This window comes from Streptomyces sp. NPDC006235, assembly GCF_040613735.1.
Taxonomy (GTDB): domain Bacteria; phylum Actinomycetota; class Actinomycetes; order Streptomycetales; family Streptomycetaceae; genus Streptomyces.
Genome location: NZ_JBEXSR010000012.1, coordinates 113324 through 170040, shown reverse-complemented (window position 1 = coordinate 170040; position 56717 = coordinate 113324). Strand labels below are relative to the sequence as shown.

General features: G+C 70.2%; 52 protein-coding genes and 1 pseudogene (2 of these 53 running past the window's edge). 36 read left to right on the top strand and 17 right to left on the bottom strand.

From position 1 onward, the window contains the following. On the top strand, window positions 1-1876 hold the 3' portion of the coding sequence (locus tag ABZ192_RS17300) for a glycogen debranching N-terminal domain-containing protein (protein ID WP_356925319.1). 254 nt of this gene lie to the left of the window's left edge; the window shows 1876 of its 2130 coding nt (coding positions 255-2130); its start codon lies beyond the left edge, outside the window; it ends in the stop codon at window positions 1874-1876. A gap of 393 nt (window positions 1877-2269) precedes the next feature. Here the strand turns inward: ABZ192_RS17300 and ABZ192_RS17295 are convergent, their stop codons facing one another. Both ABZ192_RS17295 and ABZ192_RS17290 read right to left on the bottom strand, forming a co-directional pair. Next, window positions 2270-2800, bottom strand: a complete 531-nt coding sequence (locus tag ABZ192_RS17295) for a GNAT family N-acetyltransferase (protein ID WP_149830121.1) — start codon at window positions 2798-2800, stop codon at window positions 2270-2272. Then, window positions 2785-4038, bottom strand: a complete 1254-nt coding sequence (locus ABZ192_RS17290) for a helix-turn-helix transcriptional regulator (RefSeq protein WP_356925318.1) — start codon at window positions 4036-4038, stop codon at window positions 2785-2787. The genes ABZ192_RS17295 and ABZ192_RS17290 overlap by 16 nt, the downstream gene beginning before the upstream one ends. A 249-nt stretch (window positions 4039-4287) precedes the next feature. Between ABZ192_RS17290 and ABZ192_RS17285 the strand changes: the two genes are divergently transcribed. The 5 genes from ABZ192_RS17285 to tgmC all read left to right on the top strand — a co-directional run bounded on the left by ABZ192_RS17285 (window position 4288) and on the right by tgmC (window position 7629). Then, entirely contained in the window at window positions 4288-4704 is a 417-nt protein-coding gene (locus ABZ192_RS17285) for an ATP-binding protein (RefSeq protein ID WP_356925343.1), read from the top strand. A 23-nt stretch (window positions 4705-4727) separates the two neighbouring features. Continuing rightward, entirely contained in the window at window positions 4728-5060 is a 333-nt protein-coding gene (locus ABZ192_RS17280; RefSeq protein WP_356925317.1) for a hypothetical protein, read from the top strand. 118 nt (window positions 5061-5178) lie between these two features. Beyond that, entirely contained in the window at window positions 5179-5481 is a 303-nt protein-coding gene (gene tgmA, locus ABZ192_RS17275) for a putative ATP-grasp-modified RiPP (protein WP_149830118.1), read from the top strand. A 5-nt stretch (window positions 5482-5486) separates the two neighbouring features. Then, the gene (gene tgmB / locus ABZ192_RS17270) at window positions 5487-6446 is read left to right on the top strand and encodes an ATP-grasp ribosomal peptide maturase (protein WP_149830117.1); all 960 of its coding nucleotides are present in this window, start codon (window positions 5487-5489) and stop codon (window positions 6444-6446) included. Next, window positions 6439-7629: an ATP-grasp peptide maturase system methyltransferase gene (gene tgmC / locus ABZ192_RS17265; protein WP_356925316.1), complete on the top strand. Its 1191-nt coding sequence runs from the start codon at window positions 6439-6441 to the stop codon at window positions 7627-7629. The genes tgmB and tgmC overlap by 8 nt, the downstream gene beginning before the upstream one ends. Here the strand turns inward: tgmC and ABZ192_RS17260 are convergent, their stop codons facing one another. The 4 genes from ABZ192_RS17260 to ABZ192_RS17245 all read right to left on the bottom strand — a co-directional run bounded on the left by ABZ192_RS17260 (window position 7630) and on the right by ABZ192_RS17245 (window position 12182). Further along, the gene (locus ABZ192_RS17260; RefSeq protein ID WP_356925315.1) at window positions 7630-9300 is read right to left on the bottom strand and encodes a mobilization protein; all 1671 of its coding nucleotides are present in this window, start codon (window positions 9298-9300) and stop codon (window positions 7630-7632) included. It abuts the gene before it with no gap. Between the two features lie 4 nt (window positions 9301-9304). Next, window positions 9305-9583, bottom strand: a complete 279-nt coding sequence (mobC, locus tag ABZ192_RS17255) for a plasmid mobilization relaxosome protein MobC (RefSeq protein WP_342787048.1) — start codon at window positions 9581-9583, stop codon at window positions 9305-9307. Between the two features lie 519 nt (window positions 9584-10102). Next, window positions 10103-11281 (bottom strand): DUF3631 domain-containing protein, encoded by a 1179-nt coding sequence (locus tag ABZ192_RS17250; RefSeq protein WP_356925342.1) that lies wholly within the window; start codon window positions 11279-11281, stop codon window positions 10103-10105. A gap of 667 nt (window positions 11282-11948) precedes the next feature. Further along, a complete protein-coding gene (locus ABZ192_RS17245) occupies window positions 11949-12182 on the bottom strand; it encodes a helix-turn-helix domain-containing protein (protein WP_356925314.1) in 234 nt (77 codons plus the stop codon). 669 nt (window positions 12183-12851) lie between these two features. Between ABZ192_RS17245 and ABZ192_RS17240 the strand changes: the two genes are divergently transcribed. Further along, window positions 12852-14207 carry a tyrosine-type recombinase/integrase gene (locus ABZ192_RS17240; RefSeq protein WP_356925341.1) on the top strand — a complete coding sequence of 452 codons (1356 nt, stop codon included), beginning with the start codon at window positions 12852-12854 and terminating at the stop codon, window positions 14205-14207. 67 nt (window positions 14208-14274) lie between these two features. On the opposite strand, the gene ABZ192_RS17235 is transcribed toward ABZ192_RS17240, so the two are convergent. Then, window positions 14275-14913 (bottom strand): hypothetical protein, encoded by a 639-nt coding sequence (locus ABZ192_RS17235; protein WP_356925313.1) that lies wholly within the window; start codon window positions 14911-14913, stop codon window positions 14275-14277. Between the two features lie 287 nt (window positions 14914-15200). Between ABZ192_RS17235 and hemL the strand changes: the two genes are divergently transcribed. The 7 genes from hemL to ccsB all read left to right on the top strand — a co-directional run bounded on the left by hemL (window position 15201) and on the right by ccsB (window position 22989). Then, window positions 15201-16517 carry a glutamate-1-semialdehyde 2,1-aminomutase gene (gene hemL, locus ABZ192_RS17230; RefSeq protein ID WP_356925312.1) on the top strand — a complete coding sequence of 439 codons (1317 nt, stop codon included), beginning with the start codon at window positions 15201-15203 and terminating at the stop codon, window positions 16515-16517. Further along, the gene (locus ABZ192_RS17225; protein ID WP_356925311.1) at window positions 16514-17215 is read left to right on the top strand and encodes a histidine phosphatase family protein; all 702 of its coding nucleotides are present in this window, start codon (window positions 16514-16516) and stop codon (window positions 17213-17215) included. Before hemL ends, ABZ192_RS17225 begins: the two co-directional genes overlap by 4 nt. A 119-nt stretch (window positions 17216-17334) precedes the next feature. After that, complete coding sequence (locus tag ABZ192_RS17220; RefSeq protein ID WP_356925310.1) at window positions 17335-18618, top strand: hypothetical protein; 1284 nt, start codon at window positions 17335-17337, stop codon at window positions 18616-18618. A 66-nt stretch (window positions 18619-18684) separates the two neighbouring features. Then, window positions 18685-19332 (top strand): TlpA disulfide reductase family protein, encoded by a 648-nt coding sequence (locus ABZ192_RS17215; protein ID WP_356925309.1) that lies wholly within the window; start codon window positions 18685-18687, stop codon window positions 19330-19332. A 13-nt stretch (window positions 19333-19345) separates the two neighbouring features. Then, window positions 19346-20116, top strand: coding sequence for a cytochrome c biogenesis protein CcdA (locus ABZ192_RS17210; protein ID WP_306964923.1), 771 nt, complete (start codon window positions 19346-19348; stop codon window positions 20114-20116). Window positions 20117-20119: 3 nt separating this feature from the next. Next, window positions 20120-21910, top strand: a complete 1791-nt coding sequence (locus tag ABZ192_RS17205) for a cytochrome c biogenesis protein ResB (RefSeq protein WP_356925308.1) — start codon at window positions 20120-20122, stop codon at window positions 21908-21910. Further along, on the top strand, window positions 21907-22989 hold the full coding sequence (gene ccsB, locus ABZ192_RS17200) for a c-type cytochrome biogenesis protein CcsB (RefSeq protein WP_356925307.1): 1083 nt from the start codon (window positions 21907-21909) through the stop codon (window positions 22987-22989). The genes ABZ192_RS17205 and ccsB overlap by 4 nt, the downstream gene beginning before the upstream one ends. Before the next feature lie 234 nt (window positions 22990-23223). Here the strand turns inward: ccsB and ABZ192_RS17195 are convergent. Together ABZ192_RS17195 and ABZ192_RS17190 are read right to left on the bottom strand one after the other, a co-directional pair. Then, window positions 23224-23499, bottom strand: a pseudogene (locus ABZ192_RS17195) (acyltransferase papA2); the annotation flags it as partial. Between the two features lie 134 nt (window positions 23500-23633). Further along, the gene (locus tag ABZ192_RS17190) at window positions 23634-24359 is read right to left on the bottom strand and encodes a MerR family transcriptional regulator (RefSeq protein WP_356925306.1); all 726 of its coding nucleotides are present in this window, start codon (window positions 24357-24359) and stop codon (window positions 23634-23636) included. 81 nt (window positions 24360-24440) lie between these two features. Between ABZ192_RS17190 and uvrA the strand changes: the two genes are divergently transcribed. After that, the gene (gene uvrA, locus ABZ192_RS17185) at window positions 24441-26942 is read left to right on the top strand and encodes an excinuclease ABC subunit UvrA (RefSeq protein WP_356925305.1); all 2502 of its coding nucleotides are present in this window, start codon (window positions 24441-24443) and stop codon (window positions 26940-26942) included. A 51-nt stretch (window positions 26943-26993) separates the two neighbouring features. On the opposite strand, the gene ABZ192_RS17180 is transcribed toward uvrA, so the two are convergent. Continuing rightward, the gene (locus ABZ192_RS17180; RefSeq protein ID WP_356925304.1) at window positions 26994-27599 is read right to left on the bottom strand and encodes a hypothetical protein; all 606 of its coding nucleotides are present in this window, start codon (window positions 27597-27599) and stop codon (window positions 26994-26996) included. A 105-nt stretch (window positions 27600-27704) separates the two neighbouring features. Between ABZ192_RS17180 and ABZ192_RS17175 the strand changes: the two genes are divergently transcribed. Together ABZ192_RS17175 and ABZ192_RS17170 are read left to right on the top strand one after the other, a co-directional pair. Beyond that, a complete protein-coding gene (locus ABZ192_RS17175; protein WP_356925303.1) occupies window positions 27705-28664 on the top strand; it encodes a helix-turn-helix transcriptional regulator in 960 nt (319 codons plus the stop codon). Next, the gene (locus tag ABZ192_RS17170; protein ID WP_243382681.1) at window positions 28612-28725 is read left to right on the top strand and encodes a DUF397 domain-containing protein; all 114 of its coding nucleotides are present in this window, start codon (window positions 28612-28614) and stop codon (window positions 28723-28725) included. The genes ABZ192_RS17175 and ABZ192_RS17170 overlap by 53 nt, the downstream gene beginning before the upstream one ends. On the opposite strand, the gene ABZ192_RS17165 is transcribed toward ABZ192_RS17170, so the two are convergent. Then, the gene (locus tag ABZ192_RS17165) at window positions 28722-29024 is read right to left on the bottom strand and encodes a PLD nuclease N-terminal domain-containing protein (protein ID WP_356925302.1); all 303 of its coding nucleotides are present in this window, start codon (window positions 29022-29024) and stop codon (window positions 28722-28724) included. The two genes, ABZ192_RS17170 and ABZ192_RS17165, sit on opposite strands and share 4 nt — an antisense overlap. 68 nt (window positions 29025-29092) lie before the next feature. Here ABZ192_RS17165 and ABZ192_RS17160 point away from each other — a divergent pair, with 68 nt between their 5' ends. From ABZ192_RS17160 to ABZ192_RS17150, 3 genes are read left to right on the top strand one after another with little or no spacing between them, the layout of a single operon-like run. Further along, complete coding sequence (locus tag ABZ192_RS17160) at window positions 29093-30544, top strand: menaquinone biosynthesis decarboxylase (protein WP_356925301.1); 1452 nt, start codon at window positions 29093-29095, stop codon at window positions 30542-30544. Then, the gene (gene mqnP / locus ABZ192_RS17155) at window positions 30541-31443 is read left to right on the top strand and encodes a menaquinone biosynthesis prenyltransferase MqnP (RefSeq protein WP_356925300.1); all 903 of its coding nucleotides are present in this window, start codon (window positions 30541-30543) and stop codon (window positions 31441-31443) included. The genes ABZ192_RS17160 and mqnP overlap by 4 nt, the downstream gene beginning before the upstream one ends. 46 nt (window positions 31444-31489) lie before the next feature. Continuing rightward, window positions 31490-32056, top strand: coding sequence for a Uma2 family endonuclease (locus ABZ192_RS17150; RefSeq protein ID WP_356925299.1), 567 nt, complete (start codon window positions 31490-31492; stop codon window positions 32054-32056). On the opposite strand, the gene ABZ192_RS17145 is transcribed toward ABZ192_RS17150, so the two are convergent. Continuing rightward, a complete protein-coding gene (locus ABZ192_RS17145) occupies window positions 32053-32655 on the bottom strand; it encodes a rhomboid family intramembrane serine protease (RefSeq protein ID WP_356925298.1) in 603 nt (200 codons plus the stop codon). The two genes, ABZ192_RS17150 and ABZ192_RS17145, sit on opposite strands and share 4 nt — an antisense overlap. Window positions 32656-32745: 90 nt before the next feature. Between ABZ192_RS17145 and ABZ192_RS17140 the strand changes: the two genes are divergently transcribed. The 9 genes from ABZ192_RS17140 (at window position 32746) to ABZ192_RS17100 (ending at window position 39248) form a co-directional block, all read left to right on the top strand. Beyond that, a complete protein-coding gene (locus ABZ192_RS17140; protein WP_356925297.1) occupies window positions 32746-33432 on the top strand; it encodes a UbiX family flavin prenyltransferase in 687 nt (228 codons plus the stop codon). 79 nt (window positions 33433-33511) lie between these two features. Then, entirely contained in the window at window positions 33512-33967 is a 456-nt protein-coding gene (locus ABZ192_RS17135; RefSeq protein WP_059424549.1) for an Lrp/AsnC family transcriptional regulator, read from the top strand. 46 nt (window positions 33968-34013) lie between these two features. Next, window positions 34014-35177 carry an aminofutalosine synthase MqnE gene (gene mqnE / locus ABZ192_RS17130; RefSeq protein ID WP_356925296.1) on the top strand — a complete coding sequence of 388 codons (1164 nt, stop codon included), beginning with the start codon at window positions 34014-34016 and terminating at the stop codon, window positions 35175-35177. A 97-nt stretch (window positions 35178-35274) separates the two neighbouring features. Continuing rightward, window positions 35275-35925, top strand: coding sequence for a UdgX family uracil-DNA binding protein (locus ABZ192_RS17125; protein ID WP_356925295.1), 651 nt, complete (start codon window positions 35275-35277; stop codon window positions 35923-35925). A gap of 16 nt (window positions 35926-35941) precedes the next feature. Continuing rightward, window positions 35942-36466 (top strand): GNAT family N-acetyltransferase, encoded by a 525-nt coding sequence (locus tag ABZ192_RS17120; protein ID WP_356925294.1) that lies wholly within the window; start codon window positions 35942-35944, stop codon window positions 36464-36466. 107 nt (window positions 36467-36573) lie between these two features. After that, window positions 36574-36873 (top strand): DUF4229 domain-containing protein, encoded by a 300-nt coding sequence (locus ABZ192_RS17115; RefSeq protein ID WP_356925293.1) that lies wholly within the window; start codon window positions 36574-36576, stop codon window positions 36871-36873. Between the two features lie 141 nt (window positions 36874-37014). Next, window positions 37015-37107 carry a putative leader peptide gene (locus tag ABZ192_RS17110; protein WP_356925292.1) on the top strand — a complete coding sequence of 31 codons (93 nt, stop codon included), beginning with the start codon at window positions 37015-37017 and terminating at the stop codon, window positions 37105-37107. 71 nt (window positions 37108-37178) lie between these two features. After that, window positions 37179-38480: a dicarboxylate/amino acid:cation symporter gene (locus ABZ192_RS17105; RefSeq protein ID WP_356925291.1), complete on the top strand. Its 1302-nt coding sequence runs from the start codon at window positions 37179-37181 to the stop codon at window positions 38478-38480. A 78-nt stretch (window positions 38481-38558) separates the two neighbouring features. Next, the gene (locus ABZ192_RS17100) at window positions 38559-39248 is read left to right on the top strand and encodes a TetR/AcrR family transcriptional regulator (RefSeq protein WP_356925290.1); all 690 of its coding nucleotides are present in this window, start codon (window positions 38559-38561) and stop codon (window positions 39246-39248) included. Here the strand turns inward: ABZ192_RS17100 and ABZ192_RS17095 are convergent. Then, complete coding sequence (locus ABZ192_RS17095; RefSeq protein WP_356925289.1) at window positions 39236-40102, bottom strand: MaoC/PaaZ C-terminal domain-containing protein; 867 nt, start codon at window positions 40100-40102, stop codon at window positions 39236-39238. The two genes, ABZ192_RS17100 and ABZ192_RS17095, sit on opposite strands and share 13 nt — an antisense overlap. After that, on the bottom strand, window positions 40102-41439 hold the full coding sequence (locus tag ABZ192_RS17090; RefSeq protein WP_356925288.1) for a 3-oxoacyl-ACP reductase: 1338 nt from the start codon (window positions 41437-41439) through the stop codon (window positions 40102-40104). The genes ABZ192_RS17095 and ABZ192_RS17090 overlap by 1 nt, the downstream gene beginning before the upstream one ends. A gap of 93 nt (window positions 41440-41532) precedes the next feature. Between ABZ192_RS17090 and ABZ192_RS17085 the strand changes: the two genes are divergently transcribed. The 5 genes from ABZ192_RS17085 (at window position 41533) to kstD (ending at window position 51701) form a co-directional block, all read left to right on the top strand. Next, window positions 41533-42816, top strand: a complete 1284-nt coding sequence (locus ABZ192_RS17085) for an acetyl-CoA C-acetyltransferase (protein ID WP_356925287.1) — start codon at window positions 41533-41535, stop codon at window positions 42814-42816. 230 nt (window positions 42817-43046) lie between these two features. Next, the gene (locus ABZ192_RS17080; protein ID WP_356925286.1) at window positions 43047-44966 is read left to right on the top strand and encodes an AMP-binding protein; all 1920 of its coding nucleotides are present in this window, start codon (window positions 43047-43049) and stop codon (window positions 44964-44966) included. A gap of 69 nt (window positions 44967-45035) precedes the next feature. Next, entirely contained in the window at window positions 45036-48557 is a 3522-nt protein-coding gene (locus ABZ192_RS17075) for a HEAT repeat domain-containing protein (RefSeq protein ID WP_356925285.1), read from the top strand. A gap of 131 nt (window positions 48558-48688) precedes the next feature. Continuing rightward, on the top strand, window positions 48689-49813 hold the full coding sequence (locus ABZ192_RS17070; protein WP_356925284.1) for a substrate-binding domain-containing protein: 1125 nt from the start codon (window positions 48689-48691) through the stop codon (window positions 49811-49813). A gap of 109 nt (window positions 49814-49922) precedes the next feature. After that, window positions 49923-51701, top strand: a complete 1779-nt coding sequence (kstD, locus tag ABZ192_RS17065; RefSeq protein WP_356925340.1) for a 3-oxosteroid 1-dehydrogenase — start codon at window positions 49923-49925, stop codon at window positions 51699-51701. A gap of 10 nt (window positions 51702-51711) precedes the next feature. Here the strand turns inward: kstD and ABZ192_RS17060 are convergent, their stop codons facing one another. Continuing rightward, on the bottom strand, window positions 51712-52371 hold the full coding sequence (locus ABZ192_RS17060; RefSeq protein ID WP_356925283.1) for a methyltransferase domain-containing protein: 660 nt from the start codon (window positions 52369-52371) through the stop codon (window positions 51712-51714). A gap of 346 nt (window positions 52372-52717) precedes the next feature. Beyond that, window positions 52718-52921, bottom strand: a complete 204-nt coding sequence (locus ABZ192_RS17055; protein WP_003992177.1) for a cold-shock protein — start codon at window positions 52919-52921, stop codon at window positions 52718-52720. 319 nt (window positions 52922-53240) lie between these two features. Between ABZ192_RS17055 and ABZ192_RS17050 the strand changes: the two genes are divergently transcribed. Further along, window positions 53241-54089 (top strand): menaquinone biosynthesis protein, encoded by an 849-nt coding sequence (locus tag ABZ192_RS17050; RefSeq protein ID WP_356925282.1) that lies wholly within the window; start codon window positions 53241-53243, stop codon window positions 54087-54089. A gap of 92 nt (window positions 54090-54181) precedes the next feature. Next, entirely contained in the window at window positions 54182-56233 is a 2052-nt protein-coding gene (locus tag ABZ192_RS17045; protein ID WP_356925281.1) for a protein kinase, read from the top strand. Here the strand turns inward: ABZ192_RS17045 and ABZ192_RS17040 are convergent. Beyond that, window positions 56148-56717, bottom strand: partial view of a hypothetical protein gene (locus ABZ192_RS17040; protein ID WP_356925280.1) — the 3' portion only. The gene runs 96 nt beyond the window's last position; the window shows 570 of its 666 coding nt (coding positions 97-666); the start codon falls outside the window, past its right edge — the gene reads right to left on this strand; it ends in the stop codon at window positions 56148-56150. The two genes, ABZ192_RS17045 and ABZ192_RS17040, sit on opposite strands and share 86 nt — an antisense overlap.

The window sequence follows — 56717 nt, the reverse complement described above, 5'->3', positions numbered from 1 at the left end:
CGCGGACCGCGCCGGCTTCCGGGCGGTCCTGCGCGGGCTCGGCGAGGTGACACCGGACCCGGCCGTCGCCCTGCACCGCCGCCGCAGCACCTCCGACGGCCGCTTCGAGGAGGTCTTCGAGGTCACCAACGCGGGCGGCGAGCACGCCCGCCTCCGGCTGACGGTGAGCGCGGGCACGGACCTCGCCACCATGGAGCAGGTCAAGTCGGGACACGTCATCGCGGAGGCGTCGCCGCAGGTCGCGGACGGCGACACCGTCGGCCTCGCCTGGTCCACGGACGACTTCACCGTACGACTGGCCGCCGAGCCCGCACCGGACGCGCTTCAGGTGCCGACGGGCGAACTGTCCTACGACATCGACCTCAAGCCCGGCACATCGTGGACGGCGACACTGACCTGCACCGCCACCTACGCGGACGGCGACCAGTTCCCGGCGCCGCCCGCGGGCCGACTGCCCTGGCGCATCCCCGTGCTGCGCAGCGCGGACCGTCGCTTCGACCGGTGGCTGGAGCAGTCCCTCGCCGACCTGGACCGGCTGCGCCTGACGGACCCGCGGTCGCCCGACCCGGACCGCCCGGACCAGTTCCTGGCCGCCGGCGCCCCCTGGTTCCTGACCCTCTTCGGCCGCGACTCGCTCTGGGCCGCCCGCATGCTCCTCCCGCTCGGCACCGAGCTCGCCGCCGGAACCCTGCGGACACTCGCCCGCCGCCAGGGCCTGGTCACTGACTCGGCCACGGAGGAGCAGCCGGGCAAGATCCTTCACGAAGTGCGCCGCGACACCCTCCAGATCGCGGACCGCCTCTCCCTCCCGCCGGTGTACTACGGCACGGTGGACGCCACACCGCTGTGGATCACCCTGCTCCACGACGCCTGGCGCTGGGGTCTGGCCCCGGAGGAAGTCGAACTACTGCTGCCCCACGCCGAGTTGGCGCTCGCGTGGATGCGTGACCAGGCAGACGCCAGTGGTGACGGGTTCCTCAAGTACGTCGACCAGACCGGCCACGGCCTGTCCAACCAGGGCTGGAAGGACTCCGACGACTCCATCCGCTACCGCGACGGCCGCCGCGCCCACGCTCCGATCGCGCTGTGCGAGGTCCAGGCGTACGCCTACGAGGCCGCACGCGCCGGAGCTGCGCTGCTGCGCGCGTTCGGCCGCCCGGGCGCGGACGCCTGGGAGGACTGGGCGGACCAGCTGGCCGCCCGCTTCCGGGCGTGTTTCTGGGTGGAGGACGAGAAGGGTCCGTACCCGGCGGTCGCGCTCGACGGCGACGGCAGGCCGGTCGACTCGGTCACCTCTGGCTTCGGCCACCTCCTGGGCACGGGCCTGCTCAACGCGGAGGAGAGTGCGCTGCTGGCCGCCCGGATCGCCGGGCCCGACCTCGACGCGGGGCACGGTCTGCGCACTTACAGCAGCGACGCGGTGGGCTACAACCCGTACGGCTATCACGTCGGTTCGATCTGGCCGCACGACACCGCGATCGCCGTACACGGCCTGATCAGGGCCGGCTTCCCGGACGCCGCGGCATCCCTGGCCGACGGCCTGTTGACGGCGTCGGCAGCATTCGACGCCCGCCTGCCCGAACTCTTCGCAGGCCACGGCACCGAGGCGGGCCCCGGCCCGGCCCCCTATCCAGCGTCCTGCCGTCCCCAGGCGTGGGCGGCCGCGTCCTCGGTCCTCGTGCTTCAAGCGGCCTTGGGCCTGAACGCGGACGTCCCGGGCGGCACGGTCACCGTGGCCTCCACGTTCGCCCGGAACTACGGACCGCTGTCCCTGAACGGGTTCCAGGTCGATGGGAACCGACTGGACGTCACGGTGACAGCGGACGGAGCAGCGCAGGTGACGCCACCGGGGGAGTTGGTCGTGACCATGGCCTGATGTGACTGAGCGCGCTACGTGGTGCTGGCCGCCCATCCGGACACGCGGTCAGAACCCGCTACATGGCCATCACATGACGAGGGCGGGGTCGGAAACCCCGCCCGCTACTCATGAAATCCCAGGTCAGAGCCACACCAGGCAATAAGGCTGATGCCCCGCCTCATGCAGCCGATGCGAGAAGTCCTGCCACTCATGAAGCCGATTGAGGGCGGGAGGGTGCTGGCCTGGGGTTTCTTGGCGATGTGTGCGCTGACCAGGGGAAACGTCTCTCCGTAGTTCTCACTGGTCTACGCCGTTTCCCGGGCTCATGTGCCCTGGATGTGCCCTCGGGCTCGATACGAGCGACTTGTGCGTGCCGGCTCGACAGCCGACTCGCCGCTCTCTGAGTGTGGTTCAGTCCCGGAGGTCTTGGACCATCACCGCGTACACGGGTGAGTCGGCGAATGGTTGTTGCTCGCCGACTTTGGAGTACCCCCACGACTCATAGAGTTCCTGCACCTTGGGGTGGGTGACGTCGACCAGGAGCACGGCGAGGTCTTCCGTACGTTCCTTGAGCAGCGCCTCGTGCAATCGCTCGGAGATGCCCTGCTTGCGCCAGCCGGGGCGGACCATCACCTCGGACACGGCATAGGTAGAGGTGTAGCCGTTGTTCGGCTCGTAACCCGTGGAGCGCCACCACTCCCGGCCAGGGGCGAGCTGGGCGCCGTAGGCGAAGCCGACGGGTTCCTCTCCGTCGTAGGCCACGACACAGGAGAAGCCCTCCATGCCGCTCCAGTGGTCGACGAACCAGGCGAAGCGCTGGTGGAAGGGGTCGTCCATCTGGTCGGCGTAGGCGTCGGCGTGTACGTCGATGAGCATCTGCCGGAAACCTTCGGGGAGGTTTCCGTGCTGGAAGTGACGTAGGTCGGTCACGCTCGACTCCATTCGGTTCGCATTCGGTCTGCCCAGTCTCGTGCGCAGGAGGTGGAAGGGGACAGGGCGAACAGGCCCCGGTGGAAGTCGCCGATGAGCGTGCGCATACGGCCGGGCAGGGGATCGCCATCCATGATGGTGAAGACGTCGGCGGCTGTCACTGTGGCTTGTTCGGCGTCGCCCTGGTGCAGTTGCGCGAGAGCAAGTTGGGCCGTTGCGAGCGCCCTGTTGCGCCGGAAGGTTGTCGGGATCTTGGCCAGGGCGCGGTGAGCCATGGCTTCGGCGTGGGCGTGGTGTCCGCTGTTGTAGTGGACGATGGCGGCGAGGTGATCGAGTTCGGCCTGGCCGTAGAAAGCTGTCCAGCGCGGGCGCTCGCGTTCCGGAGTCTTGGTGAAGGCGTCCTGGGCCGATCCGAGGGATCGCCCAGCGATGCGGCCATCGCCGAGTGCCGCGTAGGCGAGGGCGGCGCGGATACGACCCAGGGAGTCGAAGAACGGGTCACGTCGAGCGGCCGGGGAGGCTTGTGCGGCCTGAGCTGCCGCGAGAGCTTCCGGCCAGTTCTGGCGCTGGTAGGCGAGCATGGACAGGTTGACCCACACCCGCATTTCGGTGGGGCCGTCCTGGGATAGGCCGGCGTACGTCGCGGATTCGTTCAGGTGCCGTTGCGCCTGGTCGAGGTTGCGGGCGTCGATGCAGGACCAGGCCGCGATGGTGGAGTATTCAGCGGCCAGCGCGTACAGAGCTCGGCGGACGCGTTCGCCGGCGTTGCGCTGCTGCAACTCCAGTACGCCGTCGCGGCCTTTCATTGCCGCCTTCTCCAACTCCGCGTGACCACCCTGGCGGTCGTCGGCTGCGACGAGGGCGTTCATCCCGGTGGCGGCTCGAGCCACATCTGACATGCCGACCGCGCGGCGCTGGGCGATCTGGGGAACCACGGCGGCTGCGGTTCCGGTGGCCGAAGCGATGAAGGTGCGACGCCGCACAGGGTCCTCCTGCGGGTGGTGCATGGTGCGTGGTGCGCTGAACCCTAAGTCCTCGACGGGGCACCCGAACACCCACTCCAGCGCGGCGCATGTACGGCTGATGGGGCGGCGGGACGTTCCGTTGAGCAGGTTGCGGACGGTGCGGGCGGAGACATCGCCGGGTCTGCCGGTGATCTCTGCCAGCGCAGTGTTCATCCGACCAGCCAATTCATCCTGGGTGAGGCCGAGTTCCTCCAGCCGGCTCTTGAGGATGGCGTTCGCTCCCATGCCACCGACCGTAGACCGGCAGTCACCGACTGAACCAGACCCCAGGTCACGGGAATGCAAAGTCTTCCGGTTCGAGGCGGTGGTGGGAGCACGACCTTTCCTGTTCCTCTCGGGCCACAGGCGGTTGACTCGGTATCAGCCCGTCGAGGTCCTGATTCCCCCTTCCTCGACGGCTTGGAGGAGAGCCCGCCCCCGGCGCCACCCCGTCGCGGGGGCGGGCGTCCACCCCGGAGGGATGTTCCTGTGACCATGACCGCAGCCCGACCTACTGCGACCGGCGCCCCCGGTTACACCGAGACGATGCCGTGCGAGCCGGAATCCGCTTGCCGGGCCCGCCTGCTCGTCTCCGCAGCCCTAAGCACTTGGGGCATAGGCGAGTTGGCTGAGGCCGGGGTGCAGATTGTGGCCGAGCTGGTCAACAACGCAATCGACCACACTCGGTGCCGGAACGTCCGTGTCCTGGTCACGCGTCCAACCCAGGGCGTGGTGCGTATCGGCGTCGCCGACACATGCAGGGAAGGCCCCGAGCTGGGCAGCCCCGACGACGACGCCGAGGAGGGGCGCGGCCTGCTCCTGGTGGAGGCCCTCAGCTGGAGATGGGGATACGACCGGAAGCGCTGGGGCAAGGTCGTGTGGGCCGAGCTGGAAGTGCTGGCCGAGTGCTGAGGCCCCGGGTGTCCTTACGTCTGATGGATGCCGACGAACTGGTGGACGATCCCAGCCCAGAGGCGTGTGTAGAACTCACCCTCGGTCCCTTCCGTGCGACGAGCGACCCCGGCACCGAGATATTCGCCGCGCCCCTGCGCATCATGCCCGTGGATCTCCTCCGGCTGCACATGGAGTCGGACCTTGCGCTCGGGGAAATCCGAGCCGAGGCCACAAGGGCGGAGACCGAGTATCAGCGGCGACTTAGCCGCTGGCACGAGGAGGGCCGAGCGGCGGTCGAGGGCAGGGAGCCGGAGGTGACACTCCTCGTGCGTGTGCTTGAGGGACTCCGTCGGCAAGTTGTCGCGCCGGTCTGACACCGCTCCGAGGCGACCGGCGCTTGACAACTCCCGCTGGGCGCCTCGATGTCCGATGCGCTTGGTGAGCGAGCAAGGCAGTCGAGACACAGGCACTATCCGTAGAGAAAGGAAGACCGTGTTCAACTACATGGACCGATTCCCCACCGGCAGCCCGCTGCCACAGGGACACCTGACCGCCGCTCCTTGGGGCCTGCGTCGCATCGCCCCGTACCCGTCCGTCGAGGCCCCGGACTACGTGGCGGTGGAGCTGGACCCGGCGACCCAGACCGCCCGGTACTTGGACGCGTCCGGAGCGCCCACCATGTCGCCGGGGCATGGCACATCTTCCGGTACCAATCCGTCCACCGGCACCACGGGCCAGGGCGACCGTAACAGCGACTCCCCTGACAGCGACACGGGGAACGACACCGACCAGTGACTCCAGTGGCGAACGACGATCGTCCGGTCCTGGTTGTCACAAACCTTGACGACCCGACCACGGACATCGTGATCAGCGAGCTGCACGACCGGGGTGTCCCGGTCGTGCGGTTCGACTCCGGTGACTTCCCCGCCACCCTGTCGTGCTCCGCCTCGATCGGCGACACCGACAGGTGGCGTGGAAGCGTGCAGACCCTGAGCAGGCGTGCCGACCTGGGCGCCGTGAGGTCGATGTACTACCGTCGCCCCTCTGGGTTCGCCTTCCCTCACCTCGACAGGCAGGAAGAGCGGTTCGCCATCGCGCAGGCACGCTACGGGCTGGGTGGCATCCTCACTTCGCTGCCCGGCTGTCTGTACATCAATCACCCCAACCGCATCGGCGACGCCGAGTACAAACCGTCCGGACTCGCGGCCGCAGCGGCGGCCGGCTTCACCCTGCCGCCCACGCTGATCACCAATGTGCCTGACGACGCGCGGGCGTTCATCAAGGGTCACGGCCCGGCCATCTTCAAACCCATCTCGGTCCCGCTCTACCTGGTCGACGGCAAGGCCCAGACGGTTCCCGTGACTGAGGTGACCACCGACGAGATCGACGACGCGGTGGCCGGCACCATGCACCTGTTCCAGAAGTGCGTGGACAAGGTCGCGGACGTCCGGGTGACGGTCATCGGCGAACAGATCTTCGCGGTGCGAATCGACTCCGGTCTCCTCGACTGGCGCACCGACTACGGCACCCACACCTACACGCCCGTCACCACGCCGCCTGAGGTGGAGCGCGCCATGCGTGCCTACCTGAAGCACTTCGGGCTTGTCTTCGGGGCGTTCGACTTCGCCTTGACCGACTCCGGCGAGTGGGTCTTCATCGAGTGCAATCCTTCGGGGCAGTGGGCTTGGATGGAGCCGCCGACCGGTCTGCCCATGACCGCGGCACTCGCCGATCTCCTGGAAGGAGGACTCCGTGGCTAGTGAGCCCCATGCCGAGACAGCGGCAGCCGACTTCCGACGCCAACTGGCAGCCGGACTGGAGAAGGGCGGCTGGCTGCGCTCGCCGGAGTGGCGGGCAGCCGTTGAGGCAGTACCCCGCCACGTGTTCATCCCGCGCTTCTACCGCGAGAGCGACGGCCCGGGTGTCACCACCTGGGAGCCGGTCACCGAGGCGAACGCCGGCCAGGACGCGTGGCTCCGCCTCATCTACTCCGACGAGACGTGGATGACCCAGTTCGACGGCCGGGACATCGACTGGGCCGATCCGAAGCCGATCAGCAACGCGGTCCCGACCTCATCGTCCACTCTGCCGAGCCTCGTAGTCCGGATGCTCGAAGACCTGGATGTGCACGAGGGCATGAGCGTGCTGGAGATCGGGACAGGCACCGGCTACTCGACGGCACTGATGTGCCACCGGCTCGGCAGTGAGGCCGTGACCTCGATCGAGACGGACGAAGGTGTGGCACGGCGAGCCCGCGAGGCTCTCGCGAGGTCCGGCTATACCCCTGACCTGGTGGTGGGGGACGGCCGCGTCGGCCACCTCGACGGAGCCCCCTACAACCGGCTGATCGCCACGTGCGGTTTCCGGAACATCCCCCCTGCCTGGCTGGAGCAAGTGTCGCCCGGCGGCGTCATCCTGACCACTCTGCGCGGCTGGATGCGCTCCCTCGGCCTGGTGAAGCTCATCGTCACCGGCGACAGCGCGAGCGGCTGGTTCAGCGAGGACGACCCGAGCTTCATGATCGCCCGCCAGCAGGATGCGCCGGAGAGCCTCGGCATGGTGCCGGGGCCCGACGATGGCACGAAGCGGAAGGTCACGCACGGGCCGGAAGTCCTCACCGGTTCGGGGCCCGGCTTCATGGCACAACTCGCGGTGCCAGATGCCCGCTTCTTCTCCATGCCGGTCGATGGCGGACCGGTGAGCACGTTCGTGCTGGACGGCGGCACTGATTCGTTCGCCGTCCTCGCTCCCACGGACAGTGGCTGGGAGGTCCGCCAGGGTGGCCGGCGCCGACTCTGGGATGCGGTCGAGTCGGCGGTGGCCACCTGGGAGGAGTACGGCTCACCGAGCACTGCCGCGTTCGGGGTGACGGCATCCCGCGATGCGCAGGTGGTCTGGCTCGGGAACCCGAACGGCCCTCAATGGCCGCTTTCCGCCTCGTGATCAACGCCGCCGAGCTTGATGCTCCTGCGAAGGCCGTACGGCTGGGCGCTCTGGCACATGGCGGGCATTTGCTGCCTGCGCTCTCGGTCCCGGCGCGTGGCGTTCGCCGAGGCGACGGACGCGCCAAGTAAGGGCGCGGGCAGGGCTGCGGGCGTCGTCCAGGGTGCGTTGGCTGAGTGCCCGGTCGAGGAGGGTGGACGCGTTGTGGCCAGCAGCCTCTGCCTCGGCGAGCACGGTGGACAGGGCATCCCAGGCAGGGTCGTTGAGGATGCGTTCGGCGTGCTCGGGCAGCGCCTGTTGGAGGTGGTAGGCGTAGCGCCGCTTGGTCTGCAGGCTGGGTGCCCGGCTGGCGAGGCCGACCAGGACTGGTTCGGCGATCTGGGCGTACACGGCCTGCAGGTGGATCAGGGTCTGTTCGGCTGCCGCCTGCTGTTGGGCGTGCTGGCGGGTGCGGTGCCAATGCATCGCGTAGGCGACCGCGGTGAGCGCCACGTCCAGCAGCATTGCCAGTCCGGCGCCGTCCCCGTGCGGTACCGGGTCCTTCCAGATCGCCCGAACGCTGCGGCGCAGAGCGCGGGCGCTGTCGTGGTCTGCGGCGATGCGGGAGCGGGTGGCGCGCTCGAAAGTGATGGCGGCTCGTTCGAGTTCGGCCCGCACTGCGGCCGGGGCCGTGAGTGGGAGCAGATCGAGGGCTCCGCCAAGCGCGTCCAGCTGGCCTTGGCCCACTTCGTCGTTGCCGTTGCCGAGGTGGTGGGGGATGCGTTCGGTGGCAGCAGTGGCCTGGTGCCAGGGATTGCCCGGGCGGACGGGAACCGGTTCAGGAATGGTGGCGGCGAGACGTTTGCGGATCTTGGGCAGGGAGAGGTTGCCGGCCAGGGTGGAACCGGCGTACCAGATGGGTTCCTTCTGCTTGTTGACGTCACCGGGCAGGGAGACGCTGTAGCCGATTACAGCGCCGGATGGCTCCGTTTTCGGCCGCACGTTCAAGCCGGTCGCATCAAGCAGGGCGAAGAACTCGGTCTCGGTGGACGCGGCGGCCATCGCGCGGCGCACACGCAGACGCAGGATCTCGCGGGATGTGGCGTCCTCGCCCAGACGCTTGGCCTTGAACACTTCCTTGCTGGTGGGGCGCTTGGCGGCCGTGCCGTCGCCGGGCTTGAGCCGACGGAGCCCGTAGTCGATCTCGATCTTGCGGGCCTCTCGTTGGACGGCGCGGATGTCGTGGTCGCGGCGGGGGCGGCGGCCGTCCTGGCGGACGAGGGTGGCTGCGATGTGGATGTGGTCGTCGGCGTGCCGTACGGCGACCCAGCGGCAGGCGTCGGTGTCTCCGGCGGGGGCGATACCGGCGGCAGCCACGATCCGGCGGGCGATCTCCGCCCATTGGGCATCGGACAGGATCGGGTCCTCGCGGGCGGCACGGACCGGGCAGTGCCACACCGTGGTCTTCGGAGCCCGGCGGCCGAGCATGGCCACCGGCTGGTCGAGCTGTGTGTGGAGCTGCTTTTCCACCTCTTTGGGGTCACGGTGCGGGCTGCGGCCGGGGTCTGGGGCGAAGGCGTTCCAGGAGGCGACAAGGTGCGGATCAATGTGCTCGTTGGCGGTGCCTTTGCCGAAGAGGTAGGCGATCAGGCGGCGGGTACTGCCCTTGCCGGTGATGATCTTCGGTATCACCGGCTCACCGACCCTCGGTGACCTGGGCGATGGCAGTGTCCAGCTCGGCAATCGACGCCTCGACGCGATCGAGGAGCCGGTGGACGGTGTCGGGCTGGGGCCAGGTGCCGTCCTTGTTGAGGTGCCAGGTGAGCTGGTTGAGGTTGTTGCCGATGCCGGCGAGCTGCCTGTTGGCGGCCATCAGCACCTGAACCATGGCGCGATAGTCGGCGACCGCTGCCGTGGGATCCTCGGCGCGGGCGGCGGCGAGCGATGCCTCGGCGACGTAGCCACCGGGTTTCATGCGGCTGAGTGCGGCGGCGTGCTCGACTTCGGCGAACTCGCTGTCGCTGTAACGGGGGTGGACGCGGTGTTCGCGCAGGCGCGGCTGACGCAGGCGGCGTCGCGTCGTGGGCGTCTGTGCGGTGTGCGGCGATGGTGTGGTGGCTCCCGTATCGGTCGGCTCCCCCGGGCCAGCCGACTCCGGTGCTCCCTCGGCGCCGGATGCCTCCGCCCCCTCTGGGGCGGAGGCCGGGTAAGGACTCCTTACCCGACAACTTGCTGTGCTGTCTGGGGCTGAGGTGGTGTGCGTCCGCTGTTGAGCTGTGGGGAGTTCGTGGTGCTGTTCCTGCATGAGGGTGTTCCGGTGGTGAGGGGAACGGGAGATGCGTCACGTGCGTCGCATGCGTCCCATGCCTGGTCAGGACAGGTACGGACACTCGGGCAGGTACGGAGATGTCCGTCCCGGTGAGGACATCCGTCCCCGCGCTGACCTGCGCGGGGACGGATGCGACGCAGTGATACGGACCCAGGGGGAGGCGGGTCAGTGGGCGCGTTTGGGGCCGGCGGGGCCGCCGGGCGGGCCGATGGGCAGATGACCCGCCGGTGCGCTGGGTGGCCTGCCCTGGGCCGGGCGCGCGGGCGTGGCGTCGTGCGCGGGGACGGGTGCCGTCTCGGCGAGGTCGGGGCAGTGGCGGGCCCAGCTGTCGAGGAACCGGTTACGGGCGTACCCCTTGGCCTGCCTGCCCTTGTCGAACCGGTAGTTGGCCGGGCGGATGTCGAAGTCCCGCAGCATTCTGCTCAGGTGGTAGGCGTTGAGCCCGTTGGCGCCGTGCTCTGCCCAGGGTGCGTCGGGGTCCTGGAGCAGGGCGGTGACCAGATCCAGGGAGGACAGAGCTTCGGGGTTGCCGTGTGCCTCGAAGATGCGGTGGATATCGCGCAGCAGCCGCGTCTTCAGGTTGGTCTGCTCGTCCTGTACGGCCTCGAACCGGGTCATCGCCACGCAGGCCGCACGGGCACTGGCGGGCCACTGGCCGCCAGCCAGGTCGGCGATGATCACCAGCGGCTCCCAGGTGTCCGCCGCCCGGTCCTCCACCGGCATCGTCGGCGCCATGCGGCCAGCCGTGCCGCGCAGCGGGCCCAGCCAGGCGGCCAGCTTGTCCCGCAGCGCGTTCAGCTCCGGTGCGGCGTAGCGCGAGCGGAACGGGGTCACCTTGTCGCCCGGCTTGCGCTTTTGCATGCGGAGCACGACCGCCCGGTCCGTGATCGTGTCGGGCAGGTCGCCGATCGAGGCCAGTGCAGCCATGGCGAAGGTCGGATACGGGGTCGGCTTGTGCTCCGGACCGGAGATGCGCCAGGCGGGCCGGTTGCGCTGGTGTCCGGCGTTCAGCAGGCCGCGCAGTTCCTCGTTGTCGCCAGCCTTGCTGAAGATGGTGTCGGCCTCGTCCACCAGGATCGTGCGCGGGTTCTTTCCGATGACGCGGAAGAGCACCGCCGTGGACATGTTCACCGTCATGATCGGCTGATGGACGGTCTCGTGGAGCACGTCCAGCACACGGGACTTGCCGCAGCCCTTCGTCGGGCCTACGACCGCCAGACGCGGCGCGTGCTGCAGAACGGTCTGGATGTGCGTGGCCGCCACCCACAGGGTGACTGCTGTCAGCGCCTCGTCACTGGGCAGCACGACGTACTTGCCGATCGCCGCCCGTAGCTCGTCCAGCAGTTCCGCACCCTTACCGGAACCCCGTTCCCCAGGGTCTGCCGGTCCCCGAGGAGGCCGGGAGCTGGTCCCGTGATCCGGTCCCCGTGCGTCGACGGGACCGGTCCCCTCCTGCTGGGCGGTTCCCGCCAGGGGGTTGTCGGGCCCCAGCGACTGGTGGGGACCGTGATCACGGTCCCCATTGCGGTCCCCTGGTGCAACTGCGGTCTCTTGGGGACCGGTCCCCATTTTGGCGCCGCTGACCTGCGGGTTTGCGCCGGATGTCGATACGGGGACCGGGAAGTGCGGGGATCGATCAGCCGGCACGTCGCGGGGACGGTCCCCAACAGCGGCATCAGCAGACGGCTGGGGACGGTCCCCGTGTGCTTCCACATCCGCCGAGTGTTCGACGGTCCTCGACGCCGGGGGCCGTGTGTCCGCCTGATCCCTGCGACGCCAGGGGACGCCCTCGCCGGGGACCGCGGGAGTGGGCCAGCCGGTCGGGGAGGTGTTGGCGGAGCTGGGGGACGTAGAGTCCTCCATAGGCGTTCCTCTCCGGTGAGAGGCAGGACGGGCAAGGTCCCGCCCCTCACCAGCTCATTCGTTCAGAGATGGGCGATCAGTTGGGAAGTCTTCGGCCCTCGGCGTTGGCGCGCCGGGGGCCACTTCGTTGTCCGCGCCAGACGCGCGGTCAGGCCGTGAGGTCGTACGACGTCTGGGCATCCAGCCACGCGTCCACCTCCCGCCAGCGGTAGCGCAGGTGACGGCCGACCTTGTGGACGCTGGGGCCGATGCCCCGGTACTTCCACTGGTAGAGGGTCTTCACCGGTACCCCGAGGTACGCGGCCACGTCGGCGGGAGCGGCGAGCTGGTCACGCTCGGCGCCGGCAAGGCGCGGGGAGTTGTTCGGCAATGAGGTCTCCATATAGGAATCAGGGTTTTGGATGGCAGGCGTGGGCAACACAGCCAAACCACCTGGGAAGCGTCCAGAGTGAATTCTGAAACCCCCGGCTACTTCCCTCGGCGTCGCCAGGGAAGAGCAAAACAGTAAGGGCGGATCCCCGGTTGCCGAAATCGCTCCCACGGAAGCCGAAATTTTCTGGGGAGGAGCAACTGGATGAAGTGCCGGAATCCGGTACCTCAGCAGCTCAGAGGCGGCGTCCAGCGCTGAGAAGTGACGTGACCAGTCCAGCGGACATTGCATCCAATAGTTGCTCAAATCGCCCACTTCTTTGACGCGGAGGGAAGGTAGCACAACCTCCCTGCCGAAACAGCTCGTGATGTGCCGGAATTCGACGAGACGAACACCACTTCGCCCTCGGGCGACTTTTGGAGAGTTTAAGAACTAACTCTTGCCATGACGGCCGACTGCGAGTTACAGCTATTTGTCATGCCCAACCGACCTATCGAAATAGGCCCCTCCGGCCTCCACACCGCCCGCGCTATCGAGCACTACGCCTCGTGCGCAGCCTGCCCCAGCACCAGCTCGCGACCCCGCCCGCAGCCCTGCTGCTCCCGTAGCTGACGCGCATCGCCACGCCCTACGCCACCGCCCAGTCCCCTAACCCCATCCAGGAGGCCCTTCTTGGCTGACGTGTACGACCGCTGGCACAAGTCCCACCCCAAGCCCGCCGAGGCCGAGTGCGGCGAACACAAGAGCCGTACGAAGCGGATGGTCCCCACGGCTGATCACGGCATCGGCAAGCGCTGGCAGGTCCGTTACCGCGACCTGGACGGCCGCCAACGCAAGGAGAACTTCCACACGAAGGCCGAGGCGGACAACCGTGCCGCCGAGGTGGACGTCGAGATCCGGCGCGGTTCCTACGTCGTCCCTGCCGAGACGAAGCAGACGCTAGGCGCCTACGCGCAGAAGTGGCTCGACGCGAACTCCGTCGGCCCCACGACCGCGCTCCGCTACGAGGCGACCGTCCGCAACCACATCGTGGAGCACCTCGGTCGGCGCGAGCTGCGGTCCCTCAACCAGCCCTCGATCATTCAGGGTTGGATCCGCACGCTCCAGGATGCGGAACTGGAAGTGTCGACGATCGAGGGCATCTTCGACATCCTCTCCAGCATCCTCGGCATGGCCGTGGAGGACGGGCTGCTGCCGAAGAACCCCTGCAAGTCGAAGTCGGTCAAGCTGCCGACGGCGACCAAGAAGAAGGTCATCCCTTGGCCGTTGGAACGCGTACGTGCGGTCGTCGCCGGGCTCCCGAAGCGCTTCCAGGCCGGTGGCAATCTCGCCTTCGGCTGCGGCCTGCGCCAGGGGGAGGTGTTCGGCTTCGCAGTCGACGACATCGACTTCAAGGGTGGCTGGATCCACGTCAACCGCCAGGTGCGGCTGGTCGGTACGAAGCCTGTCTTCGCCCTGCCCAAGGGCAACAAGATCCGGTCAGTGCCCCTGCCGGCCCAACTCGCCGCCACCGTCAGGGCCCACATGAAGGAGTTCCCGCCCGTCGCCGTCACGCTGCCCTGGGCCAAGCCGGACGGCGAACCGAAGACCTTCCGTCTCCTCTTCGTGGACGAGAAGAGCCGGGCCTACAACCGCAGCGTCTTCAACATGGGTGCCTGGAAACTCGCCCTGGCCGCCGCCGGCGTGATCCCTCCGCGCGAGCGCGGAGCGCGCTACCTCCAGGCGGCCCCGGAAGACGGTATGCACGCCCTCCGGCACGCCTACGCCTCCGTACTCCTGGACGCGGGGGAGAGCATCAAGGCGCTCTCCGAATACCTCGGTCACTCGGACCCGGGCTTCACGCTGCGGACGTACACGCACCTACTGCCATCCAGCGAGACCCGCACCCGCAAGGCGATCGACGACGCCTTCACGGAAACGGAAACGGAAGCGGGGACGGGAGCCGAGGCGGAAGACAACGGCGACCCACCCGTCGCCCAGGGCGCATCAGTGCCCCCAGTAAAATCAATGTGCCCTCAATGTGCCCTGGCCGCCTGACGGCCCCTCCCCGGCACCAAAAAGGGCGAGGCCCGAAGACCGCGCCCGATCCGCAAGAAACCCCAGGTCAAGGCCACACCAGGCAATACGGCTGATGCCCCGCCTCGTGGAGCCGATGGCTGAAGTCCTGCCACTCGTGCAGCAGTTGGTACACGTTGAACGCGTCCCGAGGACCGCCCCGGTCCGGGACCGTCGACCAGATGAAGGCCGCCGCGCCCACCGACTCCTCGCCGATGCCCCGCAGGGGGTCGACGACGGTCATCGGGAGTTTCACGACCGCGTAGTCGGGGTGCAGGACGACCAGTTCCAGGGGCGGCACCTTGTGCAGGGGAATGCCCTCGATGCCCGTCAGGACCATCGCCGCCATGGTCTCCGGCTTGATCTTCGTGAACATGCCGTTCATGCCGAGCTCGTCGCCGCCGAGTTCCTCGGGGCGCATCGAGATCGGGACGCGGGCCGCGGTCGCGCCGTCGGGCGCGCCGAAGTACTTGTACGTCACCCCCACCCGACCACCATTCCTGCTCCCCGTCCGAAGATCGTCCATTCGGCGTTCAGTACGGCGGTCGAGCCGGTCCGGTTCACTCGGCAGCCCCTGCGTCTGACGTGCTTCCTGCGTGTCCTCCGCTTCGCGCCGGTGCCTTCCCCGCCGGGCACGTCGAGGACCCAGGTCATCAGTCCCCTCGCCCAGTCCGCCACCGCGATGCATATCTCCACCCGACTGCTTTTCTAGGACGCGTCGCCCCCGCCGCGCAACCCGATCATCGTGTCAGTGACCTCCCCCGCGGCCGCTCGCCGAAACGTGCGCTGAAACATCTGCCCGCGGGATCTTCGCAGCCTCCGACCACCCTGGGCCGTGTGAGCTGTGTGTATCACGCCCCAGTCTCGCAGACGACAGAGGTTCGGGGACCGGTTGCAGGGCACTGTCCTACCCTGAACAGGTCACACGCACCCGGATCCCGACGACGTCGGAGAAGGTCGGAGAAGTCGCAGGTCATGAGCGAACTGGCATATCCGTATGAAGCACCGGCCTCGCAGGCTCTGTTCGACCGTGCGGCGGCCGTCACACCCGGTGGCGTGAACTCGCCGGTGCGGGCCTTCCGCGCCGTCGGCGGCACACCGCGGTTCATGGTGTCCGGCAAGGGGCCGTACCTGACCGATGCCGACGGGCGGGAGTACGTCGACCTCGTGTGCTCCTGGGGGCCCATGATCCTCGGGCACTCGCACCCCGAGGTCATCGCCGCCGTCCAGGACGCCGTCGCCCGGGGTACGTCCTTCGGCACGCCCGGTGAGGGCGAGGTCGCGCTCGCCGAGGAGATCGTCGCCCGCGTGGAGCCGGTCGAGCAGGTGCGGCTCGTGTCCAGCGGGACCGAGGCGACCATGTCCGCGATCCGGCTCGCCCGCGGGTTCACGCAGCGCAGCAAGGTGATCAAGTTCGCCGGCTGCTACCACGGGCACGTCGACTCGCTGCTCGCCGCCGCGGGCAGCGGCGTCGCGACCTTCGCGCTGCCCGACACCCCCGGCGTCACCGGTGCCCAGGCCGGCGACACCATCGTCCTGCCGTACAACGACCTCGAGGCCGTGCGCGCCGCCTTCGCCGCCCACCCCGGCGAGATCGCCTGCGTGATCACCGAGGCCTCTCCGGGCAACATGGGCGTCGTTCCGCCCGCGGACGGCTACAACCAGGGCCTGAAGGACCTGTGCGCCGAGAACGGCGCCCTCTACATCTCCGACGAGGTCATGACCGGGTTCCGGACCAGCCGCGCCGGGTGGTACGGGGTCGACGGGGTCCGGCCCGACCTGATGACCTTCGGCAAGGTCATGGGCGGCGGCTTCCCGGCCGCGGCCTTCGGCGGGCGCGCGGATGTGATGGCTCATCTCGCTCCGGCCGGGCCCGTGTACCAGGCCGGCACGCTCTCCGGGAACCCGGTGGCCACCGCGGCCGGGCTCGCCCAGCTGCGCCTCCTCGACGACGCCGCCTACGACAAGGTCGACGCCGTGTCGCAGCAGATCCGGGGGCTCGTCACCGAGGCGCTGACCAAGGAGGGCGTCGCGCACACGCTGCAGAACGCCTCCAACATGTTCTCCGTGTTCTTCACCGACCGGCCCGTACGGAACTACGAGGACGCCAAGGCGCAGGAGTCCTTCCGCTTCACCGCCTTCTTCCACTCGCTGCTCGCGGACGGCGTCTACCTGCCGCCGTCGTCCTTCGAGTCCTGGTTCGTCTCCACCGCGCACGACGAGCGGGCCGTGCAGCGGATCGCCGACGCCCTCCCGGCGGCGGCCCGAGCTGCCGCGGAGGCCACGGCATGAGCAACGACACGAACCACGACACGAACGGCGACCTCACCGTCGTCCACGTCATGCGGCACGGCGAGGTCGCCAACCCGGACGGCATCCTCTACGGGCGGCTGCCCGGCTACCACCTCTCCGAGCTGGGCCGGCGCATGGCCGACCGGGTCGCCGAGCACCTCGCGACCCGCGATGTGACGTACGTCGTGGCCTCGCCGCTGGAGCGGGCGCAGGAGACGGCGGAGCCGATCGCCAAGGCGCACGGTCTCGACCTCGCCACCGACGAGCGGCTGATCGAGGCCGACAACATCTTCCAGGGCAAGACGTTCGGTGTCGGGGACGGGGCGCTGCGCAAGCCCGGCAACTGGAAGCACCTGGTCAATCCGTTCCGGCCGTCCTGGGGCGAGCCGTACGTCGACCAGGTCGTGCGGATGATGAACGCGCTGAGCGCCGCGAAGGACCGGGCCCGGGGCCACGAGGCCGTCGTGGTCAGCCACCAGCTGCCGATCTGGATCGTCCGGTCGTACGTCGAGCGGCGGCGGCTCTGGCACGATCCGCGCAAGCGGCAGTGCACGCTCGCCTCGCTGACGACCTTCACGTACCGGGGCGACAGGATCGTTTCCGTCGGCTACTCCGAGCCGGCCCGCGATCTCGTCCCGGCGCATCTCCTCGCGGGCGCCAAGCCGGTGAAGGGGAAGGCCAAGGCGTTCGGCGCGTAAGCCCTTTCTGTTCGCTTCTGACGGGCTCGTTACGGAATCTGCAAATATCGGCGGAACCTCCCCGTTCATCACGTCCTCTGACTGGGTGACCACCAGAGAACGTGATGAACGGGGATGCAATGCGCACTCTCACCCGCAGGGGAGCACTAGGAGTCGGCGCCGGAGCCGCCGCCACCGTCGGACTGGCCGGCTGCGGCGGCCTCACCTCGTCTGATGGCTCGAGCCATGCGGGAGGTTCCCCGGGCAAGGGGACCGGCAGCCCTAAGCCGACCGCCCGGCCCATCGGCGACGGCTCCACCGCCTACACCGGCAAGCAGCCCCACCAGCCCGCGAAGCCCGAGCCGCTGGAGCCGGGGCAGACCCCGCCGCAGTTCGTGGTGTTCTCCTGGGACGGCGCGGGCGAGGTCGGCAACGGGCTCTTCCCGCGCTTCCTGGACCTCGCCAAGGAGCACGGCGCGAGCATGACCTTCTTCCTGTCCGGGCTGTATCTGCTGCCCGAGTCGAAGAAGCGCCTCTACGACCCGCCGAACAACCCGCGCGGCGCCTCCGACATCGGTTACCTCACCGACGAGCACGTCAAGGAGACGCTGAAGAACGTCCGCCGGGCCTGGCTGGAGGGCCACGAGATCGGCACCCACTTCAACGGGCACTTCTGCGGTGAGACCTACGGCTCGGTCAAGAACTGGACGCCCCGGCAATGGCGCAGCGAGATCGACCAGGCGAAGTCCTTCGTGAAGGAGTGGCGCACCAACACCGGCTGGACCGACCTGCCGTCGCTGCCGTTCGACTACGACAAGGAGCTGGTCGGCGGCCGTACGCCCTGTCTGCTCGGCCAGGACAATCTGCTGCCCACCGCCCGCGAACTGGGCTGGCGCTACGACGCCTCCTCGCCCGGCGGCCGTCAGGTCTGGCCGGTGAAGCGGCAGGGGATCTGGGACCTGCCGTTGCAGCAGATACCTTTCCCCGGCCGGGGCTTCGAGGTGCTCTCCATGGACTACAACATGCTGGCGAACCAGTCGATCAGCACCACGAAGGCACCCGCGCACAACTACCCGGGCTGGCGGCAGCAGTCGGCCCAGGCGTACATCCAGGGATTCAAGCGGGCATACGAGACTAATCGGGCACCGCTCTTCATCGGCAACCACTTCGAGCAGTGGAACGGCGGCATCTACATGGACGCCGTCGAGGAGGCCTTCAAGCACATCGCGCGGGAGAAGGAGAAGGGCGCGGATGTGCGCCTCGTCTCCTTCCGGCAGTTCGTCGACTGGCTGGACGTGCAGAAGCCCGAGGTGCTCGACAAGCTCCGCACGCTGGAGGTCGGGCAGCAACCGGCCGGTGGGTGGAAGGGATTCGTCGAGAAGACGCCGACAGGTGCCGGTACGCCCTCCCGAAACGCCGCCTGAAATGCGGGTTTCCGCCCGCAAGGGGGGTGGGCGAGAGCCCCGGAACGGACATGCGAAACTTTTCACATGAGTGCCGCCAGCCGCGCCCCCCTGCGCTCGAACCGCTCGATCCGCACGGCCCCCGCGAACCGGGTCCGTCGCCGCGCCGCCCTGACCGCCGGTGCCGCCGTGGCGGCGCTGCTCGTCACGGCGTGCGGCTCCGGCGGCACCTCCGGCGGGGGCGGCAACACCAACTTCGTCACCGGCACCGACGGCATCGCGACGGCCGCCAAGGGGGAGCGCGCCCCGGCCCCCGACCTGTCCGGCAAGACCATCGCCGGCAAGACCCTCGACGTCGCCGACTACAAGGGCAAGGTCGTCGTCCTCAACGTGTGGGGGTCCTGGTGCAACCCCTGCCGCGCCGAGGCCAAGTACTTCGCGAAGGTCTCCAAGGAGTACGCCGACAAGGGCGTGCAGTTCGTCGGCATCAACACCCGCGACACCTCCACCGGCGCGGCGCTCGCCTTCGAGAAGGACTGGGGCATCACCTACCCCAGCCTCTACGACCCGACCGGCAAGCTGCTGCTGCGCTTCGACAAGGGCACCCTCAACCCGCAGGCCATCCCCTCCACCCTGATCCTCGACCGGGACGGGAAGATCGCGGCCCGCTCGCTGTCCGCGCTCAGCGAGGAACGGCTGCTGAAGATGCTCAAGCCGGTCGTCGCCGAGAAGTGAGCGGAGTAGTGACGTGAGCGCGCTCACCCTCGCCGCGGTCGCGGACCCCAACGGCACGGTGCTCAACGGCGCCCTGCTGGTGGCCCTGCCCATCGCCCTGCTCGGCGGACTCGTCTCCTTCTTCTCGCCCTGCGTGCTGCCGCTCGTCCCCGGCTACCTGTCCTACGTCACCGGGGTCGCCGGCACCGACCTCGCCGAGGCGCGACGCGGCCGGATGGTCGCGGGCGCCTCCCTGTTCGTGCTCGGCTTCACCGCCGTGTTCGTCTCCTCCGGCGCGCTGTTCGGCTACTTCGGCGTCACGCTCCAGGAGCACAAGGACGTCCTGTCCAAGGTGCTCGGCGTGCTGATGATCCTCATGGGCGTCTTCTTCATGGGCCTGATGCCCTGGTTCACCCAGCGCGAGTTCCGGCTCCACCACAAGCCGGTGGCCGGGCTGGTCGGCGCGCCCCTGCTCGGAGCGCTGTTCGGGATCGGCTGGACGCCCTGCATCGGCCCCACCCTCGCCTCCGTGCTGGCCCTGTCCTCCGGCCAGGGCAGCGCCGGACGCGGCGCCGCCCTCACCGTCGCGTACTGTCTGGGCCTGGGCGTGCCGTTCGTGCTCGCCGCGGTCGCCTTCCGCAAGGCCCTCGGCGCCTTCGGGTGGATCAAGCGCCACTACGTCTGGGTGATGCGGATCGGCGGCACCATGATGATCGTGACCGGTCTGCTGCTGCTGACCGGCGCCTGGGACCGCATCGTGCAGGAGATGCAGGTCTGGTCCGACGGCTTCACTGTGGGGATCTGATCGATGAGCAAGACCACCGCCTCCGACCCGGCCCCGACCACCCCCTCCGACCCGGCCCCGACCGCCGCCGAGAACCAGGAGCTGGGCGACGCCGGCTCCCAGCTGTCCACCGCCCCCACGGAGGACGCGCCCAACCTGCCCTCCCTGGGCGTCATCGGCTGGGTCCGCTGGTTCTGGCGGCAGCTGACCTCCATGCGGGTCGCGCTGCTGCTGCTCCTGCTGCTCTCCCTCGGCGCGATCCCCGGCTCGCTCATCCCGCAGTCCGGCCAGGACGAGACGAAGGTCGCCGACTTCCGCAAGGCCAACCCGACCCTCGGGGACGTCTACGACAAGCTCGGCCTGTTCCACGTCTACAGCTCGGTGTGGTTCTCCGCGGTCTACATCCTGCTGTTCATCTCCCTCATCGGCTGCATCGTCCCGCGCACCTGGCAGTTCGTGGGCCAGCTGCGCGGCCGTCCGCCCCGCGCCCCCAGCCGGCTGAACCGGCTGCCCGCCCACACCACCTGGCGCACCACGGCCGAACCCGAGCAGGTCCACAGCGCCGCCCTGGCCCTGCTGAAGAAGCGCCGCTTCCGTGCCCACCTCGCCGGAGACGCCGTCGCCGCCGAGAAGGGCTACCTGCGCGAACTGGGCAACCTCGCCTTCCACATCGCCCTCATCGTGCTGCTGGTCGCCTTCGCCTGGGGCCAGCTGTACAAGTCCGAGGGCAACAAGCTGGTCGTCGAGGGCGACGGCTTCTCCAACACGCTCACCCAGTACGACGACTTCAAGTCCGGCAGCCTCTTCACCTCCGACGACCTGGTGCCGTTCAGCTTCAACCTGAAGAAGTTCACCGGCACCTACGAGCGCAGCGGCCCCAACAAGGGCACCCCGCGCGTCTACCAGGCCGACCTCACCTACAGCGACGGTCCCTACGGCAAGGACCGGAAGACCACCGTCAGGGTCAACCACCCGCTGGAGATCGGCGACGCCAAGGTCTACCTGGTCAGCCACGGCTACGCCCCGGTCATCACCGTCCGCGACGGCAAGGGCAACGTCGTCTACGACGACGCCGTACCGCTGCTGCCGCTCGACGCCAACGTCACCTCCTCCGGCGCGATCAAGGTCCTCGACGGCTACCGCAACCCCGAGGGCAAGAAGGAACAACTCGGCTTCAACGCGTTCTTCGTGCCGACCTTCGGTGGCGCCGCCAGCGGCACCATGCTGTCGCAGTTCCCCGCGCTGGACTCCCCGGTGCTCGCGCTGTCCGCCTACCACGGCGACCTGGGGGCCGACTCCGGCATCCCGCAGAGCGTGTACCAGATGGACAAGACCAACATGAAGGAGTTCAAGGACTCCCAGGGCAAGCTGTTCAAGAAGCTGCTGCGCCCCGGCGAGACCATGAAGCTCCCGAACGGCGCCGGTTCGGTCACGTTCGGCAAGGACGTCAAGGAGTGGGCCGGCTTCCAGGTCGTCCAGGAGCCCGGCGGCGGCTGGGCCCTCGCCGGGGCCCTCGTGGCCATCGGCGGCCTCGCCGCCTCCCTGTTCATCCAACGCCGCCGCGTCTGGGTGCGCGCGGTCAAGGGCGCCGACGGCGTCACGGTCGTGGAGATGGCCGGCCTCGGCCGCAGCGAGTCCGCCAAGGTCCCCGAGGAACTCGGCGACCTCGCCGGGATCCTCTACGACGAGACATACGACGAGACGCACGACGAGACACCGGCCGCGCCCGGCCCCGACGACCCCGCAGATTCCCCCGACACCGACCTGGAGCCGGGTACCGAAACCCCCGTACCTGCCGAAGGGGCTGAGAAGTGACTCTCGCCGCCGCCACCAACGAAAACCTCGCGAACATCAGCAATGTGCTGATCTACTCCGCGATGGCCGTCTACACCCTGGCGTTCTTCGCGTACATCGCCGAATGGCTCTTCGGCAGCCGCAGCAAGGTCGCCCGGACCGCCGCCGCGCTCACCGCCGACAAGGCGGAGGCGAAGAAGGCGCCCGCCGTCACCGTGAACCAGGCCGGCGGCACCGCCGTCCTGGAGCGGCCCAAGGTCACCGTGCGGGCCGGGGCCGGCCAGCGGGACGTGCCGGACGGGCCCGGGGCACACGGCGGTGACGAACAGGGCGACCTGTACGGCCGGATCGCCATCTCCCTCACCGTGCTCGCCTTCCTGATCGAGCTGGGCGGCGTCGTCGCCCGCGCGGCCTCGGTGGAGCGGGCCCCGTGGGGCAACATGTACGAGTTCAACATCACGTTCTCCACGGTCGCCGTCGGCGTGTACCTCGGGCTGCTGGCGCTGAAGAAGAACGTGCGCTGGCTCGGCCTGTTCCTGATCACCTCGGTCCTGCTGGACCTGGGCCTCGCGGTGACGGTCCTCTACACCGCCAGCGACCAGCTGGTCCCGGCCCTGCACTCGTACTGGCTGTACATCCACGTCTCCACGGCGATCTTCTGCGGCGCGGTCTTCTACGTCGGCGCGGTCGGCACGATCCTGTACCTCTTCAAGGACTCCTACGAGAACAAGCTCGCGAGCGGCGGCACGCCCGGCACGTTCGCGACGTCCGTCCTGGAGCGGCTGCCCTCCTCCGCCTCGCTCGACAAGTTCTCCTACCGCGTCAACGCGGCCGTCTTCCCGCTGTGGACGTTCACGATCATCGCGGGCGCCATCTGGGCCGGTGACGCCTGGGGCCGCTACTGGGGCTGGGACCCGAAGGAGACCTGGTCCTTCATCACCTGGGTCGCCTACGCCTGCTACCTGCACGCCCGCGCCACCGCCGGCTGGAAGGGCCGCAAGGCCGCCTACCTGGCCCTGATCGCCTTCGGCTGCTGGCTGTTCAACTACTACGGCGTCAACATCTTCGTCTCCGGCAAGCACTCCTACGCGGGTGTGTAGCCCCGGATAGGACCGGGCGGCCGTCTCCGTCATGACGTCCCGCAGCCGCTCGGCGTACAGCCGCAGGTTCTTGTGCGCGATGTCGGTGTCCGGGTAGCGGCTGGCGAACCACAGGCCCTCGTGGAGCCGGGTGCCCCAGGCGCAGACCTGGTCGCCGTACGAGACGCGGACCAGGCCGTAGGCCTTCTGACGCGTCCAGTCGCCGGAGCGGGGGATGTCGCGGGCGTCGACGAAGGAGCGATGCCGCAGCGTCCTGCCGCGCAGCGCCTCGCCCAGCGCGTCCAGGTCGGCCCGGCCGGGGAGGTCGAAGGCGGCGCCGATCCAGGTCGGCACGGACAGCCCGTCCTCGCGCACGGACCGTGCCGTGCGCAGGTGCGACTCCTGGATGCACGCGGGTGGCCTGGTGTCCTCCGGCAGGTCCTTCGCCGTCGCGACGGTCGCCGGACTGAGCGTCCATTCGACGAGTCGCCCAGGCCGGACCTCGCAGCGCTGGATGTCAGTAGTTCGCACGGGGCGTCTCGGTTCGCAGTTGGACAGACCCGATCAGGACAATGGCGAGGCGGCTGCCGGCCACACGGGGTGTCGCCGGATTTCAACGGAACGGATGACCTCTCGAACGGTGATACGCGGCCTGGACGGTGTGCTCAGTTGACGGCGGCCGAGGTGAACCGGTCCAGGTAGGCGTGGAGGGCGCCCGCGCCCTCGACCATGCCCCGGGTGCGGGCCGTCAGGGCCGCCCCGCGCGCCGCGATCGCCGCCCGCAGGGCGTCGCTGCTGCCCTCCCGGCGCAGCCCCTGGAGCACCGGACGGATCTGGTCGAAGAGGTAGTGACTGCGGCGCAGCGTGTGCACGAGCCGGGCGTCGCGCACATCGGCGGGTTCGTAGACGCGGTACCCCGTGCCGCGCTCGCGGCCCGGCGTGAGCAGCCCGGCCTCCTCCCACACCCGCAGCGCGGACGTCCGCACGCCCAGCAGCGCGGCGACCTCACCGATGCGCAGCCCGCCCGAGCGCGGCAGCGGGGCGGGCGGCTCGGCCGTCAGCAGTTCCAGGGCCTCGCTCGCGGCCCGCAGGGAGACCCGCTCCTCGTGAAGGGCGGCGTGCGCGGTGTCGACCAGGGCGAGCGCGCCCGGGACGTCGTCGTCGTGCAGGGCGCGCATGATCCGTGTCGCCGTCAGCGGCCCGTACCCCCGCATCAGGGCCCGGTACGCCAGCAGCGCGGCGCGGTGCACCTCCCCGAACACGCGGTAGCCGGACGCGGTGCGCTCGGCGGGCGGCAGCACTCCGGCGTCCTCGTAGTTGCGGATCTGCTGCGTCGAGACACCGGCCAGCCGGGCGAGGTCGACGGGACGGAGACGGCGTTCGTTGGTCATCGATTTGAAGGTTACGGCAGAGGAGCCAGTGCTGATGCCCGAAAAGTCTCAACACCGGACTTCAATGGAAGACTTGAAGGAATGGACAACAGCATCCGGGTCACCGGCGCCCGCCTCCACAACCTCAAGAACGTCTCCCTCTCCCTGCCGAAGAACAAGCTGGTCGTCCTGACCGGCCTGTCCGGCTCCGGCAAGTCCACCCTCGCCTTCGACACCCTCCACCAGGAGGGCCAGCGGCAGTACCTGGAGTCGCTGGGCATGGTCACCGGCTTCGTCAGCAAACCCGCCGTCGACTCGATCAGCGGCCTGTCCCCGTCCATCAGCGTCGACCAGCACCTCACCAACCGCAGCCCGCGCTCCACGGTCGGCACGGTCACCGAGGTCTTCACCTACCTGCGGCTGCTGTGGTCGCGGATCGGATCCCGCCCCTGCCCCGGCTGCGGCAAGAGCATCCCGCCGTCGTACGCGAACGCCGCCGAGGCGACCGCGGCCGATGACGACGCCGAGGGCGAGCACATCCCCTGCCCGCACTGCGGCACGCTCGTGCCGGAGTTGGTGATGGGCTCCTTCTCCTTCAACAAGCCCGCGGGCGCCTGCCCCTCCTGCACCGGCCTCGGCGAGGTCATCCGGCCCGACGTACGGCGCCTGGTCGACGGCTCCCGCTCCCTGGCCGAGGGCGCGGTACGGGGCTGGAACCCGAAGCTCACCGAGTGGAACCTCACCGCGCTGCGGGCCGCCGCCCGCCACTACGGCTTCACCTTCGACCCGGACCTCCCGGTCGACGAACTGGGCGAGCCGCAGCGGGACCTGCTGGTGTACGGCGTCGAAAGCCCCGAGTTCCGGCGGCACTTCCCGGCCGTCGAGGCGCCGACGACCGTGGCGGCGGGCCGCTTCGAAGGGGTCGCGACCGCGCTGCTGCGGCGCTACACCGAGCGCGCCGACGACCCCGAGTACCGCGAACGGGCCGAGAAACAGGGCCTGGTGAAGCAGCCCTGCCGGGAGTGCGAGGGCACCCGGCTGCGACCCGAGAGCCGGGCGGTGACCGTGCGCGGACTGACGATCGTCGAGGCGGCACGCCTGCCGCTCACCGACCTCGACGGCTGGCTGGCCGGCCTGAAGGACGGCTCGGCCGGGGACGAGTGGCTGCTCGCGGAGCCGGTCGCCGCCGACCTGGAAGAACGGGTACGGCGCCTGGTGGACGTCGGGGTCGGCTACCTCAGCCTGGACCAGTCCACACCGAGCCTCTCCGCCGGGGAGACCCAGCGCCTGCGGCTGGCCGCCCTGCTCGGCTCCGGCCTGACCGGCGTGCTCTACGTCCTCGACGAGCCGACCATAGGCCTGCACCCCTCGGACACCGCCCGCCTGATCGGCGTCCTGCGCCGCCTGCGCGACCTGGGCAACACCGTGCTGGTCGTCGAGCACGACCTGGACGTGCTGAGGGCGGCGGACCACGTCGTGGACGTCGGCCCGGGGGCGGGCCGGGACGGTGGCCGGATCGTGGCGGCCGGGACACCGCAGGAGGTGGCGAAGGCCGAAGGCTCGGTGACCGGCGCGTACCTGTCGGGCCGGCTGCCCGCCCCCGCGTCCCGAGGCCGCGGCGACAGCGCCTCGGCGCTCGTGATCCGCGGGGCCCGGGCCCACAACCTCAAGGACGTCACCGTACGGATCCCGCTGAACCGCCTGGTGACGGTCACGGGCCCGTCCGGCTCCGGCAAGTCGACGCTGCTGCTGGACATCCTCGGCCGGGCCGCCCGCCGCCACTTCCACGGGGCGGGGGAACTCCCGGCCGAACACGACGGCATCGACGGCTGGGAGCACCTGTCCAAGGCGGTCCTCATCGACCAGGAGCCGATCAGCCGCGTCCCGCGCTCCAACGCGGCGACCTACTCGGACGTCTTCACACCCATCCGGGAGGTCTTCGCCGCGAGCAGCGAAGGGCGCCTGACGGCGGGCCGGTTCTCGTTCAACGTCCCCGGCGGACGCTGCGAACGGTGTGAGGGCGCGGGCGTTCTCACCGTGCGGATGCACTTCCTCCCGGCCGTGGAGGTGCGCTGCCCGGCCTGCCAGGGCCGCCGCTTCCGGCCCGAGGTGCTGGCGGTGCGGTACCAGGGGTACGACATCGCCGAGGTGCTGGCGGCGACGGTGGACGAGGCGCTCGGGGTGTTCCGGGACGTACCCAACGTGGCCGGCCGACTGCGGCGCATGGCGGACGTCGGCCTCGGCTACCTCCCGCTGGGCCAGCCCGCGCCCACGCTGTCCGGAGGCGAGGCCCAGCGCCTCAAGCTGGCGAAGGAACTGGGCCGCCGGGCGGCCGACCGCACGCTCTACGTCCTCGACGAGCCGACGACCGGCCTGCACGCGGCGGACTCGGCACGGCTGCTGGAGGTGCTGCAACGCCTGGTGGACTCGGGCCACTCCGTCATCACCATCGAGCACAACGTCGACGTCATGCGGGCGTCGGACTGGCTGATCGACCTCGGACCGGTCGGCGGGGCCGGCGGGGGCCGGGTGGTGGCCGAGGGGACGCCGCGGGAGGTGGCGGCCGTGCAGGCGTCGCGGACCGGCGGGTTTCTGGCTGGGTGACCTGCGCAGGGCTCTCGGGATCGCCCGCTTCCTCGGCGGTGTCGTACCCCGTCAGCCCTGCCTCTCCAGCACCGCGTAGTCGGCGAAGCTGCGGCGGTAGCGCAGGTGCCGGGTCTCCTGGGTGTGCCTGCGCTGCCACTCCTCCACCTCGGCCGGGGTCGGGCGCGGCCCCGAACTCGCCCCGCAGTCCTCCTCCTCTCCCGAGACGCAGTACGCCTGGTACTCCGGGACGGCCGACGCGTCCTGCACGATCGAGTAGGGCACGTACCGGAAGATCCGGCGCCCCGCCGGTTCCCCGCCGTGCTCCTGTCGCTGGTGGTGGCGCAGCAGCACGTTCGCGTCCGTCACGGCACTCCCGTCGAACGCGGCCCGCGCCTGGTCCCGGCGGACGCCCAGCTCCTCGCACACCGCGCACCCGGGCACGGGCACGGGTGGTCGGCTCGGGTCGGCCGACAGCCCTTCCCTGGAACGGTGGTTGGCCGCGCGTACGCCCGCGCTGAGCCGTTCCTCCAGGGTGGCCACCCGGATCCGCGCCGGGTCCGCCTGCCACTCCCGGCCGCCGCCGACCGGGCGCAGCATCACATACGGGCCGGTCCTGTCCTGGTACTCGCCGACCTTGCGCGTCGCAGGGTCGTAGACGAGCGTTCCCGGTTCCATTCCGTGCACCTCCGTAACTCTGGGTGTATCGAGCGTTGCGCAGGGGAACGGTTCGGTTCAATGCTTGGCGTGTGACACCGGTGCACTGTCACGGAGGGGGAAGCCGTGAGCCGACGGAACGGCGGAGTGGAGTCGGGGGCGAGTACGGCGGCCGTGTTCGGCGAGGTGCTGCGGCATTTCCGCGAGGCGGCGCTGCTCACGCAGGAGGGCTTGGCACGGCAGATCCCGTGCGACCGCTCGCACGTGGCGCGGGTGGAGGCGGGCACGAGGGTTCCGCAGGAGGCTTTCGCGAAGAAGTGCGACGAACTTCTGGGCACGGGCGGGGTGTTGCTGCGGTTGTGGGGGCGGATCGACTGGTATCCGCAGGTGGAGCATCCTGACTGGTTTCGGCGGCGGGCTGAGATGGACGAGGTGGCCGTCACTTTGCGGGAGTACCAGGAGCGCGTCATCCCGGGCTTGTTGCAGACGTCGGACTACGCCCGGGCGCTCTCCTCGCGCTACGTGAGCGGGGTGGAGCTGGATGAGCGCGTCCGAGCCCGGATGAGCCGACAGCAGCGCTTCCTCGCCGATGGCGGTCCGCTGTACATCGTCGTCCTCGACGAGAGCTGCCTGCGCAACGTGGTCGGTGGGCCGACTGTCATGCGGGACCAGTGCGCGCACTTGCTGAGCGTCGCGCAGCGCCCCAACATCCGCATCCAGGTCGCGCCCGCAGGTCCCCTGGAAATCGTCCGCCCCAGTGGCTCCATGTCCCTGATCACGCTGCCCGAAGGGCGCCAGTGGCTCTACTCGGAGTCACTCAACCGTGGTCACTTCACCAACGATCCGGCTGTCTACGAGTGCTATAACCAGTTCTATGATGTGCTCAGGGCGGACGCCCTGTCAGCTCCCCAGTCCGCCGCTCTGATCCACCAGGCGATGGAGAGGTACGGGCACTATGGACCGGAACGAACTCGGCACAGTGACCTGGGTCAAGAGCAGCTACAGCGACGGCAACGGCGGCAACTGCATCGAAATAGCCCCCGGTTTCCCCGACACCGTCCCCGTCCGCGACAGCAAAACCCCTGACGGCCCGGTCCTGCTCGTCACCCGGTCCGCCTGGTCCGCTTTCCTCTCCGGCGTGCGCTAGGACTCGTCCCGCCTGGGGTCGTCGTCCCGCTTCTCCTCGTCGTCCAGGGACTTCAGGAACTCGGGGTTGTCGTCGGGCGCCACCCACTGCCGGGGACGCGGGCGGCCCCCCGCCGCGGCGCCGCGCTTCTTGCCGGCGATCAGCCAGGAGATCGAGCCGACGAGCGGGAACAGCAGGACGAGGATCGCCCACAGCGGCTTGGGCATGTGACGGATGTCGTCGTCCTTCGTGCTGATGCAGTCGATGAACGCGTACACGCTCAGCGCCAGCGGCACGAGGAACATCAGTACCCGGAGCATGCGCGGCCTCTCAGCAAAGCGGGTGGGCGGTTCAGGGCCAGGGTAGCGGCTCGGGGATACTGGACCGCATGGCTTACGACGATCTTCGCTCCCTGCTCAGGGCTCTGGAGCGCGAGGGCGACCTCAAGCGCATCAAGGCCGAGGTCGACCCGTATCTGGAGGTCGGGGAGATCGTCGACCGGGTGCAGAAGGCCGGCGGCCCCGCCCTGCTCTTCGAGAACGTACGCGGGTCGCGCATGCCGCTCGCGATGAACGTGTACGGCACGGACCGGCGCCTGCTGAAAGCGCTGGGCCTGAAGTCGTACGGCGAGATCTCGGAGCGGATCGGCGGGCTGCTGAAGCCCGAGCTGCCGCACGGGTTCGTCGGCGTGCGCGAGGCCTTCGGGAAGCTCGGCGCGATGACGCACGTACCGCCGAAGAAGGTGAAGGACGGGCCGGTGCAGGAGGTCGTCCTCACCGGGGACGACGTCGACCTGGAGCAACTGCCCGCCCTGTTCACCTGGCCGAAGGACGGCGGGTCGTTCTTCAACCTGGGGCTCACGCACACCAAGGACCCGGAGACGGGCATCCGCAACCTCGGGCTGTACCGCCTCCAGCGCCACGACAAGCGCACGATCGGCATGCACTGGCAGATCCACAAGGACAGCCGGAACCACTACCAGGTGGCGGCCCGGCGAGGGGAGCGGCTGCCGGTCGCGATCGCCTTCGGATGCCCGCCCGCCGTCACGTACGCCTCCACGGCCCCGCTCCCCGGTGACATCGACGAGTACCTGTTCGCCGGGTTCCTCGCGGGCAAGCGGATCGAGATGGTCGACTGCAAGACCGTGCCGCTCCAGGTGCCGGCGCAGGCGGAGGTCGTCATCGAGGGCTGGCTGGAGCCGGGCGAGATGCTGCCCGAGGGGCCCTTCGGCGACCACACCGGCTTCTACACGCCGCAGGAACCCTTCCCCGCGCTGAAGATCGACTGCGTGACGATGCGCAAGCGGCCCCTGCTCCAGTCGATCGTCGTGGGCAGGCCCCCGACGGAGGACGGGCCGCTCGGCCGGGCGACGGAACGCTTCTTCCTGCCGCTGCTGAAGATCATCGTCCCGGACATCGTGGACTACCACCTGCCGGAGGCGGGCGGTTTCCACAACTGCGCGATCGTCTCGATCGACAAGAAGTACCCCAAGCACGCGCAGAAGGTCATGCACGCCATCTGGGGCGCGCACATGATGTCGCTGACCAAGCTGATCGTGGTCGTCGACTCCGACTGCGACGTCCACGACCTGCACGAGGTCGCCTGGCGGGCGCTCGGCAACACCGACTACGCCCGCGACCTGAGCATCGTCGAGGGGCCGGTCGACCACCTCGACCACGCCTCCTACCAGCAGTTCTGGGGCGGCAAGGCCGGTATCGACGCGACGAGGAAGTGGCCCGAGGAGGGCTACACGCGTGACGGCGGCTGGCCCGACATGGTGGAGTCCGATCCGGAGACGGCGGCGAAGGTGGACCGCCGCTGGAAGGAGTACGGCCTGTGACTTCCGCTTCCGCCGCGATCCCGCAGCCGGGACGCACGAAGGCGTTCCTCCGGCTGGTGATGATCGAGCACTCGGTCTTCGCGCTGCCCTTCGCCTACATCGCCGCGCTCACGGCGATGTACCAGTGGGACAGGAACGTCCACTGGGGCCGGCTGCTGCTGGTCACCATCTGCATGGTCGGGCTGCGGACCTTCGCGATGGCGGTCAACCGGATCATCGACCGCGAGATCGACGCCCGTAACCCCCGCACCGCGCACCGCGAACTGGTGACCGGCGCGATGTCGGTCCGGCACGCCTGGACCGGGGCCCTGATCGCCCTCGTCGTCTTCCTCGGCGCGGCGGCCCTGCTGAACCCGCTCTGCCTGGCCCTGGCCCCCGTCGCGGTGATCCCGATGGTGGTCTACCCGTACGGCAAGCGGTTCACGAACTTCCCGCAGGCCATCCTGGGCCTCGCGCAGTCGATGGGCCCGGTGGGCGGCTGGCTGGCCGTCACGGGTTCCTGGTCCTGGGACGCGGTGATCCTCGGCCTCGCCGTCGGCGTCTGGATCGGCGGCTTCGACCTGATCTACGCCTGCCAGGACGTCGAGACGGACCGTGAGATCGGCGTCATGTCCGTCCCGGCCCGCTTCGGCATCCCGGCGGCGATCTGGGGCGCCCGCGTCTGCCACGCCCTCACGACGGCCCTGTTCGTCTGGTACGCCCTCACCACCGGCGCCGGCGCCTTCTTCTGGCTGGGCCTGTTGATCGTCGCCGCCGCGTTCCTCTACGAACACACCATCGTCCGCCCCCACGACCTGTCCCGAGTGAACCGCGCGTTCTTCAGCGTCAACGGCTTCATCGGCATTGCCCTGTTCGTGTGCGCGCTGCTCGATCTCTTGGTTCGGGGCCTGACCGTGTAGCTACGGTGCGGCCTACCATCGAGGGCAGGACCCCAGGGAGGCCACCGTGACCGTCTCGGGCATCGACCGCCTGCACTCGCAGCTCAGCAAGCTTGAGGACATGTTCCCCGGCTTCCTGACGGAGATTGTCGAGGGCAGCATCGTGATGAACCCGGTCAGGCCGTTCCACGGGAAGACCATCCAACGGCTGTGGTCCATCGTCGAGGCCCAGTTGCCGGAGGGATGGGCCCTTGTGAGCGGTGTCGCGTTCCCCTTCGACGATGCCAATGAATTCTGCCCCGACCTTGCCGTCATCCCAGCCGAGGCCGAGGCCGAGAACCGCAGTGCGTACCCCGCCGACCTGATCGAGCTCGTCGCCGAAGTGGTGTCCCCGGAAAGCATCCGCCGTGACTACGAGATGAAGCCCCGTTGGTACGCCTCGCGGGGCATCGCCAATTACCTCGTGCTCGATCCCCTCAAGGGCCACGTCGTCACCATGTGGAACCCCGGCCCCGACGGCTACCGAGGCCGCGACATCATCGCGTACGGCCGCGAACTGGCCGTCGACTCCCCGCTCGGCAAGCTGTCGATCCCCACCGCCCGGCTCCCGGTGGACCCGAAGGCGCGTTCCTAAGACGTGAGCGCTCGGCTCGCTTTCGGGCGGCGGAGCAGGAACGCCGCCGTCACCCCCGCCAGCAGGCCCAGCAGGTGGCCCTGCCAGCTGACGCCCGTCTGTGTCGGGGCCAGGCCCGCCAGGATGGAGCCGCCCCAGATCGCGGCGATGACGACACCGACCAGGACGCCCAGCGGACGGCGCTCGACGAAGCCGCTGACCAGGAGGAAGCCGAAGAGGCCGAAGATCAGGCCGGAGGCGCCGGCCGTGTTGGTGTGGGCCGGGGCTATGAGCCAGACGCCCAGGCCGTCGACGAGCACGATCAGCGCGCAGACGAGGAGGAAACGGCGCAGCCCTGCCAGCGCGGCGAGGAAGCCGAGGACCAGCAGCGGCACCGTGTTCGCGGCCAGATGCGCGAAGCCGAAGTGGATGAACGCCGACGGGACCACGTCGACCAGCTCGGACGGCGTGCGCGGCGTGACACCGAGGCCGTCCAGCGCGTGGCCGCTCAGTACGTCCATCACTTCCAGCAGCCACAGCAGCGCCACCCAGGCCAGCATCAGCTTGCCCGCGGCCATCGCACGGCCGCCGCGTGACCATCCGGCTCCGGTACCCGACATGGCGACCCCCAGTGCTCGCTCGTCCCTCCGGGGAACGCCCCGCCCCCCTTGGCCGGTTCCCACCCTGCGACGCCGGATAGGCTCGGTGTTGTGAACCCAGTCAAGCCAGGCGAGACACCGCGTACGCCTTGGATCGTAGGGGTGTCCGGCGCCTCCGGCACCCCGTATGCCGCTGCCGTGCTGCGGGCGCTCCTCGCCGCCGGCGAGAGCGTCGACCTCGTGGTGTCCCGGGCCTCCCGCCTCACCCTGCTCGACGAGACCGGGATCTCCTTCCGGGACGCCCACTGGCAGGACGACCTGCACGAATGGCTGTCCCGGGGCGCCGACGGCAAGCCCGGCACGTTCTCCGTGGACATCGGTGCCGTACGGCACTGGAGCGCCGGCGACCTGGCCGCCGGGCCCTCCTCGGGGTCGTACCCCACCAAGGGCATGCTGATCGTGCCCGCCTCGACCGCGAGCGTGGCCGGGGTCGCGCTCGGGCTGTCGAAGGACCTGTTGCAGCGGGCGGCGAGCGTGACCCTGAAGGAGGGACGCAAGCTGATCGTGGCCGTACGCGAGACCCCGCTGAACGGCCAGACCCTGCGGCACCTGGTCACCCTCGACGACGCGGGCGCGACGGTCGTGCCCGCCTCACCCGCCTTCTACGCGGGCGCGACGCACATCCAGGACCTGGTGGACTTCGTCGCCGGACGCGTACTCGACGCGGCGGGCGTGCCGCACCGGCTCTACCGCCGTTGGCAAGGTGAGCTCGGCGGCGGATCACACCGCACCGACTGAGCCACACCCCTGCACGGCACCAGTACGTCATCACAACCACAGACTTTTCGGACAACTTCAGCGGAAGGCTTCGATCGCAATGGACGCGGTGGACAGGCAGCTCATCCAGGCCCTGAGGGAGAACGGCCGGGCCTCCTACGCGGAGCTGGGACGCCTCGTCGGACTGTCGGGACCCAGCGTCACCGACCGCATCAACCGGCTGGAGGCTGCCGGTGTCATCACCGGCTACCGGGCCACCGTCGACGCCGCCTCGCTCGGCCTCGGTGTCACCGCACTCATCGGCATCTCGCTCTCCGACGCCACCGACCACGAGGACGTGGCACAGCGGCTGCGGGACCTCTCGGAGATCGAGGACTGCTGGTTCATCGCGGGCGACGACTCGTACATGCTCAAGGTGCGGGCGGAGAACGTGGACGGCCTGGAGAAGATCATCCGGCGGCTCAGCGGCACGAAGGGCGTGTCGCGGACGCGTACGACCATCGTGCTCTCCACGAAGTGGGAGAACCGGGTCGGGGAGCTGCCGGAAGAGGCATAGAGGTATAGGCGTACGGTTGGTCGGGCTGTCGGAGAAAGGTGTGCACATGGACGTCGGGCTCAAGCGCGAGCTGGAGGAAAAGGTCCGTTCCGGTGAGCGGCTGACCCGTGAGGACGGCATCGCGCTGTACGAGTCGGACGACCTGGCCTGGCTCGGCGGCCTCGCCCACGAGGTGCGTACGCGCAAGAACGGCGACGTCGTGCACTTCAACGTCAACCGTCACCTCAACATGACCAACGTGTGCACGGCCTCCTGCGCGTACTGCTCCTTCCAGCGCAAGCCGGGGGAGAAGGACGCGTACACGATGCGCATCGAGGAGGCCGTCAAGCTCGCCAAGGCGATGGAGAGCGAGAACCTCACCGAGCTGCACATCGTCAACGGGCTGCACCCGAACCTGCCGTGGCGCTACTACCCGCGCTCGCTGCGGGAGCTGAAGGCCGCGCTGCCGCACGTCTCGCTGAAGGCCTTCACGGCGACCGAGATCCACCACTTCGAGACCATCTCCGGGATGAGCGCGTCCGAGATCCTGGACGAGCTGATCGACGCGGGGCTGGAGTCGCTGACCGGCGGCGGTGCGGAGATCTTCGACTGGGAGGTCCGGCAGCACATCGTGGACCACCGGACCCACTGGGAGGACTGGTCCCGCATCCACCGGCTCGCGCACGAGAAGGGTCTGAAGACCCCGTGCACGATGCTGTACGGCCACATCGAGGAGCCGCGGCACCGGGTGGATCATGTGCTGCGGCTGCGTGAGCTGCAGGACGACACCGGGGGTTTCCAGGTCTTCATTCCGCTGCGGTACCAGCACGACTTCGTCGACATGCAGGACGGGAAGGTGCGAAATCGCCTTCAGGCGCGGACGCAGATGGCGACGGGGGCGGAGGCGCTGAAGACCTTTGCCGTGTCGCGGCTGCTGTTCGACAACGTGCCGCATGTGAAGGTCTTCTGGGTCATGCATGGCGTGCAGACCGCGCAGTTGGCGTTGCAGCACGGTGCGGATGACATGGACGGGTCCGTCGTCGAGTACAAGATCACGCATGACGCGGACAACTTCGGTACGCCGAACAAGCTGACCCGTGAGGACCTGCTGGATCTCATTCGCGATGCGGGGTTCCGGCCGGTGGAGCGGAATACGCGGTACGAGATCATTCGGGAGTACGAGGGTCCCGACCCGGAGCTGCGTGAATCGCCTCAGCCGATGAGGGTGTGACCGATTTCGGGTGCGGGTGTGTGGGGGTTGCTCGCGCCCCGCGGTGGAGCCGCATATCGACAGGGTCCCGCGCCCTTAGGTGGGGTACCCGGAGGGCATGGTTGGCACAAAGGCGCCTGAGGATGCCTATACGGCTGAACCTTTTGTTCCTGAGCGTGGTGGGTTGCCCGCTCTGCGGCGGGCCGCTGCCGAGTGCCGGGGGTGTCCCCTGCACCGGGACGCCACCCAGACCGTGTTCGGGGACGGGAACAAGGACGCTCGCGTCATGCTCGTGGGGGAGCAGCCCGGGGATCAGGAGGACCGGCAGGGGAAGCCGTTCGTCGGGCCCGCCGGGCGGCTTCTGGACCGGGCCCTGGAGGAGGCGGGCATCGACCCTTCCGAGGCCTACGTCACCAACGCGGTCAAGCACTTCAAGTTCACCCAGGCCGAGCCGCGCAAGCGCCGGATCCACAAGGCGCCCAGCCTGCGCGAGATGACCGCGTGCGGCCCCTGGCTGGCCGCCGAGCTCGCGGTCGTGGAGCCGGAACTGATCGTCGTACTCGGGGCCACCGCCGGGAAGGCGCTGCTCGGGTCCTCCTTCCGGGTCACGCAGGTGCGGGGCACGGTGCTGGAGGAGGAGATCCACGGCCGGCCGGAGCGGCTGGTGCCGACGGTGCATCCGTCGTCGGTGCTGCGGGCGGACGACCGGGAGGCGGCGTACCGGGGGCTGCTGTCGGACCTGAAAGTGGCGGCGCAGGTACTGGCGTAATAGCTACAATCTGCGCATGCCCCTTACCTTCACCTTCGATCCTGCCGTCACGCCCGACCTGCGTGACGGCATCCTCGATCTGTGGGCCGACGTCTCCAACGCGGGCGGTGCCGTCGGCTTCGTGCCGCCGGTGACGCCGGAGGACATCCGTCCCTGGCTGACGCGGCACTTCGCGTCGATGGCGGAGGGACAGGTCAGGCTGCTCGTCGGGCACGACGAGGAGGGGCGCGTCGCGGCGACCGCGTTCCTCACGCTCAATACCCACCACCTCATGACGCACTGGCTGTGGCTCTACACGGTGATGGTGCATCCGCGTCATCAGGGCAAGGGGTACGGGCGGGATCTGCTGGCGGCGGCCGCCGACGCGGCCCGGAGCCTCGACGGCATCGAGGCGATCCGGCTGACCTGCCGGGGCGGTCTCGGCCTGGAGCGCTTCTACGAGTCCTGCGGCTACAAGGAGGTCGGGCGCATCCCCGGCGCGATCCGGGTGGCGCCCGGCGACGACCGGGACGACATCATCATGCTGCTGCCGCTGAACTGAACCCGGAGGCCCCGTACCCCCCTGCAAGATCGGCCGCCCGGCGTGCTTCACTGGACGGTGCCCCTTTGGGTGCGTTCTGGCCGTTCGAACCGGAAGAGTGGATTGAGATGCTCCGCTACACGCTGATGCGCCTCGGCATCTTCGCAGGCTGCCTCGTGGTCGTCTGGGGCCTCGTCTACTCCGGCCTCGCCCCGCGCGGTCTCGGCTCCAGCAACGGCCTGTGGATCGTCATGCTCGCCCTGCTGCTCTCCGCGCCGATCAGCTTCGTCGTGCTGCGCAAGGAGCGGGACCGGGCGTCCGTGCAGATCGTGCAGCGGGTGGACCGGATGAAGGCCAACCTGGAGGCCAACCGCAACCAGGAGGACGCCGCCGACGACGCGTCCCGGGCGCAGGGGCAGACCTCGTAGGAGCCCCGCACCGGCGTACAGCGCCCCGTTTCCGTACTTGCTCGGAAACGGGGCGCTTTGTCATGTGTGGGTGGGGTCGGGTTTCAGCCTGTCAAAGCCAGGCTTTGAGGTACTCAAAGTTCAGGTGTTAAGGTCGATGCCATGAAGTCAGCAGTCGCGCCCCTCATGCCCCTGAGCGCTTTGCTCGTGGCGCGCCTGCATGTGGATCTCTGTCGGTGCGCGTCCGCTACCTGAAGTCCCTGACGTAACGCAATCCCCGTCGTCTCCCACGTCAGTCCCTACGCGTCCCCCAACGGAGCCCTTCCGTGTCCTCACACACGAAGTCCTTCAAGGTGCCCTTCTGGGCCCAGATCATCGCCGGTCTCGTCCTGGGCGTGCTGCTCGGCTGGCTCGCCCGCAGCCAGGACCTGTCCTGGCTGGTCACGACCCTGGAGAAGGTCGGCGACACGTTCATCGGCCTGCTGAAGCTCGCCGTCGCCCCGCTCGTCTTCTTCGCGATCCTGGTCTCGATCACCAACCTGCGGAAGGTCAACAACGCGGCCCGCCTGGCCTCGCGCACCCTCCTGTGGTTCATGGCCACGTCGCTGATCGCGGTGAGCATCGGCCTGGTCATCGGCCTGCTCACCAACCCGGGCGCCGGCACCGGCCTCACCCCCAAGGACGGTGCGAAGCCCAAGGAAACCGGCTCCTGGATCGACTTCCTGACCGGCATCGTGCCGACCGACGTCATCACGCCGTTCACCGAGCTGAACGTGCTGCAGATCGTCTTCATGGCCGCCGTCGCCGGTATCGCCGCCCTCCAGCTCGGGGAGCGGGCCCAGCCGATCCTCACCCTCAGCGAGTCCGTCCTCGAACTGCTGCAGAAGGCGCTGTGGTGGGTCATCCGGCTCGCCCCGCTCGGCACCGTCGGCCTCATCGGCAACGCCATCGCCACCTACGGCTGGGACCTGATCGGCAAGTACGCGACGTTCACCGCCGACATCTACGTCGGCTGCCTGATCGTGCTGTTCGGCGTCTACCCGGCGCTGCTCGCGACCGTCGCCAAGGCCAACCCGATCCAGTTCTTCAAGGGCGCCTGGCCCGCGATCCAGCTGGCCTTCGTCTCCCGCTCGTCCGTGGGCACGATGCCGCTGACCCAGAAGGTCACCGAGCGGCTCGGCGTGCCGAAGGAGTACGCCTCCTTCGCGGTGCCGTTCGGCGCGACGACCAAGATGGACGGCTGCGCCGCGATCTACCCCGCCATCGCCGCGATCTTCGTCGCCCAGATCTTCGACATCCAGCTGGGTGTCGGCGACTACCTGCTGATCGCGTTCGTCTCGGTGGTCGGCTCCGCCGCCACGGCCGGTCTCACCGGCGCGACGGTCATGCTGACCCTCACCCTCTCCACCCTCGGCCTGCCGATGGAGGGCGTGGGCCTGCTCCTCGCGATCGACCCGATCCTGGACATGATCCGCACCGCGACCAACGTCGCCGGTCAGGCACTGATCCCGGTCCTGGTCTCCGCCCGCGAGAACCTGCTCGACCGCGAGGCCTACGCCACGGCCGACGGCTCCTCCCTGGACGAGCCGCGCGAGACGCGGCCCGAGCAGGTCCCCGCGGCGGCCTGACGCGCCGACGCCCTTCCCTGGCCGGTCCTCTCGGTTTCCCGAGAGAGGGCCGGCCGGGGGGACCGTACGCTAAGCGGTATGGGTGCCGTGAAGACCAAGCGGATGCCGCGTGCGGTCCGTGAACAGCAGATGCTGGACGCCGCCGTGCAGATCTTCGGACAACGGGGGTACATGGCCGCGTCGATGGACGAGATAGCCGAACTCGCGGGCGTGTCCAAGCCGTTGGTCTACCTGTACCTGAATTCAAAGGAAGACCTCTTCACCGCCTGCATCCGCCGCGAGGCCCAGGCACTCGTCGAAGCCGTGCGCGCCGGTGTCCGGCGCGACCTGCCCGTCGACCGGCAACTCTGGGAAGGGCTCGGGGCGTTCTTCGCGCACACCGCGCGCCACCCGGACGCCTGGTCGGTCCTGCACCTCCAGGCCCGTACGCACGGCGAGCCCTTCGCCGCCGAGGTCGCCGCGATGCGCGAGGAGATCGTCGCGTTCGTGACCCAGCTGATCCTCGCCGCCGCGCGCGAGGCGCACCGCGACCCCGACCTCCCCGAACGCGAGGTCGCCGGACTCGCCGAGGCCCTGGTCGGGGCCGCCGAGTCGCTCGCCGCCTGGGCCAACGCCACCCCGGGCGTCACCGCCCGCCAGGCCGCGGCCACGCTGATGAACTTCGCCTGGGCGGGACTGGGCGACCTCATGGCGGGGCGGCCGTGGTCACCGCCGGTGGAGCGGGCGGGGAATCAGGTGGGGGAGCAGGCGGGGACTCAGGTGGAGTAGACGTCCCCCGTCAAGTGGAGGCGGTTCTCCCTGCCGCGTAGTTCGAACCGGCCGTCCTCCGCCGCGTACGTCACCGTCCCGGGCAGCAGGACCGGTGCGCGGAACTCCGCGCGTACGTGGCAGGATTCCCGCGTGCCGTGCGCGGCGAGACAGCGGGCGACGGTCCACATGCCGTGGGCGATGGCCCGGGGGAAGCCGAACAGGCGGGCCGTGAGCGGGTGGAGGTGGATCGGGTTGCGGTCGCCGGACGCCGCCGCGTACCGGCGCCCGACGTCCTCGGCGAGCCGCCACTCGGCGACGGCCGGCAGCGGTTTCCGTATCTCCTCCCGGGGCGTTTCGGCCTCGTCCGGGGGAGCCTCGGCGGGCCGCTGCGTGCGGTGCCGGGCGAGGTAGGTGCTCCTCGACTCCCAGACCGCGTCTCCGTCCTCGCGCACCTCGGTGACGACGGTCGCCTCCGTGCCGCGCCGGTGGGGCGCCAACCCCTCGATGTACACCGTGAGTTCGTACGCGCCGGTGGCCGGCATCGCACGGTGCCGGGTCGCCGTGATCGACGTGTGGACGAGGCCCAGCAGCGGCAGCGGGAAGTCCCGGCCGCTCATCAGCCGCATGGCCAGGGGGAATCCCAGCACGTGCGGATACGTCACCGGCAGCGCGTCCTCCCCGGTCGGGAACCCGCAGACCCGCTCGTACGCAGCCAGCCGCGCGAGGTCGACGCGCAGGCCCGGCAGGACGAGCCGGGTGCGCGGGAACTCCGCGTCGGGGGCCGGGCGTTTGAAGGGGGACAGCAGGGCGCCGCGCGCGAGGAGCGGGGCGAGGGAGGGGGACCCGGTGAGGAGGAGAGCGGCGTCGGCCATCACGCCCCCAGCAGGCTCTGGCCGCATACGCGGACGACCTGCCCGTTGACCGCGCCCGAGGCCGGGTGCGCGAGCCAGGCGGTGGTCTCGGCGACATCGGCCGGAAGGCCTCCTTGCGCGAGGGAGTTCATGCGGCGGCCCGCCTCGCGGATGAACAGCGGGACGGCGGCCGTCATCTTCGTCTCGATGAAGCCCGGCGCGACCGCGTTGACCGTCACCCCGTGCTCGGCGAGCGCGCGCGGCGCGAGGGAGCGGACCAGGCCGACGATCCCCGCCTTGCTCGCCCCGTAGTTGGTCTGGCCCGCGTTGCCGGCGATGCCCGCGATGGAGGCGGTCGCCACGATCCGGCCGCCCCGGTGCAACGCCCCGGCCTTCAGCAGCGCGTCCGTCGTGCGCAGCACGCTCGCCAGGTTCACCTCCAGCACCGGGATCCAGCGCTCGGCGGGCATGTTCACCAGTCGCCGGTCGCGCGTGATGCCCGCGTTGTGGACGAGCAGGTCCAGGCCGCCCGCCAGGGCCTCGACGATCCGCGCGCCCGCGTCGGCGGCGGTGATGTCGAGGAGCAGCGCGGTGCCGCCGAGCCGGTCGGCGACGCGCCGGGCGTCCTGCTCGGCCTGCGGTACGTCGAGGACGACGACTCGGGCCCCGTCCCGGGCGAGCGTCTCGGCGACCGCCTCACCGATGCCGCGGGCGGCGCCGGTGACCAGGGCGGTGCGGCCGGCCAGGGGGCGGTCCCAGTCGACGGGGGCGGAGGGATCGTCGTCCGGGGCGGTCTCGTCCGGCCCCGTCCCACCGGCCCCGACCTCGATCACCTGCCCGCTCACATACGCCGACTTGGGCGACAGCAGGAAGCGCAGCGTGGACTCGGCGGCCGAGGCGTCCGTGAGCCGGACCAGGTTCACGGTCCTGCCCCGGCCGACCTCCTTGCCCAGGGAGCGCGTGAAGCCCTCCAGGGCCTGCTGGGCGGCGGCCTGGTGATGGTCGGCGGGGTCGAGCGGCGCACCCAGCAGGATCACCCTTCCGCTCGTGGCGACCGACCGTACGACGGGGTGCAGGGCCGCGTGCACCTCGGCCAGGCCCTCGACGTCCCGTACGCCGGTCGCGTCCAGGACGACGGCCGCCGCCCGGTCGGAGCCGGCCGGGCCGATCCCCGTACGGGCGAGGACCGGTGCCAGGTCGAGGCCGGACCTGCCGGCGGTGAGGTGGCGCAGGCCGCCGTCCAGCGCGGGCCGCTCGGGGGACCAGCGGGTCAGCGCCGCGGGCTGGGGCAGGCCGAGCCGCCGGGTGAGGAAGCGGCCGGGCCCGGTGGCGGTGAAACTCAAATAGCGGTCGGCCATGGCGACTCCCAGCTCGGATGACTGCTCACACTTGCTTACTCTGGAGTAAGGTTACCGTAGGTAAGGCTACGTCACAGGCGAGGAGCGGTCGAGATGAGACCCCAGAAGATGTCGGTGCGGCGTGTGGCGGTCGTCGGCGGAGCACGCATCCCGTTCGCCCGCTCCGACGGCCCCTACGCCACCGCCTCCAACCAGCAGATGCTCACCGCCGCCCTCGACGGCCTGGTCGAGCGGTACGGGCTCCAGGAGCCGGGCGCGGTCGGCGAGTTCGTGGCCGGCGCGGTCCTCAAACACAGCCGCGACTTCAACCTGGCCCGCGAAACGGTCCTCGGCTCGCGTCTGCACCCCACCACCCCCGCCTACGACATCCAGCAGGCCTGCGGCACCGGACTCCAGGCCGTCATCGCCGCCGCCAACAAGATCGCCCTCGGCCAGACCGAGTCGGCGGTCGCGGGCGGCACCGACACGGCGAGCGACGCGCCCCTGGGCGTCAACGACTCCCTGCGCCGCATCCTGCTTCAGGCCCGCCGGGCGAAGTCGCTGGGCGGTCGCGTGAAGGCCCTGGCGAAGGTGCGCCCGGGCCACCTCGTCCCCGACATCCCGCGCAACGCCGAGCCGCGCACCGGACTGTCCATGGGCGAACACGCCGCCGTCACCGCCCGCGCCTGGGGCATCGCCCGCGAGGCGCAGGACGAACTGGCGGCGACCAGTCACCAGCGGCTGGCGGCGGCGTACGAACGCGGCTTCTTCCAGGACCTGGTGATCCCCTTCCGGGGCCTTGCCCGCGACCAGAACCTGCGCCCCGGCTCGACCGTGGAGAAACTCGCCTCCCTCAAGCCGGTGTTCGGCCTCGACCACCCCGACCCGACCATGACGGCCGGGAACTCCACCCCGCTGACGGACGGGGCGGCGACGGTGCTGCTGGCGAGCGAGGAGTGGGCCCGCGAGCGCGGGCTGGAGCCGCTGGCGTATCTCACGGCGTACGAGACGGCGGCCGTCGACTTCGCCGGCGGAGACGTCGCCGGCGGCGAGGACGGGCTGCTCATGGCGCCCGCGTACGCCGTGCCGCGCATGCTGGAGCGGGCCGGGCTCGCACTGGCCGACTTCGACCTGGTGGAGATCCACGAGGCCTTCGCCTCCCAGGTGCTGGCGACGCTCGCCGCCTGGGAGAAGCGGGGCCTGGGCACGGTGGACCGCGCCCGGCTGAACGTCGCGGGCTCGTCCCTCGCCACCGGCCATCCCTTCGCCGCCACCGGCGCCCGGATCGTGGCGACCCTGGCCAAGCTGCTCGCCGAACGCGACGCGCCCGCCCGCGGGTTGATCTCCGTCTGCGCGGCGGGCGGGCAGGGGGTGACGGCGATCCTGGAACGGGCCTGAGGCCGACGGCGGACCGAACGTGAAGGTCCCTCACGTAACCCCCGAGAATGCACAGGCCTGGCTCCGGACCATTCCCTAACCCGCACAAACCCGCCACGTGAGGCCCGTACGATCCCGTTCCTACCGTCAGTAACCCCTTTCTGGGGGTTCAACCGGTTGAGCGCCTCGGCGTGCGAGGCACGTACGTATGCAGCAAGCAGTTCCTTCGCTGCGCGCCCCAGGAGCCGCCCGTGTCCACTGCCCATCCCTCCTCCGCCTACGGCGACATCTACGGCGGACCGGTCCTGGTCGAGCCCGAGACGCGGCGGCTCGACGGGGCGGTGCGGGAGGCGTCCGTACCGCCGCTGGCGCCGCCGTGGACCCACGGGTCCCTCGCCGACCTGCCGTTCGACAACGCGAGCGCGGACCCGGACGCCGTGGCGCTCAGCCGCAAGGACGCCGACGGACGCTGGAGTGACGTCACGGCGGCGGAGTTCGCCGGCCAGGTGCTGGCCGTGGCGAAAGGGCTGATCGCCGAAGGGCTGATGCCCGGCGACCGGATCGCCGTGATGGCCCGCACGATCTACGAGTGGACCGTCCTGGACTTCGCGGCCTGGGCGGCCGGTCTGGTCACCGTGCCCATCTACCCCACGTCCTCCGTCTTCCAGACCCGCTGGATCCTCCAGGACTCCGGCGCGGTCGCCCTCGTGACCGAGTTCGCCGGGCAGGCCGCCGCACTCGGCCCGGAGCGCGAACGCCTGCCCGACCTGAAGCACATGTGGGTCGTGGAGAAGGGCCACATCGACCGGCTGGCGGAAGCCGGGGCGCACCTCAGCGACCAGGAGGTCGAGGTGCGGCGCGGCATGCTGGGCCCCGACACCCTCGCCACCCTCGTCTACACCTCCGGCACCACGGGCCGCCCCAAGGGCTGCGCCCTCACCCACGGCAACTTCTTCGCCGAGGTCGACAACGCCATCGAGCTGCTCTACCCCGTCTTCCGGGCCAAGACCAGCGAAGAGGCCTCGGTGCTGCTGTTCCTGCCCATGTCCCACGTCTTCGGGCGCATGGTGGCGATCGCCTGCGTCCGCGCCCGTGTACGGCTCGGCCACGCGCCGAGTATCAAGGCGGAAAACCTGCTGCCGGACCTGGCGAGCTTCCGGCCGACCTGTCTGCTCGCCATCCCGTACATGCTGGAGAAGGTCTTCAACGTGGCCCGCGCCAAGGCCGAGGCGGCCGGCCGGGTGACGTCCTTCGACCGCGCGGTGGCGGTGGCGCGGCGCTACGGCGAGGCGATGGAGGCCCAGCAGACCGGCACCGGCCCCGGCCCCTCCCGCGCCCTGAGGACCGCCCGCGTCTTCTACGACCCCCTCGTCTACCGCCGGATCCGCAACGCCATGGGCGGCAGGGTCCGCTACGCCATCTGCGGCGGCTCCCCTCTGGGCCGCCGCCTCGCCGCGTTCTACGCCGGGGCCGGCATCGAGATCTTCGAGGGCTACGGCCTCACGGAGACCACCGGCGCGTCGACCGTCACCCCGCCCCTCAAACCCCGTCTGGGGACGGTCGGCTGGCCCCTGCCCGGCACCCGCGTCCGGATCGCCGCCGACGGCGAGATCCTCCTCGCCGGCGACCACGTCCTGCGCGGCTACTGGGACCCCCAGGCCGGGGGCGTCGTACCCGCCGCCCCCGACGGCTGGCTCGCCACGGGCGACATCGGCGAACTGGACGACGAGGGCTACCTGACGATCACCGGCCGCAAGAAGGAACTGCTGATCACCGCGGGCGGCAAGAGTGTCGCACCGGCGCCCCTGGAGAACTGGCTGCGCTCCCACCCGCTGATCTCCCAGTGCATGGTCGTGGGCGACGGCCGCCCCTTCGTCGCGGCCCTGATCACCCTGGACCCGGACGGCATCACCCACTGGCGCCAGATGAACGGCAAACATCCCGTACCGCCCAAACTCCTCGTCGACGACGAGGAACTGCGCTCCGTCCTCCAGCGCGCGATCGACGAGGCCAACAAGATGGTCTCCCGCCCCGAGTCCATCCGCCGCTTCGCGATCCTCCCCGAGGACTTCACCGAGGAGGCGGGCCACCTGACCCCGTCGATGAAGCTCCGCCGCGAGGCCGTGATGCGCTCCTTCGCGGCAGAGGTGGAGGCCCTGTACACGCGGTGAGGCACCGGGCCCGCGCCGGTTTCCCCGACCAGGCCTCCACTTACCTTCCACGGCGGCTACGGTCCTGTCATGGGGTGGCAGTCGAAGCGGGTCGAGGCGGGCGGGGAGCGGGCGGTCGGGGCCGGAGGTGACATCAAGGCCGCCGCGACCGGCGACTACGGCGTGGCCGTGCACATCGAGAACCAGTACGTGCAGCAGACGGTGGAAACGGTCCCGTCCCCCGAGGAGACGGACGAGGCGCTGCGCCGTTACGCCACGCGCATCCGCGAGACCTACGGCCGCCTGGACCTGGAGGTGCTGATCCCGACCGAGGAGGGCGAACATCCTCCGGTCGGTCTGGACGAGGTGTTCGTCGCGCCCACCGTACGGGCCGACCCGCCGCCCGTGGAGCTGCCCCGCGACATCCGTCAGCGGCTCGTGGACTCCGGTGAGTGGCCGTCGAGCCTCCCGCCCGGCCTCGAACGCGAGGCCCTGGACCGCGCTCGGCAGGCCTACGCGGAGCGTCCCGCGCGGGACGTCCTGGAGGTGCTGGCCGGCCCGCACGAGGACCGTCTCGTCCTGCTCGGCGACCCCGGCGCGGGCAAGTCCACCCTCGCACGCCATCTCGCGCTGACCCTCACCGGAGCGGTCCGGCCGGACGACCCGCTGGCAGCCCTCGACGGCCGCGTCCCGCTCGTCGTCGAACTACGCGAGTACGCCGCGGGGGAGTGGCGGGAGCGGACGTTCGAGGACTTCCTCGAGCACCTGCACACCACGAAGGGCATGGCGCCCCCGTACCCGGTCACCGAGCGGATCCTGGCCGAGGGCCGTGCGGTGGTCGTCTTCGACGGCCTGGACGAACTCTTCGAACCCGCCGCACGGGAACAGGTCGGTCACCGCATCGCCGACTTCGCCGGCCGCCACCAGCAGGCCGGGGTCCGGGTGGTGGTGACCTCGCGCGTCATCGGATACCGGCGGGGCGTCCTGGAGCGTGCCGGTTTCGCCCACTACATGGTCCAGGACCTGAGCAGGCAGCAGATAGAGCTCTTCGCCCGGCAGTGGTACGCCACCGCGTACCCGCACGACGAGGAGCGCGCCGCCCGTCTGTGCCGACGGCTCACCGAGGCGGTCGGGCACTCCCGTCCGGTGGGTGAACTGGCCGGCAATCCCCTCCTGCTGACCATCCTCGCCATCATCGGCCGCCGCAGGGAGCTGCCCCGGGACCGGCAGGGCGTCTACCGGCACGCCGTCGCGGTCCTGGTGGCGCACTGGGACGAACACGCCAAGCACCTGCGCGGGCCGACGGACCTGGAGGCACTGTCCTACCTCGGGGACGAGGACCGGCACGAGCTGCTCCGGCTCGTCGCCCGGCGCATGCAGGACGGCGAGGGCGGTATCGCCGGCAACCACATCCACCAGGACGAACTGCTGGCCACCTTCAAGGAGTACCTGTCCGAGCAATACGAACTGCCCGTCGCGCAGGCCGTGTCGGCGGCCCGGACGATGGTGCGGCAGTTCCGGGAACGGAACTTCATCCTCAGCCACTACGGGGGCGGGGTGTACGGCTTCGTGCACCGGGCCTTCCTCGAATACCTCGCGGCCGTCGACATCGACCAGCGCTACACGCGGGAGCGGGAGTGGACCCGGGAGGAGTTCGTCGAGGAGGTGTTCGCCCGGCACGCGGAGGACCCGGCCTGGCACGAGGTCCTGCTGCTCCTGGTCGGGCAGATCGGGGAGCGGGAAGCGGGCGCGGTGATCGACCGGTTGCTGGAGATGCACCGGCGGCGGGTCGACCCCGACTGGGACTCGTCCCTGCTGACGCTGAGTGTGCGGGCGCTGGCGGAGGTGCGCAGGATCGGCGTGCTGGCGGGGCAGAGCAGGGCGGTTGTGGACGCCCTCGTCGCGATCGTGGAGCAGACAGATTCGACGTTTTCGCTGATCGGCGGGACGGAAGAGACCGTGGCCGCCCTCAAGACCTTTCCTCCGCACTGGAGCGGGCGCCCCCGGTTCCTGCGCTGGTTTCATCTGCGCGGCCAGTTCCGCTCCCATTCGCTGCCGGGCCAGTACGCGTCTGTGCTCTACCAGGACTCGGCGATCCCGCGGATCATGGCCGGGTGGGCCCTTGACAGTCCTGTCCAGGCCGCCCTCTTCGAAGAGCTGGCAGAGCGCTGGGGAGCCGAGCGGGATGTCCGCGAGCTGCTGCGCACGCGTGCGGTCGCCGACCCCTCTGAGCACGTCCGTAGTACGGCTCTCGAAGCGCTGGCCGAACTCGGCACGGATGAGGAGGGTGTCAGCGATCTGCTCGCGGATCGTTCGGTCGCGGACCCCTCGCCGCGGATCCGCGCCCTCGCGCTGTCACTCCGCGGTGACAGCGCGTCGGACGAGGACCTGTGGGCGCCCCTCGCCGCGCTCGCCGTCTCCGCGGAGGACAAGTATCAGCGGTACCAGGCCTTGTCCGCGCTGGCTCAATACCGTGGTGACGACCCTGAGGTCAGGGAACTGCTCTGCCGTCGGGCGGTCGAAGATCCCGCCGGCTTCGTGCGGCTTGAGGCGCTGACCCATCTCGGTGATGTGCTGGACGACGAACGCATTGCGGCGCTGATGCGCAAACTGGCACTGGAGGACCCGAACGCCAACACCCGGCACTTGGCCCTGTACCACCTGACCCGTCATTCGGAGGACCCGGAAGCGTCACACAGACTCGCTGTCGAGGATCCGGACTGGTTCGTCCGGTCACAGGCCCTGTTCGGCCTGCGGAACATCCGTGGTGACGACCCCGCCACCTGGGAGCTGGCCCGGCGCCGAGCCGTTGCGGACCCGGACGAGAGGGTCCGCGGCTCGGCGTGCAGCATGCTGTGGCAGACGGCGGGTTCCCAGCCCGGCACGGTGGAGTTCCTGCGCGAAAGGGCTGTCGCGGACCCTGGGCCGCAGGCTCGGGCAGGCGCCCTCTACGGGTTGGTGCAACTGAGCGCTGACGAGCCGGCCACCTGGGAACTCGTCCGCGCGTATGCCGTCGGTGACACCGGAGGCGTCGTACGGGTGGCGGCCCTGAAGCATCTGTGCGGGCACCGCGGGGATGACGCCGGGACATGGGAGCTGGCCCTGGACCGGCTCGGCAACGATCCCGAGGCCGAAGTCCGGGAGGAGGCGCTGCGTTCCCTGAGGCACTACCGGGGTGATGAGGCCGCCAAGTGGGCCGCGATCCGTGCCCGCGCGCAGGACGACGACTCCGCCCCGGTCAGAAAGCTGGCGCTGGCACTGCTGGCAACGGGCCGGGGCGACGACGCAGCGGCCCGCGAGGTGTTCCGGGACCGGGCGGTCGCCGATGCCGATCCCGGGATCCGGGACGACGCCCTGCGCTGGTACGCCGTGTGCGAGACGGACGCCGCAGCGGCCGATTTCCTGCGCCACCGAGCCGTCGCCGATCCCGACCCCCAACCCCGCATCGCCGCCCTGCAGTCACTCGCCTTCGGCTGGCCCGCCCACCCGGAGACCCTGCCGCTGCTGCGGAATCGAGCAGAGTCCGACGAGGAGAAAGAGGTACGGGACGCGTCGGCGCGTGCTCTGGCGGCGGCCGAGTCGTTGCGGCCCGTCAGTGACCGGCTGCCCTGAGAAGGGTCCGACCGCGAGCCCCCGCTCGGCCTTTGCGAGGTCTTCACACCTGGTCCTTGACGACGCACGGTGTCTCCCCGTTGGCTTTCTGCCACCTCGTCGCGATGCTCCCACATCGGAAGGCACCACCAGTGAAAGCGCGTACCACCCGTCGGCCCGCTGTGCGTCCCCTCTCCATAGCCCTGGCGGTCACCCTGTCGGCCCTGTCCCTCGCCGCCTGCGGCGGCAGCGGGAGCGACGACTCCGCGGGTGTGAAGAAGGGCAACGACCTCACGGTGGGCCTGCTGCTGCCCGACCGGGACACGGCACGCTTCGAGAAGTTCGACTACCCCCTGATCAAGAGCGAGGTCGCCGAGCTCACCGAGAACCAGGGCAAGGTCGAGTACGCCAACGCCGAGGCGAGCGTGTCCAGACAGAGCGAGCAGTTCCAGAAGATGATCGCTGACAAGGTCGACGTCATCCTGGTGGACGCGCTGAACTCCAAGACCATCGCGTCGGACGTGCAGAAGGCCAAGGACGCCGGCATCCCCGTCATCGCCTACGACCGGCTCGCCGAGGGCCCGATCGACGCCTACGTATCCCACGACAACGAACTCGTCGGGCAGGTGCAGGGCCGCGCCATCGTCGGGGAGCTCGGCGACAAGGCCAAGAACAGCAAGGTCGTCATGATGAACGGCGACCCCGCCGACCCGAACACGGCACGGTTCAAGGACGGCGCGCTCGGCGAGCTCCAGGGGCAGGTCGACATCGTCCAGCAGTACGACACCAAGGAGTGGAAGCCCTCGATCGCCAAGGCCAACATGAAGAAGGCGATCCGGACCGTCGGGCTGGACAACATCGCCGCCGTCTACTCCGCCAACGACGGCATGGCGGGCGCCGTCATCGAGGCGCTGAAGGAGGCGGGCGCGACCAGGATCCCGCCGGTGACCGGGCAGGACGCCAACCTGGACGCGGTGCAGCGGATCGTGTCGGGGGAGCAGTACATGACCGTGTACAAGTCGTTCCTGCTGGAGGCGACGAACGCCGCGAAGATCGCCGTCGCGAAGGTCCAGGGACGCTCCATCGAGTTCGCCGCGCTGACCCGGGACACGGTCGACAGCCCCACGCAGAAGAACATCCCGGCGATGCTGGTGCCGGTGGTCGCCCTCACCAAGGACAACATCAAGGAGACCGTGATCACGGACGGGGTCTACACGGTCAAGGACATCTGCACGGCGAAGTACAAGGCGGACTGCGCGGCGATCGGCCTCGACTAGAACCTCCAACAGGCCGTCGGTGCCTGGCTCTTGACTTCGCGAGGTGCCCGCGCGACATTCCCCACCCCTTGAGGTGTCCCGTCGCGCTGGAGACGTCATGACCACTGACATGAACTCCGCACCATCGGCTGCTCCCCCTGGTTCCCCGTCTCGAAGACGAGTGCTGGCCGGTGCCGCGGGTGCCGGCCTCGCGGTCGCCGCCGGAGTGCAACAGGGCGCCCACGCCGCCGACTTACCCCCGCTCGGCACGTACGACGTCGTCGTCATCGGCTCCGGCGCGGCCGGGATGACCGCCGCGCTGACCGCCGCGGTGCAGGGCCTGAGCTGCGTCGTCGTGGAGAAGGCCCCGACCTTCGGCGGCTCGACGGCCCGCTCCGGTGCCGGGATCTGGATCCCGAACAATTCGGTGATCCTCGCGGCCGGTGTCCCCGACACGCCGGCCAAGGCCGCCGCCTACCTCGCCGCCGTCGTCGGCCCGGAGGTCCCCGCGGACCGGCAGCGCGCCTTCCTCACCCACGGCCCGGCGACCATCTCCTCCGTCATGGCCCACAGCCCCCTGCGCTTCCGCTGGATGGAGGGCTACAGCGACTACTACCCCGAGCTGCCCGGCGGCCTGCCCAACGGCCGCTCCATCGAGCCCGACCAGCTCGACGGCAGGCTCCTCGGCCCCGAACTGGCCCGTCTGAACCCGCCGTACCTGGACGTCCCCGCCGGCATGGTGGTCTTCGGCGCCGACTACAAGTGGCTGGCCCTGGCCGCCGTGAACGCCCGCGGCGCGGCCGTCGCCGCCCAGTGCCTGGCCCGCGGTACGAAGGCCGCGACGCTCGGCCAGAAGCCCCTGACGATGGGTCAGGCACTGGCGGCGGGCCTGCGCGCGGGGCTGCGCTCCGCAGGGGTACCGGTATGGCTGAACACGCCCCTGAGCGACCTGCACGTCGAGAACGGCAGGGTCACCGGAGCCGTGGTCACCCGCGACGGCACCCCGGGCCTGATCCGCGCCCGCCGGGGTGTCATCGTCGGCTCCGGCGGCTTCGAGCACAACGCGGCGATGCGCGAGCGGTACCAGCGCCGGCCGATCGGCACCGAGTGGACGGTCGGGGCGAAGGAGAACACCGGCGACGGCATCCGGGCGGGGGAGCGGCTCGGCGCGGCGCTCGACCTGATGGACGACGCGTGGTGGGGCCCGGCGATCCCGGTCCCGGACCAGCCCTACTTCTGCCTCGCCGAACGAACCCTCCCCGGCGGGCTGCTGGTGAACGGATCGGGCAGGCGCTTCGTCAACGAGGCCGCGCCCTACAGCGACGTCGTCCACACCATGTACGACGTCCACGACACCGACCCGGCCATCCCGTCCTGGCTGATCGTCGACCAGAACTACCGCAACCGCTACCTCTTCAAGGACGTCCTGCCGGCCCTGCCCCTGCCCGGCACCTGGTACGACTCGGGCGCCGCGCACAAGGCCTGGACCCTGGACGCCCTGGCCGCGTCGATCGGCGTCCCGGCGGCGGCCCTGCGCACGACCGTCGACCGCTTCAACTCCCAGGCACGGCGGGGCGAGGACCCCGACTTCCACCGCGGCGACAGCGCCTACGACCACTACTACACGGACCCGTCGGTCCTCCCGAACCCCTGCCTGGCGCCCCTCTGGCTGCCTCCCTTCCACGCCTTCCGCATCGTCCCCGGCGACCTCGGCACGAAGGGCGGCATGCGGACGGACGCCCGGGCCCGCGTCCTGCGCCCCGACGGCTCGGTGATCCCGGGCCTGTACGCGGCGGGCAACGCCAGCGCGGCGGTGATGGGCCACAGTTACGCGGGCGCGGGCTCCACGATCGGGCCGGCGATGACCTTCGGGTACATCGCGGCGAGGGACATAGCGGGGGTGCTGTGAGGGGGTATTTCTAGGACACCGGCTCGGGGGGCTTGCGGGCGACCAGGCACGCCTGGCGGACCGGCTCCCCGAGCGTCTCGTCGGGCTCCCGGACGGTCCGGGAGCGCACGACGAACCCGGCGGCTTCCAGCAGGGCGGCGATCCGCTCCGGCTGCCGCCGCAGGAAGGTCAGCGCCACCTGGTGCCCGAAGGCCTCCTCGTAGCGGCGGGGCTCGTCACCGGCCTGGAAGCCGAGGAGCAGATGCCCGCCGGGGCGCAGGACGCGGAGGAACTCGGCGAATACGGCCGGCAGCCGGTCGAGCGGGGTGTGGATGGTGGAGTACCAGGACACGACCCCGTCGAGCGAGCCGTCCGGCAGGTCCAGCTCCAGCATCGAGCCCTGCGCGAACCGCAGGCCGGGATGCTCACGCCGGGCGATCGCGAGCATCGACTCCGACAGGTCCACCCCGAACACGGACAGCCCCCGCGACGCCAGATACGCGGTCACCCGCCCCGGCCCACACCCCAGGTCGGCGACCTCGCCCCCCTCACCCACGAGTTCCGCGAACCCGTACAGCAGCCCCAGGTCCAGCGGCATCGCCACGCGCGGCTCACTGAAGCGGACGGCGTAGTCCTCCGCCACGGCGTCGTAGAAGACCCGGGTCTCATCCACAAAGTCGAGGTCAGTCATCCTCCGACCCTAGGGCGGGGCACTGACACCGCGGGGGGCTTATACGGCGTCCCGTCATCTCATCGCACGGCCGTCTTACCGGTCTGCCGGTCTACCGGTCTGTCGGTCTCCGGTCCTCGTCCGTCCGCCGTGCTCCGAGGCCCGCGCCCGCGCCGATCGCCGTGCCCAGGGCTGTCTTCCCCGTCGTGCTCCGGGTCCGGGTCTCTCTGCATCCGGGCATCCTCTCAGGGGCCACGGGATCACGGGATAGGGGCCAGAATTCGCCGGAAATTCACCGGAGGGCAAGAGGGAGCAAAAGGCAGGAGCCCCGCCGCCTGACGGCGCGGGGCTCCTTGGGTACTACTGATCAGACCGGCGTGACGTTCTCAGCCTGCGGGCCCTTCGGACCCTGCGTGACGTCGAAAGACACCTGCTGGTTCTCCTCGAGAGAGCGGAAGCCGCTCGCGTTGATCGCGGAGTAGTGGACGAAGACGTCGGGGCCGCCGCCCTCCTGGGCGATGAAACCAAAGCCCTTTTCGGCGTTGAACCACTTCACGGTTCCGGTAGCCATAAGCCCTCCTTGGGCTCAAAAGGGTTGCCCTGCTCCAGAACCAGCAAGTGTGAAGATGAATTCTGCACAACTGCATACGTCTGAGAATGACGAGAGCCCGCGGTCACATGCTCCGCAGGCTCTGTACTGCAAGGGAAACCAAACTGCAACTTGCGACGAGCCTAGCACGCAGGCCCCGGAATGCAATAGGGGTCAAGATCACCTCACCCGAATGTTTGAACACCGTCCGCCGACTGGCGGTGAGGGCGCCGGCGGCAGGCCCCGGACCCACGGCGGGGCCGGGCGTGGGCCCGTAGGCCATGAGGGCTAGCCTCACGATGTGGACAATCCTCGCACCCGGCCGCGCGTCGGCCACATCCAGTTCCTGAACTGCCTGCCCCTGTACTGGGGGCTCGCCAGAACGGGCACGCTCCTCGACTTCGAGCTCACCAAGGACACCCCTGAGAAGCTCAGCGAGAAGCTGGTGCAGGGCGATCTCGACATCGGTCCGATCACCCTGGTCGAGTTCCTCAAGAACGCCGACGACCTCGTCGCCTTCCCCGACATCGCCGTCGGCTGCGACGGCCCCGTCATGTCCTGCGTGATCGTCTCGCAGGTCCCCCTGGACCGGCTGGACGGCGCCCGCGTCGCCCTCGGCTCGACCTCCCGCACCTCCGTCCGCCTCGCCCAGCTGCTCCTCGCCGAGCGCTACGGCGTCCAGCCGGACTACTACACGTGCCCGCCCGACCTCAGCCTGATGATGCAGGAGGCCGAGGCCGCCGTCCTCATCGGCGACGCGGCCCTGCGCGCGAACATGGTCGACGGCCCGCGCTTCGGCCTGGACGTGCACGACCTGGGCGCGCTGTGGAAGGAGTGGACGGGCCTGCCGTTCGTCTTCGCGGTCTGGGCGGCGCGCCGCGACTACGCGGAGCGCGAGCCGGTCATCACGCGCAAGGTGCACGAGGCCTTCCTCGACTCCCGCAACCTCTCCCTGGAGGAGGTCGGCAAGGTCGCCGAGCAGGCCGCCCGCTGGGAGGCCTTCGACGAGGAGACCCTGGCCCGCTACTTCACGACCCTCGACTTCCGCTTCGGCGGCCCGCAGCTGGAGGCGGTCGCCGAGTTCGCCCGCCGGGTCGGGCCCTCGACCGGCTTCCCCGCGGACGTGAAGGTGGACCTGCTCCAGCCGTGAGCGGGCCCGCGCTCCCGCACTACTCTGCTGGGAGTGCGCGCGTACGGGGTCCGGCGGGGGCCTGCGGGCGCCTACGGGGGAGGGGTGACGCCATGCGGCCGCTCGAAGTCGACGAACCCACCGTCGTGGGGCCCTACCGGCTGCTCGGCCGGCTGGGCTCCGGCGGTATGGGCCGGGTCTACCTGGGCCGCAGCGCCGGCGGCCGTACGGTCGCGGTGAAGATCGTCCATCCGCACTTCGCGCTGGACGAGGAGTTCCGGGCCCGCTTCCACCGCGAGGTCGAGGCCGCGCGCCGGGTCGGAGGTGCCTGGACGGCACCCGTCCTGGACGCCGACCCGGACGCGCGGGTGCCGTGGGTGGCGACGGCCTACGCGGCGGGTCCCTCGCTGTCGGCCGCGGTCACCGAGGGCGGCGCGCTGCCCGCCCACACCGTACGGGTGCTGGGGGCCGGGCTGGCCGAGGCGCTGGCGGCGGTGCACGACCTGGGCCTGGTGCACCGGGACGTGAAGCCGTCGAACGTCCTGCTCACGCTCGACGGGCCGCTGCTGATCGACTTCGGCATCGCACGGGCCACGGACGGTACGGCGTCCCTTACCTCCACGGGCGTGTCGATCGGCTCGCCCGGCTACATGTCGCCCGAGCAGATCCTCGGCAAGGGCGTCACGGGCGCGGCGGACGTCTTCTCACTCGGCGCGGTCCTGGCGTACGCGGCGACCGGCGAACCGCCCTTCCCCGGGGACTCCTCGGCGGCCCTGCTCTACAAGGTCGTCCACGAGGAGCCGGAACTCGGCGGCCTGGACGGGCAGTTGCGCGAACTCACGGCGGCCTGCCTGACGAAGGACCCGGACGCACGGCCCGCCCCCGCCGAGGTGGCCCGGCGGCTGGCGCCCGAGGGCGCGGCCCGGCTGGTGGCGGGCGGGTGGCTGCCGGGGGCATTGGTGGAGCAGGTGAGCCGCAGCGCCGTACGGCTGCTGAACCTGGAGGCGACGGGGCCCGGGGCGGCCGGGGGCCCTTCGGGGCCGGTCGGTTTCAGCAGCCCGTCCGTGGCGGCGGCGGAGACGGGGACGCCGGTGGGTAGCGCGCCGCCGGCGGATGGAGTGACGCCGGCGGATGGAGTGACGCCGGGAGGGGCGGTGCTGCCGGGTGGGGCGGTGGCGGCGGGTGAGACGGCGACGCCGGGTGGGGCGTCGAGTCCGGCGGCGGGGCCGGTCGGCGCCTTCGGGCCGCCGGGTGAGACGGCGACGCCGGGTAAGACGGTGGCGCCCGGTGAGACGGCGACGCCGGGTAAGACGGTGGCGCCCGGTGAGACGGCGACGCCGGGTAAGACGGTGGCGCCGACGGACACCGTGCCGCCGCGAGGCGAGACGGTGCCGCCGGCGGAGGCGGGTCCCGTCGGCGTGTTCGGGCCGCCGCCGGTGATGCCCACGCCGGCCGTACCTGCCTCCACCGCCGTACCCACCGCCGTACCAGCCCCCGAACTAGCCCCTGTACCCGCACCCCGGGACGCCGGTCCGCAGGACGACACCGCCGCCCCGTCGTCCGTCGGCCGGCGCCCCGGCAGGGTGACGGTCTCCGTGGCGGCGACGTCCACGCCGGAGGGCGGCGGCCGGGTGCGGAGACTGAGCTGCACCGTGGCGCTGGCGGTCGCCGGGGCGATGGCGGCCGTGACGATCGGCTCGGCGTTCGTGTTCGACCTGCTGCCGGACCGCACCTCCCACGACGACGACACGAGCGACTCCGGCGCGGGCACCGACTCTCCCCCCGCGGCGTCCGCGAGCGCCGCCCCTTCCGGCGCCGTGCCCGCCGCGTACCTCGGCACCTGGGAGGGCCAGGGCACCGCCCTGGACGGCAGGCTGCCCCTCGGCACGTTCCGGATCACCGTCGAACGGGCCGCCGTGGGCCAGGAGTTGGGGCGCCTGCGCCAGACCGATCAGATCGGCGGCGTCTGTGTCGACGTACTGACCTTGAAGCAGGTGACGAAGAAGGAGCTCGTCGCGACGTCCGTGGGTGCGAAGACCAACCACGGCGGCTGCAACCCGGCCCCCACGACGGTCCGCCTCACGCCGGTGGGCGATGACCTGCGGTACCGGTCGGAGAGTGAGGAGTCGGGGCGGCCTCAGGCTCGGATGTCGCGGGTGCGGTAGCGGAGGGCCGGCCGCCGCACTTGAAGAACAGGGTGATCAGCAGCGCGGCCGCGGCAAGGGTGGCGACGAGACCGACGGCCCACAGCCACGGGTAGTGCACGTGCACCCAGCAGGGCCCGCCCTCGTTGTAGCAGTCGGAGTCCCAGTCGCGGCGCCGCTTGGGCCGTGTGGTCCCCATGATCACCCCGGCGACCAGGTACCCCGCCGCCAGCCCGGGCAGCGAGGCCGCAGCCCAGGCCAGCGAACGTGGCTTGCTCTTCTTCCAGTTCATCCGGGTCAGGGGCCAGACCCAGGCGAGGAAGACCAGCGGTACCAGGGCCCCCACGGTGGCGGCGAAGGCGTACGCGCCGCCGGGCCACGCGGCGGCGAAGCCGCTCCAGAGGTCGTCCCCCCAGTACATGTCGAAGAAGTACAGCGGCGTCAGCAGGACCAAGACGCCGGGGATCACCGCGCAACCCACGGCACATCCCCAGTCCGGCTTCCT

Excerpts from the sequence above, each read along its gene's own strand:
- mqnE (WP_356925296.1), top strand. The coding sequence starts at position 34,014 with ATGGACGTCGGGCTCAAGCGCGAGCTGGAGGAAAAGGTCCGTTCCGGT.
- ABZ192_RS17045 (WP_356925281.1), top strand. The coding sequence starts at position 54,182 with ATGCGGCCGCTCGAAGTCGACGAACCCACCGTCGTGGGGCCCTACCGG.
- ABZ192_RS17125 (WP_356925295.1), top strand. The coding sequence starts at position 35,275 with ATGGTTGGCACAAAGGCGCCTGAGGATGCCTATACGGCTGAACCTTTT.
- ABZ192_RS17135 (WP_059424549.1), top strand. The coding sequence starts at position 33,512 with ATGGACGCGGTGGACAGGCAGCTCATCCAGGCCCTGAGGGAGAACGGC.
- ABZ192_RS17205 (WP_356925308.1), top strand. The coding sequence starts at position 20,120 with ATGAGCAAGACCACCGCCTCCGACCCGGCCCCGACCACCCCCTCCGAC.
- hemL (WP_356925312.1), top strand. The coding sequence starts at position 15,201 with ATGAGCGAACTGGCATATCCGTATGAAGCACCGGCCTCGCAGGCTCTG.
- ABZ192_RS17235 (WP_356925313.1), bottom strand. The coding sequence starts at position 14,913 with ATGCATCGCGGTGGCGGACTGGGCGAGGGGACTGATGACCTGGGTCCT.
- ABZ192_RS17055 (WP_003992177.1), bottom strand. The coding sequence starts at position 52,921 with ATGGCTACCGGAACCGTGAAGTGGTTCAACGCCGAAAAGGGCTTTGGT.
- ABZ192_RS17110 (WP_356925292.1), top strand. The coding sequence starts at position 37,015 with ATGAAGTCAGCAGTCGCGCCCCTCATGCCCCTGAGCGCTTTGCTCGTG.
- uvrA (WP_356925305.1), top strand. The coding sequence starts at position 24,441 with ATGGACAACAGCATCCGGGTCACCGGCGCCCGCCTCCACAACCTCAAG.
- ABZ192_RS17085 (WP_356925287.1), top strand. The coding sequence starts at position 41,533 with ATGAGACCCCAGAAGATGTCGGTGCGGCGTGTGGCGGTCGTCGGCGGA.
- ABZ192_RS17095 (WP_356925289.1), bottom strand. The coding sequence starts at position 40,102 with ATGGCCGACGCCGCTCTCCTCCTCACCGGGTCCCCCTCCCTCGCCCCG.
- ABZ192_RS17165 (WP_356925302.1), bottom strand. The coding sequence starts at position 29,024 with ATGCTCCGGGTACTGATGTTCCTCGTGCCGCTGGCGCTGAGCGTGTAC.
- ABZ192_RS17295 (WP_149830121.1), bottom strand. The coding sequence starts at position 2,800 with ATGGAGTCGAGCGTGACCGACCTACGTCACTTCCAGCACGGAAACCTC.
- kstD (WP_356925340.1), top strand. The coding sequence starts at position 49,923 with ATGAACTCCGCACCATCGGCTGCTCCCCCTGGTTCCCCGTCTCGAAGA.
- ABZ192_RS17245 (WP_356925314.1), bottom strand. The coding sequence starts at position 12,182 with ATGGAGACCTCATTGCCGAACAACTCCCCGCGCCTTGCCGGCGCCGAG.
- ABZ192_RS17180 (WP_356925304.1), bottom strand. The coding sequence starts at position 27,599 with ATGGAACCGGGAACGCTCGTCTACGACCCTGCGACGCGCAAGGTCGGC.
- ABZ192_RS17120 (WP_356925294.1), top strand. The coding sequence starts at position 35,942 with ATGCCCCTTACCTTCACCTTCGATCCTGCCGTCACGCCCGACCTGCGT.
- ABZ192_RS17190 (WP_356925306.1), bottom strand. The coding sequence starts at position 24,359 with ATGACCAACGAACGCCGTCTCCGTCCCGTCGACCTCGCCCGGCTGGCC.
- ABZ192_RS17075 (WP_356925285.1), top strand. The coding sequence starts at position 45,036 with ATGGGGTGGCAGTCGAAGCGGGTCGAGGCGGGCGGGGAGCGGGCGGTC.
- ABZ192_RS17220 (WP_356925310.1), top strand. The coding sequence starts at position 17,335 with ATGCGCACTCTCACCCGCAGGGGAGCACTAGGAGTCGGCGCCGGAGCC.
- ABZ192_RS17100 (WP_356925290.1), top strand. The coding sequence starts at position 38,559 with ATGGGTGCCGTGAAGACCAAGCGGATGCCGCGTGCGGTCCGTGAACAG.
- ABZ192_RS17280 (WP_356925317.1), top strand. The coding sequence starts at position 4,728 with ATGGATGCCGACGAACTGGTGGACGATCCCAGCCCAGAGGCGTGTGTA.
- ABZ192_RS17160 (WP_356925301.1), top strand. The coding sequence starts at position 29,093 with ATGGCTTACGACGATCTTCGCTCCCTGCTCAGGGCTCTGGAGCGCGAG.
- ABZ192_RS17115 (WP_356925293.1), top strand. The coding sequence starts at position 36,574 with ATGCTCCGCTACACGCTGATGCGCCTCGGCATCTTCGCAGGCTGCCTC.
- ABZ192_RS17060 (WP_356925283.1), bottom strand. The coding sequence starts at position 52,371 with ATGACTGACCTCGACTTTGTGGATGAGACCCGGGTCTTCTACGACGCC.
- ABZ192_RS17285 (WP_356925343.1), top strand. The coding sequence starts at position 4,288 with ATGACCGCAGCCCGACCTACTGCGACCGGCGCCCCCGGTTACACCGAG.
- ABZ192_RS17225 (WP_356925311.1), top strand. The coding sequence starts at position 16,514 with ATGAGCAACGACACGAACCACGACACGAACGGCGACCTCACCGTCGTC.
- mobC (WP_342787048.1), bottom strand. The coding sequence starts at position 9,583 with ATGAAACCCGGTGGCTACGTCGCCGAGGCATCGCTCGCCGCCGCCCGC.
- ABZ192_RS17215 (WP_356925309.1), top strand. The coding sequence starts at position 18,685 with ATGAGTGCCGCCAGCCGCGCCCCCCTGCGCTCGAACCGCTCGATCCGC.
- ABZ192_RS17290 (WP_356925318.1), bottom strand. The coding sequence starts at position 4,038 with ATGGGAGCGAACGCCATCCTCAAGAGCCGGCTGGAGGAACTCGGCCTC.
- ABZ192_RS17090 (WP_356925288.1), bottom strand. The coding sequence starts at position 41,439 with ATGGCCGACCGCTATTTGAGTTTCACCGCCACCGGGCCCGGCCGCTTC.
- ABZ192_RS17145 (WP_356925298.1), bottom strand. The coding sequence starts at position 32,655 with ATGTCGGGTACCGGAGCCGGATGGTCACGCGGCGGCCGTGCGATGGCC.